63 protein-coding genes (1 of these 63 only partly in view) are annotated in these 56,843 nt (G+C 45.2%); 60 read left to right on the top strand and 3 right to left on the bottom strand.

What is annotated here, in order from left to right; all coding sequences use genetic code 11:
• Nucleotides 1-104 precede the first annotated feature (104 nt).
• From mtrB to MHH46_RS21240, 22 genes are all read left to right on the top strand, one after another.
• Nucleotides 105-353 carry a trp RNA-binding attenuation protein MtrB gene (mtrB, locus tag MHH46_RS21345; RefSeq protein WP_051490908.1) on the top strand — a complete coding sequence of 83 codons (249 nt, stop codon included), beginning with the start codon at nt 105-107 and terminating at the stop codon, nt 351-353.
• 94 nt (nt 354-447) lie between these two features.
• Nucleotides 448-990: a hypothetical protein gene (locus MHH46_RS21340; protein WP_076192209.1), complete on the top strand. Its 543-nt coding sequence runs from the start codon at nt 448-450 to the stop codon at nt 988-990.
• Between the two features lie 91 nt (nt 991-1,081).
• Nucleotides 1,082-1,975, top strand: a complete 894-nt coding sequence (locus MHH46_RS21335) for a heptaprenyl diphosphate synthase component 1 (RefSeq protein WP_232061419.1) — start codon at nt 1,082-1,084, stop codon at nt 1,973-1,975.
• 9 nt (nt 1,976-1,984) lie between these two features.
• Nucleotides 1,985-2,731, top strand: coding sequence for a demethylmenaquinone methyltransferase (locus MHH46_RS21330; protein WP_076127632.1), 747 nt, complete (start codon nt 1,985-1,987; stop codon nt 2,729-2,731).
• Nucleotides 2,724-3,596 carry a UbiA-like polyprenyltransferase gene (locus MHH46_RS21325; protein ID WP_076127498.1) on the top strand — a complete coding sequence of 291 codons (873 nt, stop codon included), beginning with the start codon at nt 2,724-2,726 and terminating at the stop codon, nt 3,594-3,596. Before MHH46_RS21330 ends, MHH46_RS21325 begins: the two co-directional genes overlap by 8 nt.
• On the top strand, nt 3,596-4,198 hold the full coding sequence (locus tag MHH46_RS21320; protein WP_036676229.1) for a UbiX family flavin prenyltransferase: 603 nt from the start codon (nt 3,596-3,598) through the stop codon (nt 4,196-4,198). The genes MHH46_RS21325 and MHH46_RS21320 overlap by 1 nt, the downstream gene beginning before the upstream one ends.
• A 4-nt stretch (nt 4,199-4,202) precedes the next feature.
• Nucleotides 4,203-5,063, top strand: a complete 861-nt coding sequence (locus MHH46_RS21315) for a menaquinone biosynthetic enzyme MqnA/MqnD family protein (protein WP_076127500.1) — start codon at nt 4,203-4,205, stop codon at nt 5,061-5,063.
• Entirely contained in the window at nt 5,060-6,028 is a 969-nt protein-coding gene (locus MHH46_RS21310; RefSeq protein ID WP_076127501.1) for a polyprenyl synthetase family protein, read from the top strand. The genes MHH46_RS21315 and MHH46_RS21310 overlap by 4 nt, the downstream gene beginning before the upstream one ends.
• A 99-nt stretch (nt 6,029-6,127) precedes the next feature.
• Entirely contained in the window at nt 6,128-6,571 is a 444-nt protein-coding gene (gene ndk, locus MHH46_RS21305) for a nucleoside-diphosphate kinase (protein ID WP_076127503.1), read from the top strand.
• Nucleotides 6,572-6,598: 27 nt separating this feature from the next.
• Nucleotides 6,599-7,402, top strand: coding sequence for a protein-glutamate O-methyltransferase CheR (locus MHH46_RS21300; RefSeq protein ID WP_036676236.1), 804 nt, complete (start codon nt 6,599-6,601; stop codon nt 7,400-7,402).
• A 105-nt stretch (nt 7,403-7,507) separates the two neighbouring features.
• Nucleotides 7,508-7,669 carry a hypothetical protein gene (locus tag MHH46_RS21295; protein WP_169744788.1) on the top strand — a complete coding sequence of 54 codons (162 nt, stop codon included), beginning with the start codon at nt 7,508-7,510 and terminating at the stop codon, nt 7,667-7,669.
• Nucleotides 7,670-7,861: 192 nt separating this feature from the next.
• Complete coding sequence (gene aroC, locus MHH46_RS21290; protein ID WP_076192207.1) at nt 7,862-9,031, top strand: chorismate synthase; 1,170 nt, start codon at nt 7,862-7,864, stop codon at nt 9,029-9,031.
• Nucleotides 9,032-9,033: 2 nt separating this feature from the next.
• A complete protein-coding gene (gene aroB, locus MHH46_RS21285) occupies nt 9,034-10,137 on the top strand; it encodes a 3-dehydroquinate synthase (protein WP_076192205.1) in 1,104 nt (367 codons plus the stop codon).
• Entirely contained in the window at nt 10,131-10,505 is a 375-nt protein-coding gene (gene aroH / locus MHH46_RS21280) for a chorismate mutase (RefSeq protein ID WP_076127508.1), read from the top strand. The genes aroB and aroH overlap by 7 nt, the downstream gene beginning before the upstream one ends.
• Before the next feature lie 431 nt (nt 10,506-10,936).
• A complete protein-coding gene (gene trpE / locus MHH46_RS21275) occupies nt 10,937-12,502 on the top strand; it encodes an anthranilate synthase component I (protein ID WP_076192203.1) in 1,566 nt (521 codons plus the stop codon).
• A 40-nt stretch (nt 12,503-12,542) separates the two neighbouring features.
• Complete coding sequence (gene trpD, locus MHH46_RS21270) at nt 12,543-13,583, top strand: anthranilate phosphoribosyltransferase (RefSeq protein WP_175617300.1); 1,041 nt, start codon at nt 12,543-12,545, stop codon at nt 13,581-13,583.
• Nucleotides 13,573-14,403 carry an indole-3-glycerol phosphate synthase TrpC gene (trpC, locus tag MHH46_RS21265; protein ID WP_076192201.1) on the top strand — a complete coding sequence of 277 codons (831 nt, stop codon included), beginning with the start codon at nt 13,573-13,575 and terminating at the stop codon, nt 14,401-14,403. Before trpD ends, trpC begins: the two co-directional genes overlap by 11 nt.
• Entirely contained in the window at nt 14,396-15,073 is a 678-nt protein-coding gene (locus tag MHH46_RS21260; RefSeq protein WP_076192199.1) for a phosphoribosylanthranilate isomerase, read from the top strand. The genes trpC and MHH46_RS21260 overlap by 8 nt, the downstream gene beginning before the upstream one ends.
• On the top strand, nt 15,070-16,269 hold the full coding sequence (gene trpB / locus MHH46_RS21255) for a tryptophan synthase subunit beta (RefSeq protein ID WP_076127515.1): 1,200 nt from the start codon (nt 15,070-15,072) through the stop codon (nt 16,267-16,269). The genes MHH46_RS21260 and trpB overlap by 4 nt, the downstream gene beginning before the upstream one ends.
• A complete protein-coding gene (trpA, locus tag MHH46_RS21250; protein WP_076127517.1) occupies nt 16,266-17,090 on the top strand; it encodes a tryptophan synthase subunit alpha in 825 nt (274 codons plus the stop codon). Before trpB ends, trpA begins: the two co-directional genes overlap by 4 nt.
• 60 nt (nt 17,091-17,150) lie before the next feature.
• Nucleotides 17,151-18,248, top strand: a complete 1,098-nt coding sequence (gene hisC / locus MHH46_RS21245) for a histidinol-phosphate transaminase (RefSeq protein WP_076192316.1) — start codon at nt 17,151-17,153, stop codon at nt 18,246-18,248.
• A 46-nt stretch (nt 18,249-18,294) separates the two neighbouring features.
• Nucleotides 18,295-19,389, top strand: a complete 1,095-nt coding sequence (locus MHH46_RS21240) for a prephenate dehydrogenase (protein ID WP_036676253.1) — start codon at nt 18,295-18,297, stop codon at nt 19,387-19,389.
• Nucleotides 19,390-19,833: 444 nt separating this feature from the next.
• On the opposite strand, the gene MHH46_RS21235 is transcribed toward MHH46_RS21240, so the two are convergent.
• Both MHH46_RS21235 and MHH46_RS21230 read right to left on the bottom strand, forming a co-directional pair.
• A complete protein-coding gene (locus MHH46_RS21235; protein ID WP_081387838.1) occupies nt 19,834-21,138 on the bottom strand; it encodes an MFS transporter in 1,305 nt (434 codons plus the stop codon).
• A gap of 217 nt (nt 21,139-21,355) precedes the next feature.
• Nucleotides 21,356-21,922, bottom strand: a complete 567-nt coding sequence (locus MHH46_RS21230) for a helix-turn-helix domain-containing protein (RefSeq protein WP_038572428.1) — start codon at nt 21,920-21,922, stop codon at nt 21,356-21,358.
• 193 nt (nt 21,923-22,115) lie between these two features.
• On the opposite strand from MHH46_RS21230, the gene MHH46_RS21225 reads away from it, so the two are divergent.
• The 12 genes from MHH46_RS21225 (at nt 22,116) to MHH46_RS21170 (ending at nt 31,170) form a co-directional block, all read left to right on the top strand.
• Entirely contained in the window at nt 22,116-22,292 is a 177-nt protein-coding gene (locus MHH46_RS21225) for a hypothetical protein (RefSeq protein ID WP_175618937.1), read from the top strand.
• Between the two features lie 554 nt (nt 22,293-22,846).
• The gene (locus MHH46_RS21220; RefSeq protein WP_036676255.1) at nt 22,847-23,434 is read left to right on the top strand and encodes an RNA polymerase sigma factor; all 588 of its coding nucleotides are present in this window, start codon (nt 22,847-22,849) and stop codon (nt 23,432-23,434) included.
• A 152-nt stretch (nt 23,435-23,586) separates the two neighbouring features.
• Nucleotides 23,587-24,033, top strand: a complete 447-nt coding sequence (locus tag MHH46_RS21215; RefSeq protein ID WP_051490909.1) for a hypothetical protein — start codon at nt 23,587-23,589, stop codon at nt 24,031-24,033.
• 178 nt (nt 24,034-24,211) lie between these two features.
• Nucleotides 24,212-24,799, top strand: coding sequence for a histidine phosphatase family protein (locus MHH46_RS21210; RefSeq protein ID WP_076127520.1), 588 nt, complete (start codon nt 24,212-24,214; stop codon nt 24,797-24,799).
• 89 nt (nt 24,800-24,888) lie between these two features.
• The gene (locus MHH46_RS21205; protein ID WP_076101463.1) at nt 24,889-25,974 is read left to right on the top strand and encodes a hypothetical protein; all 1,086 of its coding nucleotides are present in this window, start codon (nt 24,889-24,891) and stop codon (nt 25,972-25,974) included.
• Between the two features lie 245 nt (nt 25,975-26,219).
• Nucleotides 26,220-26,399 carry an IDEAL domain-containing protein gene (locus tag MHH46_RS21200; RefSeq protein ID WP_036676261.1) on the top strand — a complete coding sequence of 60 codons (180 nt, stop codon included), beginning with the start codon at nt 26,220-26,222 and terminating at the stop codon, nt 26,397-26,399.
• A gap of 184 nt (nt 26,400-26,583) precedes the next feature.
• Entirely contained in the window at nt 26,584-27,003 is a 420-nt protein-coding gene (locus MHH46_RS21195) for a DUF2487 family protein (protein WP_076192197.1), read from the top strand.
• Nucleotides 27,004-27,242: 239 nt separating this feature from the next.
• Nucleotides 27,243-27,797: a ubiquinol-cytochrome c reductase iron-sulfur subunit gene (locus MHH46_RS21190; protein WP_076127525.1), complete on the top strand. Its 555-nt coding sequence runs from the start codon at nt 27,243-27,245 to the stop codon at nt 27,795-27,797.
• Nucleotides 27,798-27,802: 5 nt separating this feature from the next.
• Nucleotides 27,803-28,474 (top strand): menaquinol-cytochrome c reductase cytochrome b subunit, encoded by a 672-nt coding sequence (gene qcrB / locus MHH46_RS21185; RefSeq protein ID WP_036676266.1) that lies wholly within the window; start codon nt 27,803-27,805, stop codon nt 28,472-28,474.
• Between the two features lie 26 nt (nt 28,475-28,500).
• Nucleotides 28,501-29,373 (top strand): menaquinol-cytochrome c reductase cytochrome b/c subunit, encoded by an 873-nt coding sequence (locus MHH46_RS21180; protein ID WP_076134674.1) that lies wholly within the window; start codon nt 28,501-28,503, stop codon nt 29,371-29,373.
• A gap of 91 nt (nt 29,374-29,464) precedes the next feature.
• Nucleotides 29,465-30,112, top strand: a complete 648-nt coding sequence (locus tag MHH46_RS21175) for a DUF1405 domain-containing protein (RefSeq protein WP_076141308.1) — start codon at nt 29,465-29,467, stop codon at nt 30,110-30,112.
• A gap of 155 nt (nt 30,113-30,267) precedes the next feature.
• A complete protein-coding gene (locus MHH46_RS21170; protein ID WP_076192195.1) occupies nt 30,268-31,170 on the top strand; it encodes a sporulation protein YpjB in 903 nt (300 codons plus the stop codon).
• A 60-nt stretch (nt 31,171-31,230) separates the two neighbouring features.
• On the opposite strand, the gene MHH46_RS21165 is transcribed toward MHH46_RS21170, so the two are convergent.
• Nucleotides 31,231-32,100 carry a YitT family protein gene (locus MHH46_RS21165; RefSeq protein WP_076127532.1) on the bottom strand — a complete coding sequence of 290 codons (870 nt, stop codon included), beginning with the start codon at nt 32,098-32,100 and terminating at the stop codon, nt 31,231-31,233.
• A 167-nt stretch (nt 32,101-32,267) separates the two neighbouring features.
• Between MHH46_RS21165 and MHH46_RS21160 the strand changes: the two genes are divergently transcribed.
• The 26 genes from MHH46_RS21160 to MHH46_RS21035 all read left to right on the top strand — a co-directional run.
• Nucleotides 32,268-32,597: a nucleotide pyrophosphohydrolase gene (locus MHH46_RS21160; protein WP_036676271.1), complete on the top strand. Its 330-nt coding sequence runs from the start codon at nt 32,268-32,270 to the stop codon at nt 32,595-32,597.
• A gap of 59 nt (nt 32,598-32,656) precedes the next feature.
• The gene (locus tag MHH46_RS21155) at nt 32,657-33,178 is read left to right on the top strand and encodes a tetratricopeptide repeat protein (protein WP_036676272.1); all 522 of its coding nucleotides are present in this window, start codon (nt 32,657-32,659) and stop codon (nt 33,176-33,178) included.
• A gap of 34 nt (nt 33,179-33,212) precedes the next feature.
• A complete protein-coding gene (gene dapB / locus MHH46_RS21150) occupies nt 33,213-34,016 on the top strand; it encodes a 4-hydroxy-tetrahydrodipicolinate reductase (protein ID WP_036676273.1) in 804 nt (267 codons plus the stop codon).
• Between the two features lie 15 nt (nt 34,017-34,031).
• Nucleotides 34,032-34,454 (top strand): methylglyoxal synthase, encoded by a 423-nt coding sequence (gene mgsA, locus MHH46_RS21145; protein ID WP_036676275.1) that lies wholly within the window; start codon nt 34,032-34,034, stop codon nt 34,452-34,454.
• Nucleotides 34,451-35,143: a bacillithiol biosynthesis deacetylase BshB1 gene (gene bshB1 / locus MHH46_RS21140; protein ID WP_038572419.1), complete on the top strand. Its 693-nt coding sequence runs from the start codon at nt 34,451-34,453 to the stop codon at nt 35,141-35,143. The genes mgsA and bshB1 overlap by 4 nt, the downstream gene beginning before the upstream one ends.
• Nucleotides 35,144-35,374: 231 nt before the next feature.
• Nucleotides 35,375-36,535 (top strand): N-acetyl-alpha-D-glucosaminyl L-malate synthase BshA, encoded by a 1,161-nt coding sequence (bshA, locus tag MHH46_RS21135; protein ID WP_036676278.1) that lies wholly within the window; start codon nt 35,375-35,377, stop codon nt 36,533-36,535.
• On the top strand, nt 36,471-37,895 hold the full coding sequence (locus tag MHH46_RS21130; protein ID WP_405132511.1) for a CCA tRNA nucleotidyltransferase: 1,425 nt from the start codon (nt 36,471-36,473) through the stop codon (nt 37,893-37,895). The genes bshA and MHH46_RS21130 overlap by 65 nt, the downstream gene beginning before the upstream one ends.
• Entirely contained in the window at nt 37,885-38,685 is an 801-nt protein-coding gene (locus tag MHH46_RS21125; RefSeq protein ID WP_076127538.1) for a biotin--[acetyl-CoA-carboxylase] ligase, read from the top strand. The genes MHH46_RS21130 and MHH46_RS21125 overlap by 11 nt, the downstream gene beginning before the upstream one ends.
• Before the next feature lie 336 nt (nt 38,686-39,021).
• Entirely contained in the window at nt 39,022-39,888 is an 867-nt protein-coding gene (gene panB / locus MHH46_RS21120; RefSeq protein WP_076127540.1) for a 3-methyl-2-oxobutanoate hydroxymethyltransferase, read from the top strand.
• Nucleotides 39,889-40,779: a pantoate--beta-alanine ligase gene (gene panC, locus MHH46_RS21115; RefSeq protein ID WP_076192191.1), complete on the top strand. Its 891-nt coding sequence runs from the start codon at nt 39,889-39,891 to the stop codon at nt 40,777-40,779.
• Nucleotides 40,772-41,155: an aspartate 1-decarboxylase gene (gene panD / locus MHH46_RS21110; RefSeq protein ID WP_036676288.1), complete on the top strand. Its 384-nt coding sequence runs from the start codon at nt 40,772-40,774 to the stop codon at nt 41,153-41,155. Before panC ends, panD begins: the two co-directional genes overlap by 8 nt.
• Before the next feature lie 111 nt (nt 41,156-41,266).
• Nucleotides 41,267-41,908 carry a M48 family metallopeptidase gene (locus tag MHH46_RS21105; protein WP_076127543.1) on the top strand — a complete coding sequence of 214 codons (642 nt, stop codon included), beginning with the start codon at nt 41,267-41,269 and terminating at the stop codon, nt 41,906-41,908.
• A gap of 126 nt (nt 41,909-42,034) precedes the next feature.
• Nucleotides 42,035-44,896: an ATP-dependent DNA helicase DinG gene (gene dinG / locus MHH46_RS21100; RefSeq protein ID WP_076192189.1), complete on the top strand. Its 2,862-nt coding sequence runs from the start codon at nt 42,035-42,037 to the stop codon at nt 44,894-44,896.
• Nucleotides 44,897-45,026: 130 nt separating this feature from the next.
• On the top strand, nt 45,027-45,680 hold the full coding sequence (locus MHH46_RS21095; RefSeq protein ID WP_036676294.1) for a redox-sensing transcriptional repressor Rex: 654 nt from the start codon (nt 45,027-45,029) through the stop codon (nt 45,678-45,680).
• Nucleotides 45,667-46,968: an amidohydrolase gene (locus tag MHH46_RS21090; protein WP_076192187.1), complete on the top strand. Its 1,302-nt coding sequence runs from the start codon at nt 45,667-45,669 to the stop codon at nt 46,966-46,968. The genes MHH46_RS21095 and MHH46_RS21090 overlap by 14 nt, the downstream gene beginning before the upstream one ends.
• A gap of 259 nt (nt 46,969-47,227) precedes the next feature.
• Nucleotides 47,228-47,659 carry a DUF5590 domain-containing protein gene (locus tag MHH46_RS21085; protein WP_341109899.1) on the top strand — a complete coding sequence of 144 codons (432 nt, stop codon included), beginning with the start codon at nt 47,228-47,230 and terminating at the stop codon, nt 47,657-47,659.
• 398 nt (nt 47,660-48,057) lie between these two features.
• Complete coding sequence (locus tag MHH46_RS21080; RefSeq protein WP_076127549.1) at nt 48,058-48,600, top strand: hypothetical protein; 543 nt, start codon at nt 48,058-48,060, stop codon at nt 48,598-48,600.
• The gene (locus MHH46_RS21075; protein ID WP_076192185.1) at nt 48,593-50,095 is read left to right on the top strand and encodes an AAA family ATPase; all 1,503 of its coding nucleotides are present in this window, start codon (nt 48,593-48,595) and stop codon (nt 50,093-50,095) included. The genes MHH46_RS21080 and MHH46_RS21075 overlap by 8 nt, the downstream gene beginning before the upstream one ends.
• A 133-nt stretch (nt 50,096-50,228) precedes the next feature.
• Nucleotides 50,229-51,101, top strand: a complete 873-nt coding sequence (locus MHH46_RS21070; protein WP_036676304.1) for a 3-hydroxyacyl-CoA dehydrogenase family protein — start codon at nt 50,229-50,231, stop codon at nt 51,099-51,101.
• The gene (locus MHH46_RS21065) at nt 51,098-52,306 is read left to right on the top strand and encodes an acetate/propionate family kinase (protein ID WP_036676305.1); all 1,209 of its coding nucleotides are present in this window, start codon (nt 51,098-51,100) and stop codon (nt 52,304-52,306) included. Before MHH46_RS21070 ends, MHH46_RS21065 begins: the two co-directional genes overlap by 4 nt.
• Nucleotides 52,307-52,327: 21 nt before the next feature.
• Entirely contained in the window at nt 52,328-53,626 is a 1,299-nt protein-coding gene (gene asnS / locus MHH46_RS21060; RefSeq protein ID WP_036676308.1) for an asparagine--tRNA ligase, read from the top strand.
• Nucleotides 53,627-53,657: 31 nt separating this feature from the next.
• Nucleotides 53,658-54,410 (top strand): DnaD domain-containing protein, encoded by a 753-nt coding sequence (locus MHH46_RS21055; RefSeq protein ID WP_076192183.1) that lies wholly within the window; start codon nt 53,658-53,660, stop codon nt 54,408-54,410.
• A 71-nt stretch (nt 54,411-54,481) separates the two neighbouring features.
• On the top strand, nt 54,482-55,090 hold the full coding sequence (locus MHH46_RS21050) for an RNA polymerase sigma factor (protein ID WP_175617310.1): 609 nt from the start codon (nt 54,482-54,484) through the stop codon (nt 55,088-55,090).
• Nucleotides 55,087-55,578, top strand: coding sequence for a hypothetical protein (locus MHH46_RS21045; protein WP_076192181.1), 492 nt, complete (start codon nt 55,087-55,089; stop codon nt 55,576-55,578). The genes MHH46_RS21050 and MHH46_RS21045 overlap by 4 nt, the downstream gene beginning before the upstream one ends.
• A 15-nt stretch (nt 55,579-55,593) precedes the next feature.
• On the top strand, nt 55,594-56,700 hold the full coding sequence (locus MHH46_RS21040; RefSeq protein WP_076127557.1) for a hypothetical protein: 1,107 nt from the start codon (nt 55,594-55,596) through the stop codon (nt 56,698-56,700).
• Nucleotides 56,697-56,843 carry the 5' end (the start) of a hypothetical protein gene (locus MHH46_RS21035; protein WP_081387077.1) on the top strand. It continues 579 nt past the right edge of the window, so the window shows 147 of its 726 coding nt (coding positions 1-147); the start codon lies at nt 56,697-56,699; its stop codon lies off the right edge, out of view. The genes MHH46_RS21040 and MHH46_RS21035 overlap by 4 nt, the downstream gene beginning before the upstream one ends.

Raw genomic sequence — 56,843 nt, 5'->3', positions numbered from 1 at the left:
ACCTATCCCATAGTCTTTTTAAGAACAACTATGCCGCCCTCCAAGGCGGCATTTGTTTTTTGAAATACTATGAACTGTATAATAGGTTTAGAGGAGGATGAGTGATGATGGATAAAAATACGGGTACTACTCCGCTTCCAACGGGCAGCGACTATATTGTGGTTAAGGCTAAAGATAATGGCGTTCAGGTCATTGGGTTAACCAGAGGTACAGATACACGTTTTCATCATACAGAGAAGCTGGATAAGGGTGAGGTATTGATTGCCCAGTTTACTGATCATACCTCAGCGATGAAGATCCGCGGTAAGGCTGAAATATGGACAAAGCACGGACAATTGGAAAGTGAAAGCTGAAAAGCAGGCATAGCCTGCTTTTTTTCAAAATATAGTAAAGAGAAATGATCGTATTCCGCTAAGAGTGGGAATTATGGATAAGGGGGGCGTGTTCATGAACAAGGCCTGGTGGGTTGGAGCCGTATTACTCTTGACTGCAACCTCTGCTGTAATATTGCCCAAAGTGGCAGATATGGATTCAACCTTACAGCAGAGAAATGGTGCAGTGGAGACTTTTACTGGCGGCCATAACACGGTGCTAGACAACGATAATCTTGTTGATGTTCTTGGCTCACTTCCATTGACCTTATCCATTGATAGCGTAGGCTGGGAGGATCACGTTCTGTCTCTGGATTTAAAAGTGAGCGGAAATGATCATGAACCCCAGGAGCTTTATCGAAATATGGCACAGACTATTTCTTTTGCTTTTCAAGAAACCTTGAATGTGGATCAGCTTCTGCTGCGCATCGTGGTCATGGATAAATGGCTGGATAGCCGCCGGCTGCTGCTAGCAGGGGATATCAGACGCGCGGAGTGGTCCGTTGAACTCCAGAATGAACTTCAGTCTGCGGGTAATCTCCCCATATCCGAGCGTCTCAAGACAGGCTTCCGTATTAGTGAGACTGAGCTCTGGAAGAAGCAGTTCATTTATCCTTGAGAAGAATAAAAGAAACTCAGTTGTATCACAGTGCGTGACAAAAAAACATGTGATATAATAGACAAGATTGTGAACAAAGGAATTAATATAAATGTCAATGGCTTCGGAGGCTGAAATGAAACCGTACTGCATACCGCAACTGGCAAAACCCTACACCGACTACGACATGATTCAGAAGCATACGGATTTGCCGCCGTTTTCTGATGGCCGGGGTCATTTGTTATATATTTTTCTAAACCATGGATCTTCTGTAAAAGGAAGTACTGGTGAGTTGTATACGCTCGTAACCGCACTTATTCAACTTGGACTAGATACACATGAGGTAATTGACCGCTCGAATGATAGACGCGGTGGAGATCCTATGCGTTCCCGTCAATTAAAGGTATTGGCTGGTGATTATTTTAGTAGCTGGTTTTACCATCTGCTTGCAAAGAGTGATCAGATTGAGATGGTTGGAATCTTGAGTAAGGCGATTGCTGATTTCAATGTCTTGAAAGCGAACCTCTATGTGAAGATGAGAGGAATCCGTCTTTCGGCTGAACAATACTTGCGGCACATGGTACAGCTCAATATGCGGCTGTTCCTTTCTTTTACGCCCATGATCGAGAATTCCTTAGTGGAATTGTGGGAGAAGTTATTGACAGAGTTCAGTCAGTGCGAAACGGTTGCCATAGAGCTTCAGCGTTGTGATAACCTTGAGAATGCAAGCAATGGTTATTGCTACTGGAAGATGCTGGAGTCAGCGACAGAGGAAGAACGCAAACAGCTTCAAGACCAGAACCTTGATCAGAAGGACTGGAAGATGCTGAAGATGAAATATAAATGTGATTCTCTGCTGACGGACAAGCTCCATCAGTCGATTCAGTCGATTCAGGGACTATTACAAAGCGTTAAAGACGAAAGCCTGCTTAGAGAGCTTGAGATAGCGCTGGATCGTATTCTCCTGCAGATGAAAGTCTCAGGACAAGCAGCCGTGGAGGGTTAGTGGATGACTATGGACAAAACTACAACTGCTGTGGGTGATAACAGCAAGCCGAAGGAACAGTTTGTGCACTCGGTGTTTGAGAGTATTGCAGGTAAATATGATTTGATGAATGACATCTTAAGCTTTCGCCGCCATAAGGCTTGGCGTAAGTTCACGATGAAGAAGATGGGTATGAAGCGCGGGGATTCAGCTGTAGACTTATGCTGCGGCACTTGCGATTGGAGCATTGCCTTGGCCGAAGCCTCACAGACAGGGAATGTGATAGGGCTCGACTTCAGTGCAGGCATGCTTGAAGTGGGGCGCCGTAAGGTGGAGGAGCGCAAGCTTCAGGACCGGATCTCTCTCGTACAGGGCAACGCTATGGAGTTGCCTTTTGAAGACAACGCATTTGATTATGCAACGATTGGTTTTGGACTCCGCAACGTACCGGATCTTGTTCAAGTGCTGAACGAGATGAAACGGGTGGTGAAGCCCGGAGGAATGGTGGTCTGCCTGGAGCTTTCCAAGCCGATGAAACAACCGTTTAAAGGTATCTATTTCTTTTATTTTCAGCGTGTACTCCCATTGCTGGGCAAGTTATTCGCTAAAAGGTATGAGCAATACAAATGGTTGCCAGAATCGCTGGCGCTGTTCCCTGACCGGGAGCAATTAGCTGCTATTTTCCGTGAAACCGGACTGCAAAAAGTGGAATCCTTCCCCTTGACCGGAGGCATCGCGGCATTACATATTGGGCTCAAGGAGAACGGGAATGTTTAAGAAAATCGGTATCTTTTTACAAATGATCAAGTTTGAACATACGGTATTTGCTTTACCTTTTGCTTTTATGGGCGCTTTACTTGGTTCCGTTGTCATGTTTGGCACGCTACCTACCTGGAGCCAGATTGGTTGGATCGTAGTGGCTATGTTTGGGGCACGGAGCGCTGCTATGGGTCTGAATCGACTGATTGACCGGATAAGTGATGCTAAGAATCCACGCACAGCGGGAAGAGCTATTCCTGCAGGATTATTGAAGATCGGTGAAGTCGTCATTTTTATCGGCATTTCGTTTTTCTTACTCTTTTGGGCAGCCTTTAAGCTGAATCCTTTGTCGGCCAAGCTCTTGCCAATCGCAGTTTTCCTTCTTGTCATTTATTCATTTACTAAGCGCTTTACATGGGCCTGCCATCTTATCCTCGGTCTGACCATTGCGCTTGCACCTTTAGGCGGTTGGGTAGCTGTAACTGGTAGTGTGAATTGGACTTCAATGGTATTTTATTTCACTATTGTGTTTTGGACTGCAGGTTTTGATGTAATTTATTCTTGTCAGGATGTTGAGTTTGATCTAAAAGAGGGCTTGAAGTCCATTCCGGTTCGGTTCGGGGTTCAAGGTGCACTCTTTATTGCCCGCGTATTTCACATTCTCACGGCGATTGGTTTCGTATCGTTGCTGTTTATGACGGATTTAAGCTGGTGGTATGTAGCAGGCATGATCATCGCATATATCATTCTCTTTTATGAGCACTACATTGTATCTCCGAGTGACCTGAGCCGTCTGCAGACTGCTTTTTTCACTATGAACGGCGTATTGAGCATCGTGGTGTTCTCTTTCACTTTGATTGACTTGGTGGTGCAGTTCTACTAATGACGCTTACTAAACCGAAAAACATCGTGGTTGGAATTACAGGAGCAAGCGGTGCGATATATGGTGTTCGTCTAACTGAAACCTTGCTGTCACTAGGCTACTCCGTGCATTTGGTAGTTAGCAATGCGGGCTGGCGCGTATTTAAAGAAGAACTTGGCTATATCGCATCAGACCGGGAGGGCTTTTTGAACGAAAGGTTCAAAGGCTATCCCGGTTCTCTGCTTTATCATCCTGTTGCGGATATCGGCGCATCCATTGCAAGTGGTTCGTTTCGTGTGGAAGGGATGATTATTATGCCTTGCTCTATGGGAACATTATCCGCGGTAGCGAATGGGACCTCTGATAATCTGATGACACGTGCTGCTGACGTTATGCTCAAGGAAGGCCGCCCACTGGTGCTTGTACCTCGTGAGACTCCACTGCATGCTATTCATCTAGAGAATATGTTGAAGCTGTCCCGTCTGGGAGTTCGGATGATTCCCGCAATGCCGGCTTTTTATTTTGGGCCGCAAAGTATGGATGATCTGATTAATTTCATGGTGGGCAAAGTGCTTGACAGCTTTAATATTGAACACAATTTATTTCGAAGATGGGGGGATTGAAAGGATGGACAATAACAGCCACACCATCATTGGCAAAATCAGCTATACCAACTCATGGCCGGTATTTCACAATTTTCATCCCTCTGCACTGAAATATCCTGCAGAGATGGTGAGTGAGGTACCTGCCATTCTTAATCAGGGGATGAGCCGTGGAACTATTCATGTAGGTGCTTTATCCTCTTTTGCTTATGCTGAGGCCAGTGACAAATTATTACTTCTACCTGATTTATCGGTTAGCGCGGACGGTCCTGTGAGATCAATATTCCTTTTTTCCAGGGTGCCATTTGCTCAGATTGGCAGCGGTAAGATCGCTGTTACGAATACTTCTGCAACCTCAGTAAATTTGCTGAAAATTTTAATGGAAAAAGCTTTTGGCAATAAACCGGAGTATATTAGCGCTAATCCTGATTTGGATGACATGATGCATGAAGCGGATGCCTGTTTATTAATTGGTGATAATGCTATTAAGGCCTCATGGCAGGATCAAGGTTATATCGTTACTGATCTAGCTGAGGTTTGGAAGGAATGGACGGGCTTAGGGATGACCTTTGCGGTCTGGGCAGTGAATCGAAAGGCTGCGGAGGACAAACCGGAAGCTATTTCTGAGATTGCAGAGGCTTTTGCCGAGAGTAAAATGCGGGGATTAAGAGATTTAGATCCTATTGTACAAGCAGCTTGTTCTAACATTGGAGGAACAAAGTCTTATTGGGAAGGGTACTTCCGCAATTTATGTTATGATTTTGGAGAAAGGCAGCAGCAAGGTTTGAACCTCTATTTCCGCTATGCCTATGAGATGGGCCTGCTGCCGCAGGAAGTGAAGATGGAGATTTGGAGCCATAAACTGTTGACACGGGTGAAAGAATGAAACGACTGCAAATATTCGGATTACTGAACAGAGATATGGATCAGATTGAAAAAGAGCTGTACCGCAGTGTACAGGGGGATGACGATCTGCTTACAGAAACCTCCCTGCATTTATTAAAGGCAGGCGGCAAAAGATTACGTCCCGTATTTGTCCTAATGGGCGGGAAATTCGGTAAGTATGATCTGGAAAAACTGAAACGGGTGGCGATACCGTTAGAGTTGATCCATAGCGCTTCACTGGTCCATGATGATGTGATCGACGATGCAGAATTGCGCCGTGGTGAACTCACCGTGAAAGCAAAATGGGGCGATAAAATTGCCATGTACACTGGTGACTACATATATGCAAAAGCGCTGGTTATGACTACGGAGCTGAAGAATCCACGAATTCATCAAATTCTGTCTAAGGCGATGATCGAAATGTCGATCGGAGAGATGGAGCAGATTCGTGACTTTTTCAACAGTGAGCAAAGTGTACGTCATTATCTACGGCGTATCCGCCGCAAAACAGCCCTGCTGATTGCAGTTAGCTGCCAACTCGGCGCTCTTGCTGCTGAGGCAGATCCAGAAGTAGCTCGTCTGCTTTATAATTATGGATATAACGTGGGTATGGCGTTCCAGATTCGTGATGATTTACTGGATCTCTCAGGCACAGAGAAACAGATCGGTAAACCTCCGGGCAGTGATATGCGGCAAGGAAACATTACACTTCCAGTGATTTATAGTCTTGAGGATGAGCGACTGCGCGAGTCATTGCTTGAGGAACTGAAGTCTATACGTGAGGGACATAGCACGGTAGGACATGCGATTGATCTCATTCTTTCCGGAGACGGAATCGCCCGTTCTGAGGAGCTCGCTTCACGTTATATCGACAAGGCGCTGGCGGCGCTGGAACAATTGCCTAACAATAAGACTAAGCGCAATCTGCGCGATATTGCGTATTTTATAACAGGAAGAAGTTATTGATCTTCTGGTGAGATTGAAATTAAACGTTTCCAGAAAGCAATGTTTCTGTTAAGATAGCGTCAAAACAACCCTTCAAATGGGAAAATGGAGAGTGCTTCTATGGAAAAGACGTATCTGATGGTCAAGCCTGATGGAGTTCAACGTGGATTAATAGGGCGTATTGTTGCCCGCTTTGAGGATAAGGGGTTTAAATTGGTCGCTGCTAAACTGATTACAGTGAGTGAGGATCAAGCGAAAAGACATTATGCTGAGCATGCAGGCAAAGACTTTTTTTCAGAGCTGGTCTCTTTCATCACTTCAGGTCCAGTGTTTGCAATGGTATGGGAAGGCGATGATGTCGTAACTTTATCCCGGACACTCATAGGCAAAACAAAAGTTGGAGAAGCTCTGCCAGGCACGATTCGTGGCGACTTTGCCAGCCATACACCACTTAATTTAATTCATGGATCAGACTCGCCTGAAAGTGCAGAACGGGAAATTGCTAATTTCTTTGCTCCAGATGAACTGAATCAGTATAACAAAGACATCGCAGTCTGGATGTAAGGTCCAGGTGGGAGGCAGGGGATTAACATGTCTGATCGTAATGTTGCAGCATTAACAACAGATCCAGATTATAGCGGATTTATTCACAACGTTAAACAAAGCACCGGAATTGATCTGGCTCAATATAAAGAAGCGCAGATGAAGCGGCGTTTGACGACTCTTCGGATGAAGAATGGGTATCATACCTTCAGTGATTTTTTTGCAGCGATGATGAAAAATAAGGACTTATTTTATGAATTTTTAGATCGAATGACGATCAATGTCTCTGAGTTCTGGCGGAATCCGAATCGCTGGGAAGTTTTGCGGGATATTATCCTCCCTGACCTCCAGCAGTCGGGCCGCAAATTAAAGCTGTGGAGCGCGGCATGTTCCACAGGCGAAGAGCCTTACACGCTGGCTATGATTTTGTCGGACAAGAATATATTGGCGCAGACAGGTATTCTTGCCACTGACATTGATGATGGCGCTTTATCCAAAGCAAAGCAGGGTCTTTATTTGGAACGCTCTTTAAAGGATGTGCCGAAAGACGTGGCAGCACGTTATTTTACGCCGGAAGGCCCTGTCTTCAAGGTCAGCGATTCACTTAAGAAAAACATAGATTTCCGCAAACAAAATTTGCTCTTGGACAAGTTCGACGAAGGTTTCGATCTTATTATTTGTCGCAATGTAATGATCTATTTTACTGAAGAAGCGAAGAACAAGCTCTATCATAAGTTTTCGGCTAGCTTACGTCCGGGTGGTTATTTGTTTGTGGGCAGCACAGAGCAAATCTTTACACCGGCTCAATATGGCTTTGAATCGACGGAAACTTTTTTCTATCGTAAAAAATAAATACTTTTTGCTCCTTCGCCATTAACTTCAAAGGTATACTTTCGCAAAAGTTCAGTGATACTGGATAGTAGAATCTGTACGCTAAGTGAAAGGAAAGTTAAACCGATGGACAAAAGCAAGGTCATTGCCGCGTACAAACGAGGCTTTATCACCGTTCGTGAGTGCGGGCAAATTCTCGGTGTGGAGGAAATGCAATTGGAGCGCCTTCTGCAGCTGGAAGAGCGTAAGTCTACATTCCCTCCACCAAGCCAGCGGCTCGGCAGCTAACAAGCTGAGGACCCAGCCGAGGAGCGCCATTCATACTCTTAAGGGTATGGATGGCGCTTTTTATTTCGGTATACATACAGTGTTTCTAGGGAGATCCCTTTCTTGTCAAAGCGGATTCCCTATACTATAATGAGCAAAGATCATAGGATTTTAGCGGTTTACAGTTTAAAAGTATAAAAGGGGGAAGACATCATGAGTTTACGCTATTTAACAGCGGGGGAAACGCACGGCCCCCAGCTAACGGCTATTATTGAGGGATTGCCAAGTAATTTAACTTTGGATTTTGAAGAGCTTAACTTTCAATTGCATCGTCGACAAAAGGGATACGGACGTGGACGCCGCATGCAGATTGAGAAAGATACGGCACAGATTGTAGGTGGAGTACGTCACGGCTATACTACGGGTGCTCCGGTAGCCTTGGTAGTAGAGAACAAGGATTGGACTCACTGGAAGAACATTATGAATATTGAACCTATTCCAGGCAGTGATGAAGAAAAACGCCGGGTAAATCGGCCGCGTCCTGGACATGCAGATTTGAATGGTGGATTGAAGTACAATCATACGGATCTTCGCAACGTTCTGGAGCGCTCCAGTGCCCGCGAAACCGCAGCCAGAGTCGCATGTGGCGCAGTAGCCAGACAGCTGCTGGCAGCTTTTGGTGTGAAAGTAGCAGGTCAAGTCATTCGCATTGGTGAAATTGAGGCACCTGCAAATGATCTGCCTATCGATGAGCTGATTGAACGGACAGAACAGTCTTCTGTCAGAGTTGTCGACAAAGAAACAGAACAGAAAATGGAGGCTTACATAGATCAGATCAAGGAAGAGGGCGACTCCATCGGTGGAATCGTTGAATGTATCGTCGAAGGACTGCCCATTGGACTTGGCAGCTATGTACAGTCAGATCGGAAGTTAGACGGGGCAATTGCTGGGGCAGTAATGTCGATTAATGCCTTCAAAGGCGTTGAGATCGGCATTGGATTTGAAGCAGGAAAATTGCGTGGATCGCAAGTCCATGATGAAATTATGTATGAAGCTTCTAAAGGATACTATCGCGCAAGCAATCGTTTAGGCGGTTTTGAAGGCGGGATGACGAATGGCATGCCGGTAGTGGTTCGTGGTGTTATGAAGCCTATTCCTACCTTGTATAAGCCACTTCAAAGTGTAGATATCGATACGAAAGAACCTTTTACAGCTCAAGTAGAACGTTCGGATGCATGTGCGGTTCCAGCGGCATGTGTGGTTATGGAAAGCGTAGTGGCATGGGAAGTTGCCAAAGCATTTCTTGATAAATTCGGCGGGGATTCTCTCGAAGAAATTAAAGCGAACTATGAAAACTATCTTGCACAATTGGAGAGTTATTAATCATGCGTACAATCAATGTAGATTTGGGAGATCGTTCTTATCCAATCCACATCGGTAGTGGTCTGCTGCAGAACATTGGCCAGTACTGTGCTGAGGCTGGACTGTCCACTCGCAGCCCGCTACTGGTTGTGAGTGATAGTGAAGTAGCTCCACGGTATTTACCGGCGCTTGAAGAAGCTCTAAGTCAGCAAGGCTATACCGTAGTAAGCCATATTATGCCGGCAGGGGAAGCATCCAAATCATTAACCGTGTATGAAGAGGTTATGACGACCGCGATTCAAGCGGGACTGGATCGCAACTCAGCGGTGTTGGCTTTAGGTGGCGGGGTTGTTGGTGATTTAGCTGGTTTTGTAGCAGCTACCTACATGCGCGGAATAGGATTTCTACAAATTCCAACGACGATTCTGGCCCATGACAGCAGCGTAGGCGGCAAAGTGGCTGTCAATCATCCACTAGCCAAAAATATGGTTGGTGCGTTCTATCAACCTTCGCTGGTGCTTTACGATTTGGATACCCTTCGCACGCTTCCGCCGCGCCAAGTCTCTTCTGGCTTAGCTGAAGTAGTGAAGCATGGTCTGATTATGGACAAAGAATTTGCATATTGGTGCCGTGAACATGCTGATGAGCTGCTTGCTCTGAATGCTGAAGCCCTCGGTTATGCCCTTGAGCGCGGTTGTGCGATCAAAGCTCATGTCGTGGCGAACGATGAACGTGAGCATGGACTTCGGGCGATCCTGAATTTAGGCCATACGATCGGCCATGCTATTGAAGCGGTTGGCGGATATGGTGTGTTTTTGCACGGTGAAGCGATTGCGATTGGTATGGCGGGTTCGGCGCTGCTGGCTGTAAAGCTTGGACGTGACCGATCCATTTATGAGGATACAGTATCTATGTTATCTGCCCTTTCACTGCCTATACAGCTTCCTTCTGAATATGATGAAGAGGAGCTAATGGAAGCGATGATGCATGATAAGAAATTCAAAGAAGGCAGAATGACTTTTATTGTGCCTGATGCCATAGGAGCCGTTAGTATTGTAAACGATGTACAGGAATCGCTTGTGCGAGAGGTTCTCGCAGAGCTTAAAAAGGAGGGGAAACCGTGGTAAATCGAGGGATTCGCGGAGCAACTACCGTGATTAATAACGAAGAAACAGAGATTTTGCGTGAAACCGTTGTGCTGCTGCGGGAGATCGTTGAACGCAATAATGTTATAGCTGAGGATATTAGCAATGTATGGATTACGATGACCAATGATCTGGATGCTACTTTTCCGGCAAGAGCCATTCGTGAGATTGAGGGCTGGGAAATGGTGCCGCTTATGTGTTCAACCGAGATCCCGGTCAAAGGCAGCCTGCCGATGTGTATCCGGTTAATGGTGCAGTTTAATACGGATAAATCACAGCGTGAGATCCGCCATGTGTATCTGAATGAAGCTCAGAAGCTTCGTCCGGATTTGTCGCAGAGTAAGTCTTAAATTTGAGTTGTGGGTTGTCAATGACCCTTGTCATCATGTATAGTGTAATTAGCCGAGTATAGAAGAGTTTAGTTGAGTTGAGATGAGTATAGTTGAGCAGAGTGCAAGAAATTTTTGCGAATATAAGAAAGTATAAGCTTTGTTCTATACATTCTTATATTTCACGCATATACGCTTACCGTCCTTATAAGGATGCTGAAGACGTTATGCCTGATTAGCAGTTTTTGTGTACGCAGAGTCTTTATTTTGATATGTACTGGAGTGTTATTTCACATCCGTGATGTATCTTATTTAGAGATAAGTCTGTAGGCACAACATAACGATGCTGATCATTGCTCAAAAACATATACTTACTTACACAAACCCTCTACTTTGGTAGAGGGTTTTTCTGTGTTTCGGAAAGATTTATATAACTAAGGGGGCATCTAAAAATGACGAATCCGAGTGTTCAAGAGGTGGTAAAGCTGTCGCAGGATTATAATCTGATTCCTGTTGTGAAGCGGCTGCTGGCTGATATGGAAACACCTATCCGGTTATTCCAACGTTTTGCTGAACGTGACCGCGCGTTCTTACTAGAAAGTGTAGAGGGTGGCAAACAATGGGCCCGGTATTCGTTCATCGGCAGCGATCCCTTTTTAATGATATCGGGAAAAAAGGGTGCGATTAACGTAGAGATCGACGGTAAGAAAAAACAGCTGCATGGAAAGCCGATTGAGGAGCTTAAGGCGCTGCTTCGTTCATACCGTAGCCCTAAGCTGGATGAGATGCCGCCATTTACTGGAGGAGCGATCGGATTTTTTGGATATGATCTGCTGCAATATTATGAGAAGCTGCCTGAGCATCCAGTAGATGATCTCCAAATGGATGATATCCGGTTTATGTTCTGTGATCGCATCATTGTTTTTGATCATGTGAAACAACAAATTCTCCTAGTTGGCAACCTGCATGTTAAAGACGGTGATACGGACTCAGATATCAAATCCAATTACGAAAGCTTAAGTCGTAAGCTTGAGGATATGGCCGAAGAGCTGCAGAAGGAAGGGCCTAAGGAAAATGTGAACCGCCGCAGTATTCCGCAGGATATTGAGCTGGGTGAGATTCATTCCAACCTGACTAAAGATCAATATATCAACAACGTAGAACAAGCGAAGGAATACATTCGGGCTGGCGATATTTTTCAAGTGGTGTTGTCGCAGCGCCTGCATATTGAAACGGAAGTTTCTCCACTGCATGTATACCGGATGCTCAGGACGCTTAACCCATCTCCATATATGTATTATTTGAAAATGGATGAAGAGATTATTGTTGGAACCTCACCGGAAGCGCTCGTAAAGGTAGATGGAAATCGTGTGGAGACACGGCCGATTGCCGGAACAAGACCAAGAGGTGAAAGTGAAGCTTCGGATCGTGCTTACGCCGCGGAGCTGCTGGAGGATGAAAAAGAACGTGCAGAGCATTTGATGCTAGTTGATCTAGGTCGTAATGATTTAGGAAGAGTGTCCAAATTCGGTTCTGTAAAATGTGATTCCTTTATGGAAATTGAAAGATACTCTCATGTCATGCATATGGTATCGAATGTGTCAGGCACGCTTAGCGAGGATAAAGATTTCTTTGATGCCTTTCTCTCCTGTCTGCCAGCCGGTACTGTCTCAGGAGCACCTAAGCTACGGGCAATGGAGATTATTGCTGAATTGGAGCGAGAAGCCCGTGGTGCTTATGCGGGGGCGATTGGATATTTGGGATTCTCGGGAAATATGGATTCATGTATCACCATCCGTACAATCATCTTCCGTAAGGGCAGAGCATATGTGCAGGCTGGGGCGGGTATCGTTTGGGACTCGGTTCCGGAGAAAGAGTATGAAGAGACGGTGAATAAAGCGAAGGGCATGCTAAAAGCTATTCGTATGGCAGAGGCTATGTTCCCACCCGAGATAAAAGAGAAACAAGTCATCAATCAAGATTACATGTACGCATATACCCCTGAACAGGTGGTTTGATTAATAAAAAAGATTACATTAAGGCTGGAGGATGAACATTATGGATGCAACAAAATTGATACAATCAGGAATCGCTGGACTAATCGAAGGCAAAAGTCTGACACGTGTAGAAGCACGGGATATAATGGGTGCAATCATGCTGGGAGAGGCTTCACAGGCGCAAATCGGATCACTGCTGACCGCTTTACGGATTAAGGGAGAGACCGTGGAGGAGATTACGGGGTTTGCGGAAGCCATGAGAGGTTTCGGCACACCTGTCCTTACTGAAAAAGCGCGTCTGCTAGATACATGTGGTACGGGCGGTTCCGGCATCCATAAGTTTAATATTTCTACCGCCTCAGCGATTATTTCATCAGCGGCTTCGGTACGAGTTGCCAAACATGGCAACCGCTCAGCTTCCGGTAGAGCAGGAAGTGCAGATGTACTTGAAGCTTTGGGCGTCAACATTCATCTGAATGCGGATCAGGCTCGGGAATGCTTGGATCGAATCGGCATTTGTTTTTTATTCGCGCAAATCTATCATCCTTCGATGCGGCATGCGGCGGCACCGCGTAAAGAGCTTGGAGTGCGGACGATTTTTAATATGCTTGGTCCGCTTACGAATCCCGCTGGTGCTGACCGTCAGCTGCTGGGGATTTATGATCGGAATAAGACAGAGACGGTGGCTAATGTACTGAAGGAGCTGGGGTCCAAGCGTGCGATGGTTGTTAGCAGCTTGGATGGTCTGGATGAAATCAGCATCTCGGCCCCTACATTAGTGTCTGAGCTAAAAGAGGGCATCGTAACCACGTATGAGGTAACGCCAGAGGCATTAGGTCTTAACAGACATCCACTGGAAGCTGTGCTGGGTGGAGATGCAGCTGAAAATGCGGCGATTATTACCTCGGTCCTTCAAGGGCAGATGAATCCTTATCGCGATATCGTTCTTGCTAACGCCGGAGCCTGTATATATGTTGCTGGTCTGGCAGATACCATGGCCGGAGGCGTAGAGAGAGCAAAAGATGTAGTGGATTCAGGCAAGGCACTATCCAAGCTTAATCAGCTTGTAGCTATGACGGAGGAACTTAATTATGTATCTTGATAAAATTGTCGCGACTAAGATTAAAGAGGTTGAACTGCTCAGTAAAAACTTTTCGCTGGCACAAGCAGAGCGTGATATTGCGCTTCTTCCGGCAACAAGAGGCTTTCGTAAGGCTCTGACCCAAGGGAAGAACAGAGATATGGGCTTGATCGCTGAGGTGAAGAAGGCTTCTCCTTCCAAAGGGTTGATCCGTGAAGATTTTGATCCTGTTTCCATTGCAAAAGGGTATGAAGCTGGAGGTGCAGATTGCTTATCTGTTCTGACGGACACAGAATATTTCCAGGGCAGCGCAGCTTATCTGCAGCAAGTGAAGGAAGCTGTAAATCTGCCGCTGCTTCGCAAAGATTTTATTATCGATGAGAAGCAGATCTACGAAGCACGTCTTCTCGGAGCGGATGCGGTGTTGTTGATCGTCGCTATTTTGACACCGGCACAACTGTCTCATTTTATAGATATAGCTTCAGAGCTTGGATTGGATATCTTGACTGAGGTGCATGACCGGAATGAACTGGCGGTTGTACTGAGCACAGAAAAGATAACCCAACCAAACGTTCTTCTTGGAATTAATAACCGTAATCTACGTACCTTTGAGACCTCTTTGGAGACAACAGCCGAGCTGGCAGCTCTTGTGCCGCAAGGTGTTCCAGTGATCAGCGAAAGCGGAATTTCCGGGTCAAAAGACATCGGCTACCTAAGAACTACTGGTGCTCACGGAGTGCTCGTTGGGGAGTATCTAATGCGTCAAGCTAACGTAGAGGATGCGGTTAACGGTTTGCTCGGGGAGCTTCCTAACGGAAAGGACCGTGTCCGGCATGGCTGAGACATTAGTAAAAATCTGTGGACTTCAGGACGTTGAAGTGCTAAAATCTATGTTACACTTACCACTAGATTATATCGGATTTGTTTTTGCACCTAGCCGCCGGAAGGTGTCCATAGAGCGTGCTGCCGAACTGATTGCAGAGCTTCCAAATTGGAAGACTGGTCCAATCCCTAAGGCTGCCGGGGTTTTCGTTAATCCGAAGCTGGATGAGTTGAACGAATTGCTGTCTGTGGTGCATTTAGATGTAATTCAGCTCCATGGACAGGAGAGTCCAGCTTTTTGCCAGCAGGTTCGCCGAGCTTATCCACAGGTTCAGGTATGGAAGGCACTGTCCGTTGCTGATCAAGAGCGGGAAAAAGTTGAAAATGAATATACCTTGGAAGATTACGCAGCTGCAGTAGATGCGGTTTTATTAGATACTTATGATCCATTGCAGAGCGGCGGCTCTGGCCGAACCTTCGCATGGAACAAATTACCTGCTTACCAAGAAATTGCAGTACAACATGACTTGCCCTTGTTTGTGGCTGGAGGGCTTCATTCAGATAATGTTGGTGAATTGCTTGATACCTATGCCCCGTATGGGGTAGACGTGTCGAGTGGAGTAGAGACTGACGGCATTAAGGATATTCAAAAAATGACAGCTTTTGTGGAAAGGGTGAAGCAATCATGATACAAGTACCGGACCAGCATGGACGTTTCGGTTCATTCGGAGGCCGCTTCGTGCCCGAGACTTTGATGAATGCATTGATTGAGTTGGAGGAGGCTTACCGTAAGTTTTCGGCAGATCCAGCTTTTCAGGAAGAAATAGATTATCTATTAAAGCAGTATTCCGGACGGGAGACCCCGCTGTATTATGCGGAACGGCTGAGCAAACATCTGGGAGAAGCTAAAATATATCTGAAGCGTGAAGATTTGAATCATACAGGTGCCCATAAGATTAACAATGCGATTGGTCAAGGGATCTTGGCCAAAATGATGGGAAAAACGAAGGTAATCGCTGAGACGGGTGCGGGTCAACATGGTGTAGCCACAGCTACAGTTGCAGCTTTGCTAGGTATGGAATGTAAGGTGTTTATGGGGGAAGAGGATACACGTCGCCAGGCCCTTAACGTATTCCGGATGAAGCTGCTTGGTGCAGAAGTGATTCCCGTTACTTCCGGATCGCGTACTTTAAAAGATGCCGGCAACGAAGCGCTTCGCTACTGGGTTAGCAATGTAGATGATACCTTCTATATATTGGGTTCAGCTGTAGGACCGCATCCTTATCCGATGATGGTTCGTAACTTTCAGCGGGTTATTGGGGATGAAACACGGCGCCAGATTCTGGAGGCTGAAGGAAGGCTGCCGGATGTGCTCGTAGCTGCTGTAGGCGGTGGCAGTAATGCCATCGGTATGTTCTATCCATTTGTTGAGGATGAAAATGTCGGTATGATTGGTGTAGAGGCGGCTGGTAAAGGCATTGATACCCCTTTTCATGCGGCAACAATGAGTAAAGGAACTCATGGCGTATTCCAGGGATCGATGAGTTATCTCCTGCAGGATGAGCATGGACAAGTAACAGAAGCACATTCCATCTCCGCAGGCCTGGATTATCCTGGTGTAGGTCCTGAACACTCCTATCTAAAAGATATCGAACGCGCAAAATATGTCCCGATTACAGATGCAGAGGCGCTAGATGCACTGAAGCTGCTATGTGTAACGGAAGGCATTATTCCAGCGTTAGAATCGGCGCATGCGATAGCACATGTTGTAAAAATGGGTCCAACCCTTACTAAGGATGACATTGTTGTCATCTGCCTGTCAGGCCGGGGAGACAAAGACGTAGAATCCATTATGGCGTATACAGAAGGGAAGGGAACTGAATGACAACCCAAACTACAAACCGGATGGATTTGGTATTCCGGAAGCTAAAAGCTGAGAACCGGACCGCATTGATTCCTTTTCTGACTGTTGGAGATCCGGATTTGGAGACTACTCTTGCCATCATCACTGAACTGGAGACAGCAGGGGCAGATATTCTGGAGCTTGGAGTACCATACTCTGATCCGCTTGCAGATGGCCCTGTAATTCAGCGAGCATCTGCCCGGGCACTGCGGGGTGAAGTTCACCTGCGCACTTGCATGGAGACCGCGTTAAAGGCTCGTGAAGCCGGCAGCAGTTTGCCATTTATCTTGTTTTCTTATTACAATCCTATTCTGCAAATGGGTCTAGATACGTTTTTTGCTGATCTGAACAAACATGAAATTAGCGGACTTATTATCCCGGATCTTCCCGTTGAGGAATCAGCGGAGATGCGGCGCCGTAGTGATGAAGTTGGAGTCAACCTCATTCCTTTAGTTGCACCAACCTCAAGCGAACGTATTGCAAAGATTGTATCCGGTGCGAGCGGTTTTATCTATTGTGTATCTTCATTAGGGGTGACTGGAGAAAGATCCTCTTTCCATGCGGATGTAGAAGCCTTTATTGATTCCGTTCGTCAAGCTACGGATCTGCCAGTGGCTGTAGGATTTGGGATCTCTACTGGCGAACAGGTTGCCCGTTTTGCTCAGATTTGCGATGGTGTTGTAGTAGGGAGTGCCATTGTCCGCAAAATAGAAGAGGTAATTCCGTTGCTCGATCATCCTGCTACGCGGAATGAGGGACTGTTGCAAATTCGAGAATTTGTGGCACAATTAAAAAGACCATAACAGTGTCATTCTGACCTGTGTATAGTGGAGTAATCAACTATGGAGAGCGAGGACTATTGTATGAATCCAAAACCGAATATAGTTAATCTCCCTGTCTACAAACCAGGGAAACCTATAGACGAAGTCAAGAAGGAGCTTGGCTTAAGTGAGGTTATTAAGCTTGCATCCAATGAGAACCCGTATGGAGCTTCACCGAGTGCAAAAGAAGCAATTCTAGCAGAACTTGAGAATCTTTATCTTTATCCGGACGGCTCAGCCGTTGAATTGACTTCAGCACTTTCCAGCCGTCTTGGCGTGAATAACGACAATATTATTTTTGGCTGTGGCTCAGATGAGATTATTGCACTTATTGCTCGTGCCTTTTTCTTACCGGGTGATGAGACAATCATGGCGGACCAAACCTTCTCCGTGTATAAGAGTAACGCAGACATTGAAAGTGCGGTATCTATTGAGGTGCCGCTTGTAAAAGGTACACATGATCTGGATGGGATGCTGGCTCGTATAACGGACCGCACTAAGGTTATCTGGATCTGTAATCCGAATAACCCAACAGGTACGATTGTTCCAGAGGAAGCTTTGGTTTCTTTCCTGGATGCTGTGCCTTCCAATGTAATGGTTGTCCTTGATGAGGCATACTGTGAATATGTAACAGATCTTTCATACTCCAATGGTATCCAGTTACTGACTCGTTACAAGAATCTGGTTGTGCTTCGCACATTCTCCAAAATTTATGGCTTAGCTGCATTGCGTATTGGATACGGTGTTGCGAGTCCTGAGATCATTTCGTTGATCAACAAGGTACGTGAGCCTTTTAATACCTCACGACTTGCTCAAGCTGCAGCTCTTGCTGCTTTGAATGATCAAGATTACGTACAGGAATGCCGTCGTCTTAATAGCGCGGGTATTGTCCAATTGCAAGGTGAATTCAAACGTCTGGGTCTAGAATCCTTCCCGGCACACGGGAACTTCATCATGGTAGATGTTCGTAAGCCTGCTACAGAGGTCTTTGATGCTTTGATGCGTAAAGGAATCATCGTAAGAGCGGGTCATCAGGTTTATCCGACTTATATTCGGGTTACTGTGGGCTCGGCTGAGCAGAATACAGCTTTTATCACCGCGCTGGAACAAACTCTTTTAGAGAGTGGAGTACGCGCTTAGTAATAACAGCAAGTCAAGACTAAAGAAGGCAGGTAGTTCAAAGAACATGACGACAAAAATAGCAATATTCGGTGTCGGTCTGATCGGAGGCTCACTGGCCCTTTGCTTTAAAGGCAAGGAGGGCCTGACCGTCGTTGGCCATGCCCACCGTCCTGAATCCGCGAGTAAGTATATTAGCAGAGGTGTGGTCGATAGTGCCACATTGTCTGTGGAGGAAGCGGCAATCGATGCCGATTTCATTTTTTTATGTGTGCCGGTGGGTATGCTAGAGGATTATTTGCAGCAGTTAAGCAAATTGCCGCTCAAGCCCGGCTGCATCATTACAGATGTTGGAAGTACGAAAGCTAGTATTGCCGCATGCGCGGTCTCTTTGGATATTCCTGGAGTACATTTTATCGGCGGTCACCCTATGGCAGGATCAGAGCGTTCAGGTGTTGAGGCAGCTTCATCGCTGTTGTTTGAGAATGCCTATTACGTATTAACGCCTCCACCGGGAGTGCCAGACGAGGCTTATCATGCGTTGGAGTCCTTACTCCACCTTACTAGAGCGCAGATTGTACGCCTTAATCCAGAACGTCATGATGAGATTGTAGGCGCCATTAGTCATTTGCCACATATTATTGCCGTTGCGCTGGTAAATCAGATTAAAGCTTATGATGATACTGACTCCTTGTATAGTACGTTAGCTGCAGGGGGCTTTCGGGATATTACACGGATTGCGTCCAGTGATCCAATTATTTGGCGTGATATCTTGTTAAACAATCGTTCAGTGATGCTTCGTTTGTTGAAGGATTGGAACGAGGAAGTTTCTTCTTTTGTTCGTTTGCTGGAAAGTGAAGATGGTGTAGGGATTGAAGAGGCATTTCATGAAGCCAATGGCTTCCGTAGTCAGTTGCCTGAACGGCGTAAAGGTATGATAGCACCTTTATTTGACCTACATATTGATGTACCGGATCATCCGGGGATTATCGGTCGTATTGCTACAGAGCTGGGGGATCAAGGAATTAACCTTAGCAACGTACAAATTATCGAAAGCCGTGAAGATGTTCCGGGGATTATGCGTCTCTCTTTCCGTCAGGAGAACGATATGGAGCGGGCGAAGATCCTGTTGCAGCATCATGATTATACGGTATACGTGTAGTATTAAGGTTCGCTCGGGTTCATTTTCAAATCATAAAAAACAGTAAAATAGCGATTCTCATGTGAATAGAGAATCGCTATTTTTTTGTTTGTTGGTTTGTTGGTTGCTTACTTCAACGTGCCTTCGTTAGTATCGTCATCGGCATCGGTACCACCATAAGTACCACCTAGTACTTACGGACCCTAATGACGTTATTTGCTCGTTTTTTGCCTTTGAAGCAGTCTTTCGGACTCCACAGACGCTATTTCACATAAAGAGGCTTATATTGGGTGTTTTTCGTGCCAATAGCTGTTATGCGGTCCGTTAGCATCCCAAATGCGGATTAATGCTGCATTTAAGGTCAACTGTGTCCGATAGCGACTTCGTACAAGCTAAATGTTTATTGGATCAACGAAGAAAAGAAAGGAGTGCCGCAAAATGCTTCCGGATTTATACCCGCGGACTCTAATTTAGGTTTGGTTTGTTGCAACTGTTCCCAAACTCGCTTTCTTCATTCTGATCAGTATTTCTTCCATGAAATTCTCTGGTACTTGAGTTTATTTCGTCGTAACTATTTCGACTACCTACAAAACGATTTCTTGCTGCTCCTAGACCGACAATAAAGAGTAAGACCGAAGCTCCAAGCAGTATGAAAAGTGGCACGTTCCAACTATTTGTCGTGTCATGCAAATATCCTATAAGGGCAGGACCAATTGCGGCAAGCAGATATCCGATCGATTGCGCCATACCAGACAGTTCCGCTGCTTGATGCGCATTTTTAGTACGTAAACCGAAAAACATCATGGACAAGCTAAAGGCGCAGCCTCCACCAATTCCGAGTATGATGATCCACAACAGAATGATATTGGAGCTTCCGTAAAGCAGTCCGAGCGTTCCCGTCAAAAGTAAAATGGTTGTGATGAACACTAACGAACGTTGATTTGACATTTGCCCTGCAATAACGGGGACAATAAAGGTAAATGGAAGCAGCGCTAACTGCATTATTGAGAGGTACCATCCTGATTGGCCTGAGTCAATGCCTTGCTGTTTTAAAATTTCAGGCAACCATGCGATTAGCACATAGAAAATCATGGACTGCATCCCCATAAACAAGGTTACTTGCCAGGCAAGAGGGGAACGCCAAACCTTCACATCATTGTCGGCCATCTGTTGACTCGTCGAGGCTGTTTGCTTCGTATGCTTCCTTAATTGAGGCAACCAGCAGAGGATCGATACAAAGCTTAGGATCCCCCAAATTCCCAATGCACCCTGCCATTTTAAACCTGCGTTTGCAGCTAGCGGTACACTGATTCCCGAGGCGATCGCTCCAGATAAACTCATTGAAATTGCAAATACACCAGTCATGGCACCGATTTTATTAGGGAAATCACGTTTGATTAAACTTGGCATTAATACATTACAAACGGCAATTGCAAATCCAAGAATTGCAGTTCCAATATACAGATTTGCAGCCCCAGATAAAGAACGTATTACAATACCAACAGTCAAAAAGATCAGAGCAAACAAAATTAAAAGTTCTACTCCATACCTACGTCCTAATTTTGGTACTAGAGGCGATAATAAAGCAAAGGTAAGTAAAGGTACCGTTGTGATCAAGCCTGCTAAAGTATTGGAAATATGAACGTCACCCCTAATGAGACCCACTAATGGACCGACCGAGGTTAAGGGAGCACGTAAATTTGCGGCAATAATAATGATGCCGAGTAGTAGCAGCCCTAAAGATGATGGTACGATTTTTTTATTCGGCATTCTTCATTTTCCCTCCCAGAATTAATGCGTACTAATATCCGCGCGGACAATGAAAGTATAGTATAATATATTAAATTTAACAATAAGTATTTTAAAGTTTACTTTATTGAGATAGTTCTATAACTTGAAATGCTTATATTAGATAAAAAAATACAACTCAGAGTTTCCATTTAGAATGGAATACTGAGTTGCATGTAATAGGTGAAATTTACGACTTTTAGAAACCATATTTTAAGGAGATATGGAGCACTGTTTCGCTATTCGTATGATTGGTATAAGAGTGAGGGCGATCTGCACGAAAACTGATCGTATCATATTGATTCAATGTGTACATTTCTCCATCGACTCGTATTTCAATGGAACCAGTCATTACTGTCGCAATTTCAGTTGTATTCACATGATGACCTTCAGGGTGATACGAACTATTTGGCTGTAAGTAAGCCCGACACATTTCAATATCGTTGCTTACATTTTTAAAGACGGGTTCTATGATCCAATTCTTTTGATCATTAGAAAACCGAAGACCTTCGCCTGCTCGATACAAACTAACAGGGTCTTCAGATTTGAACAAAGCTAATAGGGGCAAAGATATGCCTTTTGAAATTTTCCATATTATCGCCAAAGTTGGATTTGTCTCGCCACGTTCGATATTCCCCAGAGTAAGTTTACTTACGCCCGTTAATTCCGCTAAGTCGTCTAAGCTCATGTTTTTTTCTTTTCTGTACTTTTTCAAGGCACCGCCGATTTGTAGTACCAGTTGTTTTGATTCATCGATTTCATCCATTTCAAATTCACCTCAACAAATAACTTTATAGCTAGTATATTGTTTATCCTGACTCTTTTCCATACGATTAGGATTAGAGGGTGGATTACACACGCAGCTATGCAAATGACGTCTATGTAACGAACCTGCCCGTAGGCTTATCACCTTTCCCGGTTTAATCCTTTATTTTTGCAAAAGGAGGGATCCCAATGGGGTGAGCGCAGAGGAGTCTATATTTGTAGGTGATCATCCAATGAATGACGTACAAGCGAGCCGTAACGCAGGGCTGCAAGCCATTGGGAAACGTAATGAGCAGATATCTCTTCAAATGGACGTAGACGGGGTAATAGATGATTGTGGGGATTTGTGGAAGCTGATTCGCTCGCTATAGTAAAAATAATCTAATATAGATCATCTAAAAAAAAGGTAGAGCGCTTTCAGGACAAAAAAAGACCGCTTACAAAGTAAGCGGCTACAGTTCACAATAAATTGGAACCGTTAAGTATTGGATAGGAGTGGAGAGAAACCATACTGTACTTTTATTATATGTATACGTTTACATTTTGTCAACAGTTTTTAAAAATTGATAAATGTGTTATTTTTAAAGCCGGATTCTAAGTCAGAAATCCAATGTCGGGTCTTGCTGGCGAGTCGACCTATCTAAAGTCTATTAATGTCATCCTATGAGAATATGTGGTACAATAGAGCAGGTATGTTTCTAGATTCGTTTCTATATTTATGTAAAATTAGAAGTATGCCTTATTTCTTTTTGTCTTCTTCATATACATCATGCCTTAATTATCGGGTAGTTGAATATACATAGGTGTATTTCATAAAAAAACTAAAAATTTGCAGTAACACCGCAACTTTTAAAGCCCAAACCGGTATAATAAGTACGGACCGGATGGGAAAAGACGTGCAAGGGCGAGGAGGGCCAATCTCACCATGACGGATTCCCAGTTGATCCAGCAAATCAAACAAGGAAACACGGAATTATATTCAGAATTAATGCGTCGTTATCAACGTAAAATACTAGCATTTGTATATCATATGCTTAGAAATTCACATATGGAGCTTATCGCAGAGGACCTTTGTTCGGAGACCTTCTACAAGGCATTTCGTAGCTTGCATTCCTTTCGAGAGGTAGATGCTTCATTCTCAACATGGCTGTACACTATCGCCCGCAACACTGTTCTAAGTGAGCTTCGCAAGAACCGTGCCGGTAATGTATCTCTGGAAGAGAGTGGATATACACCAGTAGCACCGTTTGAAGTTGCACCCGAGCAGGCTGCATTGCGCAATGAACGGATGAATTTGGTCCGTGAGGCGATAAATAATCTTCCCGAAAAACAACGCTCTGCACTTATCCTACGTGAATATGATCAAATGGACTATCAAGAAATCGCAGAAATTTTAGATCAGAGTGTAAGCTCAGTGAAATCATTATTGTTTCGTGCCAGGAGTAGTGTGAAGCTTCAACTCGAATCCTATTTCAATGAGCCTGAAGTTGAAGAGCAGGTTGAGAGGGTGTAAGGCGAATGAATTGCAGGGAAGCGCAAGAATGTATTCCGCTCTTGTGGGACGCTCCCCCCACACATCCTAGGCGGATTTTACTTGAAAGACATATTGAAACTTGTCCTTACTGCGCTGCAGAATGGGCTCTATGGCAAGAGAGCAGCCTGCTTATGCAAGATTTGAGGGAAGAGATCAGTGAAGAGCGTGCTGAAGCCATAAATGTTAAGGTCATGGAGCGGATTTATTTAGAGAGTCCATGGTTGATGCCCGGTGACGGGAAATCTGCTGGGACCTCTGCTATTGTTCGCCATCGGCTTAGCTTATGGATCGCATGCTTTCTGGCAATATTTCTGTCCAGCGTTCTTTATTTTACGATGTTCAGAACTCCAGGTGATGCAGTTGTTGCTCAGAGTGGAATTGTGGAGACAGGTGTCGCTGGATCCTCGATGGAATGGCAATCAACGTATCCAATTTTGGGCTCTGAAGGTGGGATCATTGAACCCCTTGTAGTAAGTATGGGACCCACTCATCCTCAATACTGGATGATGTTATCAATGTTAGGTGTAGGCTTTGCAGTATTTTCATTAACTAGGCTGAATCGTTATCGCCGATCATAGAGGGTTATTAGACGTATGTCTTTGCTTCCGTTGTTTATAATATTCAGAACATTGAATGAGTCCCTTTACTTAATGTAATGAGGGGCTTTTTGCATTGTAAAACTCATAAAAAGAAGACTTTTTATTTCATCCATGTTACATTAAGAGACAAATACTTTGCTGAAAAGGGGGAGGCAACATGCTAATCGGCTTGATACGCCATGGATTGACGGACTGGAACGCGATAGGGAAAATACAGGGACAAAGTGATATTCCACTTAATGATGAAGGACGGATGCAAGCTGCAATGCTTGCTGACCGCTTATTACAGGAACCGTACAGCTGGGACTGCTGCGTTACTAGTAATCTTTCCCGCGCTGCTGAGACCGGTAAGATTATTGCTGACAAGTTAGGGATTCCGCTATTAGAACCTGATCAGCGTATCCGGGAACGTGCTTATGGGCAGGTAGAAGGGCTTACTGCCGCAGAACGTGAAGAGAAGTGGGGGAAGGAATGGAGCCAGCTCTCCCTCGGTCAAGAAACCGACGAACAGCTTCAGGCTCGGGCTCTTGCTTTTATGGAAGATATTTCTGCGCTGCATCCCAATCGGAATATACTCGTCATATCGCATGGAGGATTTCTTGCTCAGCTGTATACTGCTCTTTACAAGGATAAGTATTCTGAACGAATTGGCAATCTATCCTTGACGATTCTGGAGAAGAAAGAGCGGGAATGGAACCCTATTTTATATAATTGTACTCGCCATATCCTGCAAAATCAGCATTAACCCGGGCTTCGGGTTATTTTTTTTGCAATAAAGGGAATAAAATAGGCAGTATTCCCCATAATGGTAGTAAAACGGTGAGGCGATAAAACATGAATCTGGCGGATATGCTTACTTATGCAGATATTGGACAGCTGACCGCCATAGCGGGCCGCTACCGGTGTGAATGCAAACAGAATTCCAAACACGACTTGATCCAAAGTATTTTGATTATGCTTGGAAGCAGAAGTTTTATGGAGTCTCATATCCGGGAATGCGCTCCGGAGGATTTACGGTTTTTGAATACATTGCTTTTTGATGAACGCACCTACTTTAGTCTTGAGGATTTATTGGCTGTGGCAAGGCAAGCATCTTTTGATGCACCTGAAGGAAAAACTGGAGGTTTCCGGGAGATGGTCTCACGCTTCAAAAGTGGAGGCTGGCTCTTTAGTGGTTCCTCGCAGCAGACCAGATATTTGTACCAGGTACCCAAAGATTTAAAAGAGCGTTTTCGGGAGACGATGAGTGCACATATCAAAGAGAGCATCGCAACTAGCCCTGAACCTGTGATGTATCGCAGTGAAGGAGAATTAATGATCAGTGATCTGGTAATGCTGCTGAGATATATTAAGGACAATGAGCCAGAACTGAATCAGGAAGGGGCAATGTATAGGCGTTATCAGCAAGGTGTGATGAACGCGCTTCATATTCCGGAGGAGCTTCTTAGCAAAGGCGGTTGGAGGTTTGGTTATGGGAGAGCTTGTGAGCATTATCCTCCAAGATTTGCGCTTTTGTATGACTATATTCGTCACCGCCGTTGGATCTCTGAGGAAGGCTTCCGGCTAAGGCTTACTGCGACCGGTGAGGCTGTGTTAAACGATGGAAAATGTGATTCGTTGATGCAGATATTCTCTTTTTGGTTAAGACTATATAAAGGGGCTGTGCCAAATCTACCTTCACTTGTGTATTGGATAAGCATCAGCGCCGGCAATTGGGTGACAGTACCTTCTTTAGTGGATGGTGTGGGGTGGCTAATTAAACCGTTTTATTATGACAGTGCTGCTTCTATTCTAGAGCAACGTATAATACGGATGATGGTGCACCTAGGCATGCTTAAACTGGGCGAGACTTCTGGTGGACTCGCTGTGATGATGACACCATGGGGGATAGAGACAGCCGTGCCTAAGTATCTTCGGTAGAGGTGCGCGTGCGAATGCTTATGGGGATTACATATGCAGAAGTAGGAATCCGTTATTGTTGCTGATGGGTACAATAGAGGAAGTGTTGAGCGGAATGGGCGAATATGTAGAACGAAGACAGGATTGATGAATATGCTTTAGTAGGTGCCGATTCTCTTGAAACCGAAAACATAATCATCTTGATGAATATCAAAATATCAAATAACAAGAAAAAAAGGATCTCTTAAACAGCGGAGGTGTATCGAATGGACAAAATGAAGGCTACGTATGAAGTGATGCTAGGACTTGCGGCAGAAATGGTGTGGGATGAAGCGCTGCGAAAGCGTCGCTCCGACATCTTGCACCGTGAGATTGACACGGCGCTGGCTACCGGAGATGAGATGGCTTTCCGAAATCTTACTGAGGAACTTAAAAGTTTGGCATAAAGAAATGCGCTTAGCGCATTTCTTTTTTTGCTTATAATCTACTCAATTTGCTTAATCGGACGAAAATAAAAAATCTAAATCTGGACGTTCCTCCTCCTCCTTCAATATAATGGGTTCTATAACTTCAGGAAGATCTGCGAAAGACCGGAAAAATTAACAATTATACATAGGGAGATGAATGGGAATGAAATTCAGCGATTTTGAAGTGGACACTTGGGAGGAGAATCGAAAATTCTATGATACATGTCTCATACCTTTTACAGGATTAAGTGGACTGGAGAGTCCTCCTGAGACCGTTCAGGCACTCGAAAGATTACGTAATTTCATGGATATGGTGGAAATACCGTTCAAGGGGCGGATCGTGACTTACCCAGCCATTCAGTACGCTGGAGAGGGCTATGTGAATTTAATTAATGAGATTTGCCAAAAAGTCAAATCCAGTGGTTTCCAGCATGTAGTGGTGTTGACAGCGGATGTACCTCTCCAAGAAGGCCAAATCTATGAAAGCGATTTAGTTCTCTCTCTGCCTATCATTGAGGCTTCTCATGAAGGGAAGAATGACAGTGAAATTAGGATGAAAATTCAAGACATGTGGCGGAGATGAACTCCTTATAAATGTGACAGAAAATCAACAATTATAGGTTGAAATCGCTTTTTAGCCTGTCACAAATTAGACAATATTCTTGACGGGTTTTGGAGCCTAAGCTATTATTAGGTTGAATCCAAATGGTATGTGATGTATTTCATTGAAAAGATTTGAAAACGGATTATTTATATTGAGACATCTCTGATCGGACACCACAGATACTTTCTTATATCTTGAGAAGGGGGTTATATAACAGTATGAGCAGCCATAATGAACAACAGGAGACATGGCCTGAACAACCACCCAGCCGTAAAGAGATGTCGCGCAGGCAATTTTTGACCTACACGCTTGGTGGCGCCACTGCTTTTATGGGGGCGGGTACAATTCTCCCCATGGTCCGTTTTGTCGTGGATCCGATATTACATAAGAAGGGTGCTGGAGATTTTATCAAGGTTGCTGAGATAAGCAAAATCACCGAAGAGCCCCAGGAATTTACTTTTGAATTGAAACAGAAGGACGGATGGTACGACAGTACAGCGACACTCACTGCGTGGATCCGGAAAGACGCGAAGGGTGATATTTATGCGCTTTCACCGATCTGTAAACATTTGGGATGTACGGTCGGGTGGAACAACGATAAAGCTCATCCGGACGAATATCACTGCCCATGCCATGGTGCACGTTATACAAAGCTTGGCAAAAATCTCGAAGTTGCTCCTAAGCCGCTTGACCAGTATAAAACGAAATTCGATAACGGGTGGGTGCTTTTGGGAGACATTGTGCCAAATACAGTAGCTCGTGAGGAGGCGTAGTTCTGATGTTTAAAAATGTCTATAACTGGATTGACGAACGTCTGGATGTTACGCCGATTTGGAGAGACGTGGCCGATCACGAGGTTCCTGAGCATGTTAATCCGGCCCATCATTTCTCTGCGTTCGTGTATTGCTTTGGCGGACTGACCTTTTTTATCACTGTCATTCAGATTTTATCAGGTATGTTCTTAACGATGTATTATGTTCCGGACATTATTAATGCTTATGCTAGTGTTGAGTATTTGCAGACAAGTGTTGCATTTGGACAGATTGTCCGCGGGATGCATCACTGGGGCGCAAGTCTAGTAATTGTTATGATGTTCCTTCATACAATGCGCGTCTTCTTTACAGGCTCTTACAAAGCGCCGCGCGAGATGAACTGGGTAGTTGGAATGCTGATTTTCTTCGTAATGTTGGGACTTGGTTTAACAGGTTACTTGTTGCCTTGGGATAATAAAGCTTATTTCGCAACAAAGGTAACTCTTGAAATAGCCAATTCTGTTCCAGTGATGGGGCCGGTGCTGAAGGAACTGATGCAAGGTGGAACGATTGTTGGTGCCGAAACCTTAACTCGTTTTTTCGCACTACATGTATTCTTCCTCCCAGCGGTGCTTCTTAGTCTGCTCGTAGGACACTTTATTATGATCCGCAGACAAGGGATTTCCGGACCGTTGTAAGTTAATCTGAGAGAGGAGGAATACGGATGGCGCATGGAAACAATTCTAAGGAAAAGGTTGTATATGTCGGTGATTCCAGAGTTCGCAGAGGGAACGGATTTATCACACCTCCGGACTACACGGCTTACCCCGGCAAATCGGAAGCCTTTATCCCTAACTTTCTACTGAAGGAATGGATGGTCGGAGTCGTTGTACTTGTAGGAATATTAGTCCTTACTATTTCAGAGCCAGCTCCGCTAGGTTTTCCAGCAAATGCTAGTGCTACGGTTATCCCGATTCCTGACTGGTATTTCTTGTTCCTCTATCAGTATTTGAAGCTCCCATATGCTTCAGGCGATTATATCGTTCTGGGTACACTAGGAGTTACTGGTGTGGCTTTTGGTTCACTTCTGTTGGCTCCTTTTCTGGATACGGGTAGAGAGCGTCGCTTTTACCGTAGACCGATTGCTTCATCTTTAATGTTCTTGTCACTTGCAGCGATTGTTTATTTGACCAATACAGCCTGGACTGAATACAAACATGAAATGGCTGAAACGGGTCAGATTCCTGAAGATGTTCAACGGGAAGAAAAGGCGGCGGAGAACAGGGCTAAGGGTCTTCCAACCTCCAGTGCCGTTAAGCCAAAAGAAGTAGCGATTGTGGACAAGGATGATCCTGCTATGGGACTCTTCAAGCAAGCCACTTGTATCTCCTGTCACGCAGCAGATTTGAAAGGGGCGGGCGGTCCTTCACTTCGTGGAGTTGGAGACACCCACGACAAAGAAGCAATCCTTACTATTATAAAAGAGGGTCAAGGGCAGATGCCAAAAATGTACGATACCGCTTTGGGAGCAGGTCTATCAGAAGCGGATATTGATACCTTGGCCGGCTGGCTTGCCAAACAAAAAAGCGAACAGTAAAATAATGATAACGCAACCTGATCGTGCATGCGGTCAGGTTTTTGTATGTCTAAATGCGAAGTGCCATTACTTGGGGAGGTTAATAATCTGTATGCCAGTTCATTGGTTTAACAAACTGTTTAAGAACCGGGGAATTATCTGGTTGTTATTTATCGTAAATTTCCTGGGTACAATTTATGGTTACATATGGTATGGCAATCAACTGGAGTTCACTGCGGCTAATTATCCACACTGGCTGCTTCCATTTGTTCCGGATAGTCCAACCGCAAGTTTGTTTTTTACCTTGGCTCTGTTGCTGATGCTTTTCCCTCCAAAAAGCTACACAGGAAACAATGTAAGGGAACTTATTGAGGCTTTGGCGGTCGTTACGTCAGTGAAGTACGGGATATGGGCAGTGAGTATTATTTTTGCCGGGGGTTATCACGGTGATGTTTTGGTTTGGAAAGATTGGATGCTGGTAATCTCCCATACGGGGATGGCAGTTGAAGCATTGATTTATGCGAGGTTTTTTTCTTTCCGCAAAATGATTCCATTAGCCCTGCTTTGGACACTCGCCAACGATATGCTGGATTATTCTTACGGAATCTATCCGTGGTTACCTTCTGTTTTGAACGATTATGTTATACAGGTACAGTACTTTACAATGGCGCTTACGCTGCTTAGTGTTGCAGCTGCTTGGTTGTTTAGTAGAAGACAAAGACCGGTAGATTCAATCTATCAGTTCAAGAATAGACGTTAGTAAGCAGTTCTATCCCTTGTCCCCCTGCCATACATTTAGAATTATAAGAAGTATAAGTTTTATACTATGCTTTATCCTTATAATTTTACGAGAAACGAATATCGTCTTTAAAAGACGACAACGTCGTTTCTTCTTAAGTAGGAGGGGGATGTCTCATGCTCCGCGGGAGATATTATGTAGTGGTTGTTCTAGTATTCTGCTGGCTGCTGTCCAGTATGGATGTTGTAAAGGCTTCAGCAGCGCTAGGGGATGCTGGTGAAGGGTCTGGCAAAGCTTCGAAGCAAAGCGCCGACGTTAGTTCGGGCAACGGTTTGGCAGTAATGAGCGGAAAGACTGGGGCGCAGCAGCTGGAACAAGCTGCTGAGGCATTGTATGGGTATGTTTTGGAAGGGGATGTAATGAAGGTCCGACAGGAGACCGAAGCGATCTCCAAGATCTTTGTGTCCTCATCCTTTGAAGGAATGACCTCTGTGGAGGGTATTAATGCATTGTCAGGGGTCATTATGGACCTGAAGGCTACCGTGGCAGGCGCGAAAATAAATCCACAGCAATGGGAAGCGGCAGCCGCCAAGCTACGTCTAGCTGCCAACAGTCTTAATCATCCGCGCCAGCCTATTTGGCTTCAGTACTACAAGCTGATTCTCGAGGATCTAAATGCGATGGAGCAAAGTGCGGTTGCAAATGATTTGGCGGGCTGGAAAACAGCTCTGGAAAGACTGCAGGGCAGGTATGATAACATTCGGCCAGCAGTGATTGTCTCCCGCCAGCCTGAAGTTGTGAATGCTTTTGATTCCTGGCTCTCATATGCGGCCGGCATTCCTTCGTCCTCACAAAAGGTTGAACGTGCCCGCCTGCTTGAAATTGTATCTTATGGTCAGGATGCGGTAAGAGTAATGTTCGGAAAAGAGAAGGATGAACCTGCTTTGTCCTTGCCGCTGGCATCGCAAGAATTTGGGATTTGGGGAGGGTTAGCCGCAAGCTTCATTATAGCTGCGTTAGCCTATGTAGCCTATCGCAAGTACCGAGGTCAGAATCAGAATTGGAAGCCGATTCCGTAGGGTGAAACTATAAACAGTAAAAAGGAGTGTGGGCTTGAAATGGCCTACACTCCTTTTTATTTAGGTTTCTCGAAAGCCTTCTCCATGTACGTCGTGTACATCGCTAATAATTACGAAGGCGCGTGGATCAACGGATTTGACCAGCAGACTTAGCCGGCGGATTTCTTGCCTTGAGACTACACAGTACACCATATATTTGGCTTGCTTGGAATAAGCACCGATGGCAGGGATGAGGGTTACACCACGGTCCATTTCGGCTGTAATCAGATCGGCAATTTGTGGTGCTTCATCACTGATAATTGTAAATGCCTTGGCAGCATAGGCGCCTTCTTGGATAAAATCTATCACTCGTGATGAGATAAAAACTGCGACGAGTGTGTAAAGTATTTTTTCTTTAGGAATGTAGAGGATGGAAGAGCCAATAATAATAATGTCGATGGCCAAAATAATCTGCCCCATGCTCCAGCCAAAATTCCGTCCCAGAATTCTTGCGACAATATCAACACCACCTGTTGTACCCCCAAATCGGAATACAAGCCCAAGCCCCGTTCCAAGCGTTACTCCTGCGTACAGTGCCGCAAGAATAAAGTCGTGTTCGGTACTGAAGGGGATAATCCATCCCGCAGTAATCATTCGTTCGAAAACCCACAGGAAAAAGGTCAACGCCCCGATCCCTACACCTGTATACACAATTTGCCGCCCGCCTAGGACTTTCCAGCCCAGCAGAAACAAAGGAAGGTTGATCAGCAGTGTGGATAAAAAGATGGGAATACTAAAGGCATAATTAAGGAGAAGTGTGATCCCGGTTACGCCGCCTTCCATCAACTGATTAGGAATGATGAAATACAGTAGCCCGAAGGCATATACTGCGGCTCCGAGCAAGATGGGAGCGACTGTCTTGCTGATTGTAATTACCTTTTTTGAATTCATGAAATCCCTCGTTAGGCCTTTTGTAGGCAGTTTTTCTTTTCCTATAATAAGTATACCTTTTCTTGCGTGTGTTAAAATATTCAAAAAAGATTGTCTTCAAAACGTCTTTACGATAACATAGGGGCAAACAGAAGGCAAGATATACAGAGGGGGAGAAGTTACATTTTATGGACAAAAGTCTTGGTGACATACAGCGTGAAGTAGACGCTTATATATCGCAGTTTAAGGAAGGGTACTTCAGTCCACTCTCTATGCTGGCCCGCATGTCCGAGGAAGTCGGAGAACTGGCTAGAGAGGTCAATCACGAGTTCGGCGAGAAGCCTAAGAAGTCTGATGAAGCTGAGAATTCCATTGAACTTGAACTGGGAGATATTCTGTTTATTACCGTTTGTTTTGCAAATTCTCTCGGGATAGACCTGACGGAAGCGCATAATAAGGTAATGCATAAATTTAATACCCGTGATGCGGGACGTTGGACACCGAAAGACACCGATTAGGCCTCTATAACATATGCTGTACCAAACGAACGGGATTTAGCCGTGAGGATGGTGTGTATATGGATCATAAGGATTATGTAAGAGAGGCCTACCGCTCGATATTGCGCAGTGACTTTGCCGAAGCTATTGTTTGCTTCGAGTCTGCAATTGCAGCAAGCCCTGCTGATGCCGAGGTTAGATATCGTTGTTCCATAACGTATGCCCGCAGTGGTATGCTAGATAAAGCTTTAGTTCATGCTCAGGCTGCTGTAAAGCTGGACACCAGCAAACCTGAGTATAGTCTGCATCTGCAGCATTTGCAGGCTATGATGCATGTACAGGAAGCCAAACGGTTGATAGAAGATGAAGACAACAAAACTCGCAACCCTTATCATCCGATTACACTGCTCAAAGAGGCTATTACCCTTGATCCATTATATGGGGATGCTTATGTATGGCTTGCTATCGCGCATAGCCGAGTGAATGAACATTTACAGGCTATGACTGCCTTAAAAGAAGTGATTTCGTTACATCCGGATGATTCTGGCTTGCGGGAATTGATGAGAGACCTTCAGAAATCCATACAATCGTATATGCAATAACTATATAACTAGTGAGAGCGAGGATGGAAAAAATATGAATAACAAGATCAGGGTCGTTGTATCCGGCGCAGGCGGAAGAATGGGTAAAGAGGTTGTTAAACTTGTATTGCAGGACGAAGAGCTGGAGTTAGCAGCAGCAGTAGATCGTTCTTCGGGCGATATTGATGCAGGGCGTCTGGTAGGTCTGGAAGACTCAGGCGTTATTGTAACTTCTGATCTTGAGGCCGCCCTCGCGGGAAGCAACGGAGATGTCCTTGTGGATTTCACTACACCGCAGTCAGCGTATACGAATACAGCGCTAGCTATTAAGTACGGAGTGCGTCCGGTTATCGGTACAACCGGATTCACACCGGAGCAGATGGTGGAACTGGACAAGCAGTGTCAAGAACAGGGGATTGGCGGACTTATTGCTCCGAATTTCTCCATTGGAGCTATTCTATTGATGAAATTTGCGGCACAAGCTTCAAAGTACTTCCCGCATCTGGAAATTATAGAGTATCATGGTGACCAGAAACTGGATGCTCCATCCGGAACTGCGGTCAAAACCGCAGAGATGATTTCGGAAGTTCGTGAGGAACTTCGTCAAGGTAATCCTAAAGAGGAAGAAACCATTGAAGGTGCCCGTGGTGGTTACTATAACGGATTCCGGATACATAGTGTCCGTCTTCCTGGTGTGTTTGCTCAAGAAGAAGTGATTTTTGGTGGATTCGGACAATCCTTGAAGATTCGCCATGATTCTTATGAGCGTGCAGGATATATGCCAGGCGTTAAGATGGGTATTGAAAAGGTAATGGGATATACAGGCTTGATCTATGGATTCGAGCACTTTATAGAATAGACAGGAGAGAACACCATGTTAAAGATCGCATTTATTGCCCACGATCGTAAAAAAGATGAAATCGTAAATTTTGTATTAGCTTATGAACATGTATTTGAAGGTCATGAACTATTTTCTACAGGGACTACTGGCCAACGGATTATGGATGTAACTAACTTAAAAATTCATCGTTACATGTCTGGTCCATTAGGTGGAGATCAGCAAATCGGTGCAATGGTAGCACAGGATGAACTGGATCTTATTATTTTCATGCGGGATCCATTAATGGCGCAGCCACATGAACCTGATATTTCAGCTCTGCTTCGTTTGTGTGACGTATACGGGATACCGGTAGCTACGAATATTGCCACAGCGGAGGTTCTTGTGAAGGCGATTGATCGTGGTGATTTTGCTTGGCGTGCACTGGTTCATAAATACAAACCGGGTGTTGATGAATGAAGCTGGACATTCTTGTATTTGGTGCGCATGCAGATGATGCGGAGATTGGTATGGCAGGAACAATTGCGAAACATACCGCTGCGGGACTTAAGGTGGGACTTTGCGATTTAACAGCCGCGGAAATGTCATCGAACGGTACAGTAGAACTTCGCAAGCAAGAAGCGCAGCAAGCTGCAGACCTTCTCGGAGCATCCGTGCGGACAAACCTGGGTCTGCCAGATAGAGGGCTTTTTATTACAGCAGAGCATGTGGCGGCTGTGACTGCTGAAATTCGCCGCTTTTCTCCTACGATAGTTTTTGCTCCTTATTGGGAGGATCGTCATCCCGATCATATCGCCTGTAGCAAGCTGGTGGAAGAGGCTGTGTTTAATGCCAAGCTACGTAAATATATGCCGGACAAGCCGGCAATTCCTGCTCCACAGCTGTACTTCTATTTTATCAATGATTTAGGACGTACCGATCTTATTGTTGATGTTACTGAGCAATATGGCTTGAAAGAGCAGGCGTTGTCCTGCTATCGCTCGCAGTTCACCAAACCTCCGGGTGAGGATGCTGTATCCACACCGTTAACGGAAGGCTACATTGAACGAGTCCGTTCGAGAGATATGCTGCTTGGCCAGCGCAGACTGATTCCTTATGCAGAAGGGTTTGCAACCAAGGTACCTCATACGGTGGAATTGTTTACTTAAGGAACGGATATAACGAAGTTTGTATGATAATATAATAAGCTGATTAAGATTGATCCAGGAGCGCTTGGAATTAATACGCCATTGCGCTCCTGAGAGCTTTTATTGAACAGCTTAGAGAAATGAAGTCCTGTGTGATTTTGAAAGAAACGGTGTTCGCTTTTTTGAAAGCGGCCGACAAACAATAGATGATTCATTACACGAATCAATACTGGAGAAGAAGGAGACAGGAAGATGGATCGTATGCTAAAAATAGGAATTACCTGTTATCCGTCTCTTGGCGGTTCAGGCGTAGTTGCGACTGAATTAGGTAAACTCTTGGCCGAGAAGGGTCATGAAGTTCATTTTATTACACATAGTATCCCGTTCCGCTTGGGAACGTTTCAGAAAAATATTTTTTACCATGAGGTAGAAGTAAACGATTATTATGTATTCCGCTATCCCCCGTACGATCTAGCGCTTGCTACGAAGATGGCTCAGGTTGCTAAAATGCAAAATCTGGACCTTCTCCATGTTCACTATGCAGTGCCACACGCAGTGTGTGCTTTCCTTGCAAAGCAAATGCTTGGGAACGATATGAAGGTTGTAACCACGTTGCATGGTACGGATATAACGGTGCTTGGTCAGGATGAATCGCTTAAAGATTTGATTCGTCTGGGGATTAATGAAAGTGATGCCGTTACGGCGGTCTCTCAGGATCTTATTAGAGAAACACGGGACGTACTCGATATTACCCGCGACATTGATCTCACTTATAACTTCGTGGATCATCGGGTCTATTATCCGCGTGATGTAACGGATCTGCGGGGAGATTTCGCAGCGCCTGATGAGAAGATTCTGATGCATATCAGTAATTTCCGTCCTGTAAAAAGAGTCAGCGATGTTGTTGACGTTTTTGCCAAAGTGAATCGTGAACTGCCTTCACGCCTGCTGCTTGTAGGTGAAGGTCCGGATCTTCCCAAAATTCAAGCCAAAATTAGCGAAATGGGTCTGGAAGATAAAGTTCGTTTTCTGGGAAGGCAGGATGAAATCGCTCAGGTGATCTCTTTAGCTGATCTGCTTCTGCTACCTTCCGAGAAGGAAAGCTTTGGTCTGGTTGCTCTGGAAGCAATGGCTTGCGGCGTACCGACGATTGGCTCGCAAACCGGAGGCATCCCTGAGCTTATAGAGCATGGAAAGACTGGATTCCTTGCCCCGATTGGCGATACAACGGCTATGGCTAAATATGCAGTTAAGCTCCTGTCGGATGAACGTATGGTGCAACAGTTCAGAGAAGCTTGTCTACAAACAGCCTGCAAAGATTTCTGTAAGGATTCGATAACGAAACAATATGAAGATATTTATTACCGGGTGCTGGGGCGCAAGGTACTTGGACTGGACCCAGTTCGGGGGTAAGGAGTCATATATGGAATGGACAATGGCACCTTCTGCGATGGCAGTTGCAGCGGAGATTGTAATTTCCGAGTTAACCCAAAATGGCCACGAGGCTTATTGGGTTGGAGGATGTATTCGCGATGAGCTATTGGGTAGGCCAGTGCATGATATGGATATTACAACCTCAGCACTGCCGGAGGAAGTGATAGCTATCTTTGCGCGCAGTGTGCCAACAGGATTAGCTCATGGTACGGTCACCGTGATACAGGATGGTTGTGCGTTTGAAGTGACGACATACCGCACAGAAAGTGGTTATGTTGACCATCGTCGTCCTGAGCATGTTTTTTTCGTCAACGATGTGAAGGAGGATCTTCGTCGTCGTGATTTCACGATCAACGCGATTTGCTGTGGATTAAATGGGGAACTTATTGATCCTTTTGAGGGTGAGAAGGATCTACAGCTGCAGGTGATTCGCTGTGTAGGCGATGCGGAGGAGCGGTTTGACGAAGATGCGCTTCGCATGCTTCGCTGCATTCGTTTTGCATCGGTGCTGGATTTCTCCATCGCGAAGAACACGTGGAGGGGCCTGATGCGCCAGCGGGATAAGCTGGCGCATATTGCTGTGGAGCGTGTCCGCGCGGAGCTGGACCGCATCGTCGAGGGGCCGCATCCTCTGCGCGGCCTCGGCATGCTAGCGCGCTGCGAGCTGCTGGCGCGCGGCAAAGCCCCGTTCCCCTGGACCGGAACCGATATGGCGGCTGCTGCCGCCTTAACGGCCGGGGTCGGGGAACTGGAGAGCGCCCGCCTGCGGTGGGCGCTTCTCCTCCATGCCCTGAAGCAATCGGCCCAAGAGGCCGATGTGCTGCTGCGGGCATGGACGTTCTCGGGGACGACGCGGAGCGGCGTCGTCCAGGTGCTGCGGGTCCGCGAAGCTTGGACCGCTGCGATAGAGGCCCTGCCGCCGGGTACGGGCGGCAGGGAAGGTCTGCGGCGGCAATGGATCGCCGCCGTGCTGGCCTTTGGCGTGGAAGCTGCCGAAGGGTGGCTCTCGCTGCTGGCGATCCTGCCAGCAGTTGCACCTACTCTTCCCGCTGCGGCCTCTTCTGCCTTTTCCGTCGTGGAATCGACAGAGGCCTCAACAACACCTGCCGCTGTAAATGTACAAGCGGCAAGAGAATGGATCGCTCAAATGCCGCTAACCAGCCTTTCAGAGCTTGAGATTACAGGCAATGAGCTGGTGGGGGCTTTGGACAAACGTCCGGGACCATGGCTAGGCAAAATGTTAAATGGACTCCTGCAAGCGGTCGCTTCAGGTGATTTACCTAACGATAAACAATTATTACTGCTTGAAGCAAAAAGGATGGATAGACATGAGCGATGATAAAGCGCTGTCGCTAACTGAGCTGAAGCGAGAGACCTCCGCTTCGAATTGGGTAGGCGTCATTCAGTTGCTGGAATCTGTGGTGTCCACTCAAGAAGAAGCTAAGTTTTTAGCGGAGAACGGCGCGCCGGAAGGGACAACTGTCATCGCGGAAGAACAGACGGGCGCCCGAGGCCGAATGGGAAGAAAGTGGTTTTCTCCCCGTGGCAAGGGCATTTGGATGAGTATTGTGTTACGGCCCCAATTACCCTTGTCGGAGACTCCGCAGCTGACATTGCTGGCTGGGGTTGCCGTCTGTAAGGCAATTCGACGGGTAACAGGTGTAGATGCCGGCATCAAATGGCCGAATGATCTGCTCGCAGGCGGTCGTAAGATTTGTGGGATTTTACTGGAATCTTCTCTAAGAGAAGGGGAGCTTCATTATTGCATTGCTGGAATTGGCATTTCCGCGAACATGACAGAGGAAGATTATCCTGATCATCTGCAGGAGGTCGCGACTTCACTTCGGATTGAGCGGGGGGGTGCTCCAGTTGACCGTTCTGAGCTGGTAAAAGCAGTTTTGGACGAGCTGGAGATGCATTACAATTTGTACATGAAGCAAGGTTTTAAACCCATCAAAGAACTATGGGAGTCCATGTCAGTGACTTTGGGCCGCCAGATCGCACTGAATAGCCCTCAGGGGCGTTCCGAAGGTGTGGTAGTAGGTTTGGATGAAATAGGTGGTCTGCTGCTTAAAAACAGCTTAGGAGAGATCTCTAACGTATGCTCAGGTGAAATTGAACTTTTATAATATTTTTTATATGACAAGGGTATCATCCCTTGTCATATTTTTTTCGTGTAATTCCGAGCTTTTTTTGTTATACTATGGGTCGGAGGCGGTATCGTTTAACGAACTGTACTCTTGAACTGAAGAACTTTTTTATATTTTTATTATTGGAAATACCTTCATAACTGCGTTTGACGGTTACGTTGGATTCTGCTCTGAGCCGTAAGGACCGAGACAGAAGGGACGATCGCAAGTGACTCTTTTTTGCCCTTCGGACCTTTTTAGCAAATGATTGCTAAAAGGTTTTTTTGTTGCGATTTTTACGGGCAGGTTACTTAAAAAAGGAGGACGAAAAGAGAAATGGCAAACAAACAAGCGCTAAATATTGTAAAAATGAAAAAAATGAAAGCAGAAGGTGTGCCCCTGAGCATGCTGACCGCTTATGATTATCCGTCTGCAGTTCTTGCAGAAGAAGCAGGTATCGACCTTATTTTGGTTGGTGACTCTCTTGGGAATGTAGTCCTTGGATACGATACAACTTTACCGGTAACGATTGAAGATATGGTGTACCATACCCGCTCGGTAACCCGAGGAGCACAAAGCACCTTTATCGTGGCGGATATGCCATTTATGACTTATCACGGAAGTGTAGATGAAACTCTGCGGGGAGTGCGCAGATTAATGCAGGAAGGGCGGGCTCATGCCGTCAAAATGGAAGGTGGACTCGAGATTTGTGAGACTGTAGCTACGGTGGTAGCTGCGGGAGTCCCTGTACTGGGACATATCGGGCTTACTCCGCAATCCGTGAATATGATTGGTGGCTACCGGATTCAAGGCAAAGATGCCAAAGATGCGCAACGCCTGATGGATGAAGCTAAGGCGCTTGAGGCCGCAGGTGCTTTTGCAATCGTTCTGGAGCTGGTAACGGAAGAAGTAGCCCAAGCGATCTCTGAAGCGCTTAGCATCCCAACCATTGGGATCGGTGCAGGCCGTTACTGTGATGGACAGGTATTGGTTTTCCATGATTTGCTGCGGTATGCCTCACCTTACCGTGAGAAACGTTTTGTCAAAACCTATGCGGATGTGGGTAATGTAATCCGTGAGGGCATCAGCCAATATGTGAAGGAAGTAAAGGAACGTTCCTTCCCAGATGAAAGTCACGTTTTTAATGCAGATGAAACGGTTTTGGAATCTTTATATGGCGCTGCAAGAAAGGAAGGAAAATAAATGAGAGTCGTCAGAAGCATGGAGCAGCTGCGCGAAGCTTTGGAGTATATGAGACAAGGCGGGCACGCCCCGATTGGGTTCGTTCCTACGATGGGATACTTGCATGACGGACATGCCAGTCTGCTTCGCCGGGCTGGAGAAATGAGCAACACAGTGGTAATGAGCATTTTTGTGAATCCTTTGCAATTCGGGCCAAACGAGGATTATGATTCCTATCCGCGTGACGAGCGTCGTGATTTGGAACTCGCTGAACGTGAGGGAGTAGATATTGTATTTATCCCCAGTGTGGAAGAAATGTATCCGCAGCCTACTCGGACTACGGTCTCGGTATCGGAGCTTACTACCCGGCTTTGTGGGGCTTCCCGCCCTGGGCATTTTGATGGTGTAACCACAGTAGTTAATAAATTCTTCAATGTCGTACAGCCGGATTATGCTTTCTTTGGGCTGAAGGATGCTCAACAAGTTGCTGTGCTTCGTCGAATGGTGTCCGATCTTAATATGAATGTCGAAATTATTCCTTGTCCGATCGTTCGTGAAGGGGATGGACTTGCACTCAGCTCACGTAACGTATTCTTGTCTCCAGAGGAGCGTAGTCAGGCATTGGTGTTATCTCGTTCCTTACGTGAAGCACGTCAGTCCATTGAAGAAGGAAAAGTAACAACCGTTGCTGAAGTGCGGGAATTGTTGACATCGGTTATTTCCAGCTCCCCTCTAGCGGTGATTGATTATGCGGAGATCTTAACATTCCCTGATCTTGAAGGATTAGAGGATGAAGCTCTTTTATCAGAAGTGGATGGGGAAATTATTATAGCGCTCGCCGTGAAGTTTGGCAGAACACGCTTGATTGATAATAATGTATTTATTCCAAAGGAGGTTGCTGCACTTGTTTAGACATATGATGAAATCCAAAATTCACCGCGCAACAGTAACGGAAGCGAATTTGAACTATGTGGGCAGTATTACCATTGATGAGAGCTTGATGGAAGCCGCGGACATTCTTGAGAATGAAAAAGTTCAAATTGTGGATAACAACAATGGTTCGCGACTGGAAACCTATGTAATCCCTGGACCGCGTGGAAGCGGAGTGATCTGTCTTAATGGTGCCGCAGCTCGTCTGGTTCAGCCGGGCGATACAGTAATTATCATTTCCTATGCGATGTTGTCCTCAGAAGAACTGGAGTCACATAAGCCAACGGTGGTATTCGTGGATGAGAATAACAAACCAGTGAAGCTGGCTGATCATGAATTGCATGCTACAATCGCATAATTTATGGACTTACGCCATGTAATGAATGGCAGGGATGAAAGACCCCGATCTCGCAGAAAATGAAGTCAGGCAAGCTGAACTGATTTCATCTTCAGTAAGGGGGGATCGCCCATGTTTCAACATTTGTTTGCTGAAATGAACAAGGTGCTTCAGGAGATCGTAACAGATTACCCTACAGCGGAGGGTGCCCGCCGGAACGAGCTTTTATGCAATTATAATATGCTGCATAGACTGAGCGACAAAGTGATGGATGAATGGCTCGCTTTTGCTGAGAAGCTTAGTTCCTTTCGCGAAAGTGCGGATTTTACAGCAGTGGTCGAAGAGGAAGTGCCGGAACAGGAAGCACCAGAGCTATGTATGGATTCCTTTGTAAGAGGTCAGGGGTATTATAAGCTGCTGATGTATGGAAAGTGTATTGATCAGTTTAAAGAAGTTATTGCGCAATACCCGGATAGCTTGGCTGCTCGATTATATTTAGCCATCTCTTATCTGCAGGAAGGTGACGGTGAGGCCGCTTGGAGTCATCTGAACCATATGCTGGGCTTGATACGGGAAACCAAGCTGAAAGCCATGGTTTATAATGCTTTAGGCTGCATACGAGCCTCACAGGAACGTTTCAATGAAGCGCAGGAATTGTTTGATCTTGCTTTGCAGCATGACCCTGCGCTTCCGGAACCAAACGTTAACTTAGAGGTATGCCGCCGTCGTGGAGGGAAGCTGCATTTTGGAAATCAGCTGGTTTCCCTTTTGTAAAAGAATAACGGTTTTGGAAATTTCCATTCAAGCGATGCATCCCCTGAACCAGTGGTGTGCATCGCCTTTTTTCGCAACTTCTGTTATGCTGATTAAGAGTCTCAATTGAAAGGGAATAGAATTATAATGAAATTTGCCGTGCTTGATTTTGAAACAACAGGAACCCAATCCGTGGGTGAAATTATCCAGGTTGGCCTTGCAATTATAGAAGAAGACCGGTCCATCTCCCGGGTATATGGTTCCTATGTCAAGCCCGGAACGCCGATTCCTCCTTTTATAACAGGTCTGACGGGGATTACCGATGATGATGTTAAGGATGCGCCTGAGCTGGATGAGATGATGATGGAGCTTGTTCCGCTCTTGGATGATGTTGTGCTTGTAGGGCATAATGTCGCTTTCGACTTCCATTTTTTACAAAATGCTTTAGATCGTTGTGGTTATTTGCCATTTCAAGGGCGGATTTTGGATACGATTGATTTTCTGAAAATTTGCTTTCCTTCGCTCACATCTTATCAACTAGGCTCTGTCAGTGCTCATTTTGGAGTGACACATGATCGTCCGCATCAGGCAGATAGTGATGCACTTGCGACTGCTTTAGTGCTGTTGAAATGTCTGGAGGAGCTCTACGAGCTGCCGCTGCTTACGATCCAGAGACTCTGTGAGCTGTTTACCGAAGAGGATAGTGATCTGGGCTGGTACTTTGATGGTCTGCTGCGAGAGCGGGAAGCGGAGACGCTACAGCCCGAAGGTGATCTGACTTTCTATCGTCAATTAGCGCTTGCAGTAGGAGATTGGACGGAGTTAGCGCCACCTAGAGATGAGCATGCTGAGAATCCGCTAGCGAATTTATCTTTTACTGATTATATGGACGAAGTAACCAAACGACTTAAAGACACATTACCGCAGTATGAAAGCCGGGAAGCTCAGGATATTATGATCAATGAGGTGATGACGGCACTTGCCGAAGACAAACACCTACTGATCGAAGCGGGCACAGGAACCGGTAAATCGCTCGGTTATTTGTTGCCTGCCATTTATCAAAGCGTTCGCACCAATGAAAAAGTCATGGTCAGCACTCATACCATTAATCTGCAGGACCAATTGCGCGAGCGGGATATCCCTTTGTTAACGCAGGTAGTTCCTTTTCCGTTTAAAGCTGCTATTTTTAAGGGAAGAGGGCATTATTTGTGTCTGCGTAAGTTTGAGCATAAAATTAATAAAAAGGACTTTATAAGCCCAAGGGAAGATGCGCTTACTGCCGCTCAGATGATTGTATGGCTCACTCAAAGTGAATCAGGGGATGATGAAGAGCTGAATTTAAGCGGCCGGGGCGGTGATTTCTGGGAGACGGTGGCAAGCGATACCGATTCCTGTCTGGGCCGTTCTTGTCCTTGGTTCCGCAAATGTTATTATCATAGGGCCAAGCATGAAGCTGGGATTGCTGATGTGGTTATTACGAACCACTCCAAGCTATTCGCAGATGTTAAGGCTGGGCACCAGCTGCTTCCGGCTTACGAGCATCTTGTCATTGATGAAGCACATCATTTAGAAGATGTGGCTGGTAAACATCTTGGCATGCATATGAAGCATTTCACGGTGGCACACACGTTATCGCGACTGTATAAAGATAGCCGAAACGGACAGCTCCCTGCTCTGCGTCAAATATTACAGTCGTCAGGCAGTGAAGAGGCTTCAGAATGGAGCGGAGTCATCGATCGGATCTACCCGGATCTGCTTACTGTCAAAGAAACCTGGGATGCACTCAGCGACAAGCTGTTCAGCCTATTGCCGGAACGCAGTGATGCAGGGGCAGGAGAAGCGGGACAACTGGTTATGCGGTTGCTTCCCGCCCGTAAGCCGAAGGATTGGGATGAATTGGTTGCGCTAGAGAACACTATGAATCTGACGTTAAGCGACATCATCCGTAAGGGTGATAAAATGCTTAACGAGATGCGTGACCAGGAAAGCCAATCCTCAGCAGACAGCCTTGTTACTGATATTAGCGGTTTATTTAAAGATTTGGCTTCCATACGTGAGCAAGTAAGATTCTTTATGGGGCTGAATGACGATAATGTAGTATATTGGCTGGAGGCAAATGGAAATTACCGTAGCAAATCCCTACAGCTGTATGCCGTCCCTGTGGATGTTAGCATCCAGCTTAAAGAGTTGTTCTTCGATAAGAAAAAAAGCATCGTGCTTACCTCGGCGACGCTATCTGTAGATAAATCTTTTCAATTTATGATTGATAATCTCGGACTTAACGAAGCTGCAGAAGAGGGACGTCTAATGACCTCACTCCTTCCATCTCCCTTTAAATATCGCGAGCAGGCACTGCTAGTTATACCGCGTGATTTTCCTAGTGTGAAGGGCAGTGTGGGCGATGCTCGATTTGTCGATACACTCGTACAGTCATTATCGGAAGCTGCTAAAACAACACGTGGGCGGATGCTGGTTCTGTTTACTTCTTATAAAATGCTGCGTCAGGTATATGATCCGCTTAAAGAGGCTTTAGCCTCACAAGAGATTACGGTGCTTGGTCAAGGCGTGGAAGGTGGCAGCCGGAGCAAGCTGATCCGCCGCTTTCAGGACAGTGCAGCATCCGTATTGCTGGGGACGAGCAGCTTCTGGGAAGGTGTAGATATTCCAGGTGAAGCACTGACTTGCCTGGCCATCGTGAGACTTCCATTTCAACCGCCGAATCACCCGTTGGCGGAAGCGAAGTCGGAGTTATTACAGGCCCAGAAGAAGAATCCGTTCATGAAATTATCTGTTCCTCAAGCGGTTATTCGTTTTAAGCAGGGATTCGGAAGACTGGTTCGCACGGCGCAGGATCGCGGAATAGTTATTGTTTATGATACAAGGGTTATTGAATCTCATTACGGGAAGTATTTCCTTTATTCATTGCCTGGTCCCAAAATGGAGCATATGCTTACTGATCAAATGGTCCCACGCATAGCGGAATGGCTAGAGGATGGCGGCGCTTCTTAAAACGCTCGTCTTCAGTTTAGCTCCTCCTTATCCTTAAGGGCGGTGTGTTACAGTACCGTCCTTAATAAGGAGAGGTAGACGTTTGAATATGGATTTTCACAAGAACATTACTATTTTTAGGAGGAAAAATATGAAATCGGATAAAATATCAGAAGCCGTTGTTCGCAGACTGCCTGTGTACTTGCGTTTTTTGAATGATCTCCAGAATCGCGAAATATTAACAGTTTCCTCTCAGGAACTTGGGCAAAAGCTTGATCTTAATCCCGCACAGATTCGTAAGGATTTAGCATATTTTGGTGACTTCGGCAGAAAAGGTATCGGCTATGATGTAACGTATCTTATTGAGAAAATCCGTCATATCCTGAAGCTGGATCAACAGCTTAATGTAGCTTTAGTTGGAGCAGGTAATCTCGGACATGCCTTGTCTAATTACAATGCATATCTCAAAGATACTATGAAAATCACGGCTATATTTGATTCGTACGCTCCTAAGGTTGGACGTAAGATCAACTCACTTACTGTGCAACCGATGGATGAACTAGGCAGCACAATTCGTGAGCAAGGTATTCGCATTGCCATTATTACCGTACCTGATTCAGAAGCTCAAAATGTAGCAGATATCCTCATTTCTTCTGGGATTGAAGCGATTTTGAACTTTGCCCCTGTGATTCTGAAGACACCACCGAATATCCGGGTGCATGCAGCTGATTTTACAACTGATCTGCAAAGTCTTGCTTATTACTTGCGGGATGGAAAGGAAGAAAGTGAACATGAACAACAATAAAACGATAATTAAGGGCGGGTATTTTCTGACTCCGGGAACGGATGAGCCGGTTCTGAGTGGATATATGACTATTGAAGATGATTTAATCACTTACATAGGAAAAGAAGAGCCTCAGATGGAAGCTGGAGTGCAAGTGGTTGATGGCAGCCGTCTGCTGTTCATGCCTGGACTTGTAAACACACACGGTCATGCGGCGATGTCTTTGCTGCGTGGATATGGAGATGATTTAGCGCTACAAGTGTGGCTTCAGGAGAAGATGTGGCCAATGGAGGAAAAGTTCACCGGTGATGATGTATACTGGGGAACCTCCTTATCTGTATTGGAAATGCTGAAGGGTGGAACTACGACCTTCCTCGATATGTATGATCATATGGACCGAGTAGCCGAGGTAGCTGAGTTATCAGGTATCCGTTCCGTATTGATGCGTGGTGTGATCGGGTTATGTCCAGAGGATGTACAGAATCACAAGCTTGCGGAAGCGATTTCTTTTGCCCGTAACTGGCATGGAAAGGCTGACGGTAGAATTACTACTATGATCTCGCCACACGCCCCTTATACTTGCCCTCCTGACTTCCTGGTTAAGTTCGTGCAGGCAGCGCATGATCTGGATTTACCAATGCATACGCATATGTCCGAAACGAAACGTGAAGTGGAACAAAATGTGGCGGATTACGGGTTGCGTCCTGTAGCTCACTTAGAGAAGCTTGGAATGTTCACACGTCCCTCGATAGTTGCACATGGTGTTCATTTAAATGATGAAGAGATTGAGATCTTGGCTCGCCATAATGTGGGTGTATCTCATAATCCGGGCAGTAATTTGAAGCTGGCTAGCGGAGTGGCTCGGGTTACTGATCTTCTAAAAGCTGGTGTGAAGGTGTCTCTTGGCACGGATGGCGCGGCAAGCAACAATAACTTGGATATGTTTGAAGAGATGCGGCTTGCAGCTCTCATTCATAAGGGTGTCAGCGGTGATCCAACGGCTGTCCCTGCTCCAGAAGCTCTGCGTATGGCTACAGAATATGGCGCGCAGTCCATCTTTTTAAATAATGTAGGCAGACTTGCTGGAGGGATGAAAGCAGATTTCATTGCTATTGATATCGATCAGCCGCATTTGCTGCCACACACAGATCTGTTGTCTCATGCAGTTTACTCTGCTAGCGCTAAGGATGTTGAGCATGTGTGGGTGAATGGTAAACAGGTCATCAAGCATGGACAATGCTTAACCCTGGATGAGGAAGCTATCCGGCGTAAAGCGCAAGAAGCCTTCGAAGGTTTATTGAAGCGTTAAGTCTGGAGAATAACGAATAAATAATAGGCTGTGACTTTTTGCTTTTAGCAAAAGTTGCGGCCTTTTGTGTATTTTTAAGGCTGGGAAAGCTAGAAAATTATGAAATTTTGGATAAACGCGCGGGTGTGTTATATAATCAAAAAAGATATATTACTAGAAAGGGAGCTGTACCTTGAAGAAAAGGAAAAAATGGATCCTCCTGGGGTCAGTTCTGATTCTGCTCCTGGGGTTTGGACTTATCCAGTTCTATGCCTATATTATGAAAGATCAATGGAACGAGCGTGATATCGCTAAGGATGTTGCCAAAACCAGAGCGGGTCTAACAGAGGTAACCAAAGCACAAAAATCGGTTTGGGATGAAAATGCAGTGTACTGGGTATTAACAGGGAAAAATGAAGCCGGGACTGCTCTTATGGTCTGGGTCCGCTTTACGGTAGATGGAAAATTTGCTGAAGGCGACGACGCAGTGTTTGCTGAGGAACTAAGTAAAGGAACCTCGGAAGCCCAAATACGCGGCATTATCAAAGCTGATCTTCCGGACATAACGATTGAACGCTTGCTGCCGGGAGTATATAACGGAGAGTATGCTTGGCAGCTTTTTTATAAACAGAGCGGTCGGTATTATTATCAATTTTATCGCTTTTCGGATGGGTCCCGAATGGGCGAAGGTTACAGTTTACCTAAAAGTTAAGCTGAACATAAGGAAATTAAGGGTGGCATAGTAAACAAGCGAACTTATTATAAGTTCGCTTGTTTACATTTATTTGATGTACAAAAGTGATATACTGAATGGGTGGTTATCACCGAGTATTCTCTTATATTCACATACGAAAATAGGCCGATTGATTAAAAATCAAGGCCGATTTTGTCGAAAGTGAGGAATTTATTTGGTATTGATGGAAATATTTAAAAAATTAAATTTTAAATATATTCACATTTATTTTGAAATTAGTATATACACCTGTGATATACTACTACTTGTAATTAGAACAGCAATAAGAGACTTCAGTCTCTCTGATGAGCTCTCAAGTAGCTATAAATTATTATAATGAGCTTTATATTTTGTCATCTTTGAGAGGAGGACGTTTCTTGAAATTACGTCTTGTACCTGTGCTGATAACGTCTCTACTGTCGGCTACTCTATTGTTTGGTGGCTTCTTTTTGTATCGTCAGTTTGCAATGCAGGAACCACTTCAGAAGATTGTATCTCAATATGAGGGCGTCAATAATTCTCATATCAGTATTAACCGCAATGAGGTCACTTTGAAACTTGATCTCCAGCCAGGCACGAAATTACGTGAACTGGTTCAGTACGTCTCCCAAGAAGGAAAATCGATGATTGATGGACGTACACTAAAACTTGATGTAGAACAGAACTCCAGTGAACTGCTGGATGAATACTGGGATAAAGCGATGTTCTCTGTAGCCGAAGCCATGGAGAGCCGTAAATATACACTTATACCCACAGAACTTGATGGACTCAAAGCGCAATATCCGCAATATAAAAATGTGATAGCCTCAACAGAAATTGATGACAATAATGTCTATGTAAGCTTGAGTAATGGAAAAGAAAGCAAATTTATTATTTTGCCGCGTAAACCTGCGACATTGGGGGTATGGAATAATGCCTAAATACCTTAAAGAAATTCTAATCGGATTTATTCCTGTCTTGTTTATTTTTTTGGCTTTTCTAGGCATTAATATATTCCCGATTGTAATTGCTGCTGGGATGCTCACGGCCTTACTTATCATTGCTCATTTAAGAGGCGGACTTGCGGTAAATGCAGGTGCCGGGAAGAAACGCAAGAAGGATGGACCTTCAAAGCTTACTTTTGAAGAAATTGGCGGGCAAGACAATGCAAAACAGGAGCTTCGTGAAGCGTTGGATTTTTTGATCCGGCATGAGGAAATCAGCAAATTCGGGATTCGGCCTTTGAAAGGGATTCTGCTTACAGGCCCTCCAGGAACAGGTAAGACCCTTATGGCTAGAGCAGCAGCACATTATACGAACTCTGTATTTGTGGCAGCATCAGGCAGTGAGTTTGTAGAAATGTACGTAGGTGTCGGTGCCGGCCGTATCCGCGATTTGTTTAAGGATGCCCGTACCCGCGCCCTTAAGGAAAACAAGCAAAGCGCTATTATTTTCATAGATGAAATTGACGTAATTGGCGGTAAGCGTGAGGGCGGACAGCAGCGAGAATATGATCAGACCTTGAATCAGCTGTTGACTGAGATGGACGGGATCTATAACAACGAAACACCACGCATTCTACTGGTAGCAGCCACTAACCGTAAAGAAATGCTTGATTCAGCATTGCTGCGTCCTGGCCGGTTTGACCGTCATATTCAAGTGGACATGCCTGATAAAAAAGGCCGCAGATCGATTCTCGAATTGCATGCCCAAAATAAGCCGCTTCATGCCAATGTGAACCTCGACAAAATTTCCGAAGAAGCCTATGGTTTTTCCGGTGCTCAGCTCGAAAGTGTTATGAATGAGGCAGCAATTTATATGATGCGTGAGGAATTGACAGAGGTTGAGCAGCGGCATCTGTCGATGGCGATTGACAAGGTTATGATGGGGGAAAAAACGGACAGAGAAACTAACCACGAAGAGAAAAAACGTGTGGCGATCCACGAATTGGGACATGCCATTATGGCAGAACTGCTTCGTCCGGGAAGTGTCAGTCAGGTTACGCTGACTCCGCGGGGGCAAGCCCTTGGTTATGTACGTCACAATCCTCAGCAAGAGCAGTATCTGTACACCAAAGATTATCTCGAAGATCAGATTATGATCGCACTTGGTGGAGCGGCTGCAGAAGAAATGTATTATGGCGGACGAAGCACAGGTTCACGTGGCGATTTTGATCAGGCCCTGAATATTGTCGAAACCATGATGAAATCCGGATTGACTTCGTTGGGTATTGCCAAGCTGGAAATGGTTACCACTGAAGAGCTTATGAAGGAAAACAGTAAAATATTGGACGAGTTGATGGTACGTACTCACGACCACCTTGAAAAGCAACGAAATGTATTTGATTACTCCCTTGACATTTTAATGAAGGAAGAAGTGCTCTCTGGAGAGCAATTTCGATGTCAATTTCGTGACAGCGTGCGTTTACCAGCATAAATATTTATGCTGGTTATTTTTTTTTACTTTTCAGGCATGCTAAGATATCATTATATGTCGGGCTTTATAAATTTTTGCGACAGACAAGGTACAATACAAAAGTATAGATACCTGAAAGGATGGAGACTTTTTTATGAATTTCAAGAAAATTGGTGTCATCGGCGGTGGCACAATGGGACAAGGGATTGCCGAAATGCTGGCAGCCAAGGGCCTGGATGTATTGCTGGTGGAGAAAACCCCTGAGAAACTGGACTACTCCTACGAAATGATCGAGACAAGTCTAGATAAGCAACTGGAGAAATGGGCGATCACTCAAGCTGAGAAGAAGCTGATTCTTAGCCGCATTCAAAAAGTGACACATTTCGCAGAGCTGAGCTCTTGTGACATGGTTATCGAAACAATCGTTGAGGATTTAGAAGAAAAGAAAAAAATATTGAATCAACTGGATCAAGTATGTCCAAACCACATTATTCTTGCCAGCAATACGTCAACACTTAGCTTGACTGAACTTGCAAGTTCTACAATGTATCCGGAACGCGTGATCGGAATGCATTTCATATACCCTGTAGCTAAAGTGGATCTTGTTGAAATTGTACGCGGTCTGAAAACTTCAGATGCTACTTTTGAAGATACAAAATCCTTTGTTGATGAAATTGTTGAGAAAAAAGGTGTAATGATTTATGAATCCCCAGGATTTGTAACATCACGCCTCATTTGCTTGTTTATCAACGAAGCTATGCATGTACTGCAAGAGGGCGTTGCCTCCGCACAGGATATTGACGATGCTATGCGTATTGGTTATCAATTCCAATATGGACCGCTTGAAATGGCTGACAGATTTGGTCTGGATTCGGTTCTTGCTGCACTCGAAAATATGTTCCGTGAATATGGTGAGCTGAAATATCGTCCTTCCACGATCCTTAAGAAGATGGTGCGTGCAGGACAATTGGGTATGAAATCAGGCGAAGGCTTCTTCCAGTACGACAAGGATGGTGACCGTATATGAATATTCTAGTAATTAACTCCGGTAGTTCTTCTTTAAAATATCAATTGTACAATATGGCTGATGAATCCGTTTTGGCTAAAGGTTTGGTGGAACGTATCGGGATGGATTCCTCCATTCTGAACCATAAACCTACTGGTAAAGCTGAAGTAACAGAAGTAAGTGAAATTTTGGAGCATAACACAGCGATTCGTAAAGTTCTAGCTTGCCTAACGGATAAAGAGCATGGCGTTATTGAATCCATTAAAGAAATCAATGCTGTGGGTCACCGTGTAGTACATGGTGGTGAATTCTTCAAAGCTTCCGCACTTGTGGACGCTGATGCCAAGACTAAAATTCGTCAATTGTTTGACCTTGCACCCCTGCATAACCCAGCAGCAATGATGGGGATTACGGCTTCTGAAGTAAATATGCCGGGTGTACCGCAGGTTGTTGTATTCGATACTGCATTCCACCAAACAATGCCTGAAAAAGCTTATATGTACGCGATTCCTAGAGTACTGTACAATAAATATAAAGTTCGTCGTTATGGCGCACACGGTACATCACACGACTTCGTAAGCAAAGCTGCTGCGGAGTACTTGGAGCGTCCGTTGGAAGATCTGAAGATCATTACTTGTCATATCGGTAACGGAGGTAGTGTAACTGCAGTTCAAGATGGAGTGTCTGTGGATACTTCGATGGGTATGACTCCTCTGGAAGGTTTGATGATGGGGACTCGCAGTGGTGATCTTGATCCAGCAATTGTACCTTACGTGATGAACAAGGAAGAATTGTCCGTAGGCGAAGTTAACTCCATGTTGAACAAACATAGTGGACTCCTAGCTATTTCGGGCGTAAGCAGTGATATGCGTGATATTATTGAGGGTATGGAAAAAGGTGAGCCTAATTCCACGCTAGCTTTTGAAATGTATGAGTACCGCTTGCGCAAGTATATCGGTTCTTATGCGGCTGCTATGAACGGTGTAGATGCTATCGTATTCACTGCTGGTGTTGGTGAAAATGCTTCATTGCTACGTGAGAAACTGCTAAATAACCTTACGTTCCTGGGTATTGAGTTGGATGTTGAAGCTAATAAAGTTCGCTCCGGCGACCCGCGTCGTATCTCTACGGTAGATTCCAAAGTGCAGGTGCTTGTAGTTCCGACTAACGAAGAGCTTGTCATCGCACGTGATACAAACCGTATTGTGCAAGGAATTAACGGCTAAATTAGAGGAGAGATTGAAGGCATGGCTAACAAGAGTGTAATCAAGAACGTGAATGAACATGTTGGAGAAAGTGTTGTTATCGGTTGTTGGGTAAACAACAAGCGCTCCAGTGGTAAAATTCAGTTCCTGCAGCTTCGCGATGGTACAGGTTATATTCAGGGAGTTGTAGTGAAATCAGAAGTGCCTGAAGAGGTATGGGATGCAGCTAAGAGCCTCACACAGGAAAGCTCATTGTATGTGACCGGTATTATTCGTGAGGAGCCTCGCAGTCAATCCGGTTTTGAAATGACTGTTACCGGAATTGAAGTTCTGCACCTTACAGAGAATTATCCAATTACTCCGAAAGAGCATGGCGTTGATTTCTTGATGGATCACCGTCACCTCTGGCTCCGTGCCTCGAAGCAGCGGGCTGTTCTGGTTATTCGTGCGGAGATTATCCGGGCAATCCAACAGTTCTTCAACGAGAGCGGATTTACAAAGGTGGATCCTCCGATTCTGACGCCAACGTCAGCAGAGGGAACTACTAACTTGTTCCACACGAAATACTTCGATGAGGATGCTTACCTGACCCAAAGCGGACAGTTATACATGGAAGCTGCAGCTATGGCACTGGGCCGTGTATATTCCTTTGGACCAACCTTCCGTGCGGAGAAATCTAAGACTCGTCGCCACTTGATCGAGTTCTGGATGATCGAGCCGGAAATGGCCTTCACAGATCATGAAGAAAGCTTGAAGGTTCAGGAAGAGTTTATTAGCTTCGTAGTACAATCCGTATTGAAGAATTGCCGTGCGGAGTTGGAAGCGGTAGGCCGCGATATTTCCAAGCTGGAGAATATCAAAGCACCATTCCCACGTATTACTTATGACGATGCGATCAAGTTCTTGAATGATAAAGGCTTTGAAGATATTGCTTGGGGTGATGATTTTGGTGCACCTCATGAAACAGCAATCGCTGAAGCATACGATAAACCTGTATTTATTACTCATTATCCTGCTTCATTCAAAGCGTTCTACATGAAGCCGGATCCAAATCGTCCTGAAGTCGTACTGTGTGCTGATATGATCGCTCCTGAAGGTTATGGAGAGATTATTGGGGGTTCACAGCGGATCGATGATCCTGCGCTGCTTGAAGAGCGTTATAAAGAGCACAATCTTTCGATGGATTCTTATAAATGGTACATGGATCTGCGTACTTACGGATCTGTACCTCACTCCGGTTTTGGACTTGGGCTTGAGCGTACTGTAGCTTGGATCTGTGGTCTTGACCATGTACGTGAGACTATTCCATTCCCACGTACACTGTACCGCCTCTACCCATAAGTTCTTAGGATTTGAACAAAGGGGGAAGCACATGGACGGCAAGACATGGAGTACCTGGAGCGAAGGCGTCTCCTTCGGTCTGGAGAACGGAATGGCCGTCATACCTTACGCTTTACTGAAGTATTACCGGAAGCTGAATTTAAGCGGAAGTGAAGCGATGCTGCTGATTCATCTGCTCTCCTTCAGGCAAGTGGAAGGGATTGAGTTCCCTTCTCTAGAGGAGCTTCAGGTCGTAACTGGTCGTAGCATTTCCGTTCTCGCCGGAGAATTGCAGAAGCTCATGAAGGAAGGTTTCATTAGCATCGATGGAGACAACGATGAGCTAAGAGATATCCATTATGAACGCTACAATTTCTCAGGGCTATATGGAAAGCTAGGTGCTTATCTTGCGACAGCTGTACAAGAAAATGAGCAAGATAAGGACAAAGGGGCATATGCAACATCAGCTCCCCGGGCTGCTGCGTCAGGTGGAGGATTCGGAACTCCCCCCATATCTCCTTCTTCACTTGGAGATAAAGAGGAGAGCCGGAATCTATTCAGTATTTTCGAGAAGGAATTCGGGCGCCCGCTGTCTCCAATGGAATGTGAGACGATTTCCAGCTGGGTGGATCAAGACCGATACCCTGAGGAGCTGATTCTGTTAGCACTCAAGGAATCCGTATTTGCGGGGAAGGTTCATTTTCGTTATATCGACCGGATATTGCTGGAATGGGCCCGTAACCGGGTCAAGAACGCTCAGGATGTTAAGACGTATACACAAAAATTCCGCAATGGTGGAAGATAGATCGTTTAGGAGAGAACCGTATTGCTTTAGCTATTGCTAGAGTCTGTACGGTTCTTTTTTTATTTTTTTAGATAAGTGCAGGGGTAGGCGAAGAACTCAGCGTCTATTGCTGTGGGAAGGAGGGGAGAGTCATTGAGGAAGAGCTATTAATCAAGCGGATTTGCCAAGGAGACGAAGATGCGTTTCGCCAGTTTGTAAATACATACAGTCAGCACATATACAAAATCACCTATTCTGTATTACGTGAAATCAAAGGGGCTGAAGACGCTGCTCAGGAAGCTTTTCTTCAGATGTATAAATCTCTCCCTGACTACCGTTATCAAGGCTTAAAATCATGGATTACGCGGATCGCCTTAAATAAGGCTATTGATGCCAAACGTAAACGTGATCGGCTACGAGAGTTACCTGTTGACTATGAGCTTGTGCTGAGCCAGACACCTTCTAATGAGGAGGATGTACTAGCTACTGTTGTCCGTCGTGACCGGATGAATCGTCTGTCGGGTGAGATCAACAATTTACCGGAGGGTCATCGGGAAATTATGGTGGCTTATTATCTGGAAAATAAAAAATATGAGCAAATTGCTGCTGAAAATGAAATTACTTTGAAGACGGTGGAGTCCAGACTATATAGGGCGAGACAATGGATGCGAAAACATTGGAAGGAGGACGAATGGCTATGATGAAGAGTGGAGAAAACTTAATTCGCCGCGAGCAGGCAAAAGCTTATCTTGAAGGGCAAGAAGATAGTATAGAGCGAGATGAATGGGAACAATTGCTGCTCAAGGATGAAGACACATTTGTTTCATACATAGAGATGCTGGATGAGCTAAAGGAGGATCTGCCTTCATTGGAGAATTCGTCTGCTTTTACTGAGAGAGTTATGGGAGATTGGGTGGCTACGGTGAGATCTTCAGTAGTCATAGAAGAAGTAGCGGGGCAAGAAGAAGGATCACGGCGTTATCGCTGGTATGATAAAACAATCTTTCATTATGCCGTTGCTGCTTCGTTAACGCTGTTGATTATGTCTTCCGGGATGTTTGATAAGTTACTCACGGGTGAAATGGAGCTTATTGTCCCTAAGAAAGATAATTCGCCATCTTATAGCGAACAATTCATGCAAGCCACCAGCGGATGGTTGAGCCGGATTATGGACGGAAGACAGAAATGAGAGGAGAAATGAACAATGCAACAGCAGCGTAATAAAATTAAGGGTCTTTTTCTTAATATGATTCCTGGAGCAGGTCATTATTATATGGGAAGACGACCACAAGGGATTGTTTATTTTTTGCTAAGCTTTGGTGTGTTATTTATGTCATTCTTAATCGCTATGGCTGAAGGGGATGAGGGGATTCTGGCATTGGGCGTGATCGGATTCTTACTTCTATGGATTCTTTCGATGATTCATCTGGTGATTAAATTACTGCAAATGCCCACTCCAATTGTAGCGCCTGATGGATCAATGCTGGATTTTAGTTCTACTATGCCCGTAAAGACGGAGGATAATGAACGTGTGCATGTCATCTTATTGTCTTTCATTCCTGGATTGGGTCATTTTCATATGGGGCTGATGCAGCGTGGACTATCCTTTCTGATTTCATTTTTCGGATTCATGACCGTTATGTTATTCTTGGCTGGAATTACTTCGAGTGATGCATTTTTGCTGCTGTTTGGAGTATTGCCAGTAATTTGGCTGTATTGCATGTTTGATGCAGTTCAGTTGATCCATCGTAAACAAGCAGGAGAAATGCTTGTTGACCGCACATTATTCGAAGAGATGGAGGCTGGACGTGAGGAAGGACGACGCAGCAAAGTATTAGCGACATTACTATCCGCATTTCCTGGTGCTGGACAGATGTATCTGGGACTGCAAAAAAGAGGGCTCCAGCTCATGCTTCTTTTCTTAGGAAGTATTTATGTCATGGATCTATTGCGGTTAACATTGCTCTTTTTCCTTATTCCGGTCATTTGGTTCTATAGCTTATTCGATGGCTTACAGTTAGTTAGCCGATATGGACGTGAACCTTTGCAGGATAAGCCGGTTATCGAAGGTTTCTTAAATCATCAAGGCTGGCTCGGAGCAGTCCTGATGTGTCTCGGATTATACTTTATTGTTGTGAATGTCGCAGTTCCTGCCATTGATATCAGATTTCCAGAATGGCGGCTGGAATATCGCGTAAATGAATATTTTAAGACCATTGTCGTCTCCGTGTTATTGATTGGTGGTGGGGTGAAGCTGATGACTGGAAGTAAAAATAATAAAGGTAGAAAAGGGGCGGGGGGTCAATCTTGAATAATCCAATAGAAGTAGAGCCGGGAGTCATGGTAACTAGCGAGTTTCCAGTGAACGTAGGGAAGTCTAGAAGTTGGCGTGTAGGTACGTTGTCGATGGGACTGAGCCTTTTATTTCTCGGGGCATTAATAATGGTCTCGCAG

It is taken from the genome of Paenibacillus sp. FSL H8-0175, assembly GCF_045040615.1.
GTDB lineage: Bacteria > Bacillota > Bacilli > Paenibacillales > Paenibacillaceae > Paenibacillus_AQ > Paenibacillus_AQ odorifer.
The sequence above is the reverse complement of the archived record's forward strand: the minus strand, read 5'-3'. Positions and strand labels throughout refer to the sequence as shown.

What these genes read in the sequence shown, in the direction of transcription:
- mtrB (WP_051490908.1), top strand. Translation starts at nt 105, where the DNA reads ATGATGGATAAAAATACGGGTACTACTCCGCTTCCAACGGGCAGCGAC.
- MHH46_RS21340 (WP_076192209.1), top strand. Translation starts at nt 448, where the DNA reads ATGAACAAGGCCTGGTGGGTTGGAGCCGTATTACTCTTGACTGCAACC.
- MHH46_RS21335 (WP_232061419.1), top strand. Translation starts at nt 1,082, where the DNA reads ATGTCAATGGCTTCGGAGGCTGAAATGAAACCGTACTGCATACCGCAA.
- MHH46_RS21330 (WP_076127632.1), top strand. Translation starts at nt 1,985, where the DNA reads ATGGACAAAACTACAACTGCTGTGGGTGATAACAGCAAGCCGAAGGAA.
- MHH46_RS21325 (WP_076127498.1), top strand. Translation starts at nt 2,724, where the DNA reads ATGTTTAAGAAAATCGGTATCTTTTTACAAATGATCAAGTTTGAACAT.
- MHH46_RS21320 (WP_036676229.1), top strand. Translation starts at nt 3,596, where the DNA reads ATGACGCTTACTAAACCGAAAAACATCGTGGTTGGAATTACAGGAGCA.
- MHH46_RS21315 (WP_076127500.1), top strand. Translation starts at nt 4,203, where the DNA reads ATGGACAATAACAGCCACACCATCATTGGCAAAATCAGCTATACCAAC.
- MHH46_RS21310 (WP_076127501.1), top strand. Translation starts at nt 5,060, where the DNA reads ATGAAACGACTGCAAATATTCGGATTACTGAACAGAGATATGGATCAG.
- ndk (WP_076127503.1), top strand. Translation starts at nt 6,128, where the DNA reads ATGGAAAAGACGTATCTGATGGTCAAGCCTGATGGAGTTCAACGTGGA.
- MHH46_RS21300 (WP_036676236.1), top strand. Translation starts at nt 6,599, where the DNA reads ATGTCTGATCGTAATGTTGCAGCATTAACAACAGATCCAGATTATAGC.
- MHH46_RS21295 (WP_169744788.1), top strand. Translation starts at nt 7,508, where the DNA reads ATGGACAAAAGCAAGGTCATTGCCGCGTACAAACGAGGCTTTATCACC.
- aroC (WP_076192207.1), top strand. Translation starts at nt 7,862, where the DNA reads ATGAGTTTACGCTATTTAACAGCGGGGGAAACGCACGGCCCCCAGCTA.
- aroB (WP_076192205.1), top strand. Translation starts at nt 9,034, where the DNA reads ATGCGTACAATCAATGTAGATTTGGGAGATCGTTCTTATCCAATCCAC.
- trpE (WP_076192203.1), top strand. Translation starts at nt 10,937, where the DNA reads ATGACGAATCCGAGTGTTCAAGAGGTGGTAAAGCTGTCGCAGGATTAT.
- trpD (WP_175617300.1), top strand. Translation starts at nt 12,543, where the DNA reads ATGGATGCAACAAAATTGATACAATCAGGAATCGCTGGACTAATCGAA.
- trpC (WP_076192201.1), top strand. Translation starts at nt 13,573, where the DNA reads ATGTATCTTGATAAAATTGTCGCGACTAAGATTAAAGAGGTTGAACTG.
- MHH46_RS21260 (WP_076192199.1), top strand. Translation starts at nt 14,396, where the DNA reads ATGGCTGAGACATTAGTAAAAATCTGTGGACTTCAGGACGTTGAAGTG.
- trpB (WP_076127515.1), top strand. Translation starts at nt 15,070, where the DNA reads ATGATACAAGTACCGGACCAGCATGGACGTTTCGGTTCATTCGGAGGC.
- trpA (WP_076127517.1), top strand. Translation starts at nt 16,266, where the DNA reads ATGACAACCCAAACTACAAACCGGATGGATTTGGTATTCCGGAAGCTA.
- hisC (WP_076192316.1), top strand. Translation starts at nt 17,151, where the DNA reads ATGAATCCAAAACCGAATATAGTTAATCTCCCTGTCTACAAACCAGGG.
- MHH46_RS21240 (WP_036676253.1), top strand. Translation starts at nt 18,295, where the DNA reads ATGACGACAAAAATAGCAATATTCGGTGTCGGTCTGATCGGAGGCTCA.
- MHH46_RS21235 (WP_081387838.1), bottom strand. Translation starts at nt 21,138, where the DNA reads ATGCCGAATAAAAAAATCGTACCATCATCTTTAGGGCTGCTACTACTC.
- MHH46_RS21230 (WP_038572428.1), bottom strand. Translation starts at nt 21,922, where the DNA reads ATGGATGAAATCGATGAATCAAAACAACTGGTACTACAAATCGGCGGT.
- MHH46_RS21220 (WP_036676255.1), top strand. Translation starts at nt 22,847, where the DNA reads ATGACGGATTCCCAGTTGATCCAGCAAATCAAACAAGGAAACACGGAA.
- MHH46_RS21215 (WP_051490909.1), top strand. Translation starts at nt 23,587, where the DNA reads ATGCAAGATTTGAGGGAAGAGATCAGTGAAGAGCGTGCTGAAGCCATA.
- MHH46_RS21210 (WP_076127520.1), top strand. Translation starts at nt 24,212, where the DNA reads ATGCTAATCGGCTTGATACGCCATGGATTGACGGACTGGAACGCGATA.
- MHH46_RS21205 (WP_076101463.1), top strand. Translation starts at nt 24,889, where the DNA reads ATGAATCTGGCGGATATGCTTACTTATGCAGATATTGGACAGCTGACC.
- MHH46_RS21200 (WP_036676261.1), top strand. Translation starts at nt 26,220, where the DNA reads ATGGACAAAATGAAGGCTACGTATGAAGTGATGCTAGGACTTGCGGCA.
- MHH46_RS21195 (WP_076192197.1), top strand. Translation starts at nt 26,584, where the DNA reads ATGAAATTCAGCGATTTTGAAGTGGACACTTGGGAGGAGAATCGAAAA.
- MHH46_RS21190 (WP_076127525.1), top strand. Translation starts at nt 27,243, where the DNA reads ATGAGCAGCCATAATGAACAACAGGAGACATGGCCTGAACAACCACCC.
- qcrB (WP_036676266.1), top strand. Translation starts at nt 27,803, where the DNA reads ATGTTTAAAAATGTCTATAACTGGATTGACGAACGTCTGGATGTTACG.
- MHH46_RS21180 (WP_076134674.1), top strand. Translation starts at nt 28,501, where the DNA reads ATGGCGCATGGAAACAATTCTAAGGAAAAGGTTGTATATGTCGGTGAT.
- MHH46_RS21175 (WP_076141308.1), top strand. Translation starts at nt 29,465, where the DNA reads ATGCCAGTTCATTGGTTTAACAAACTGTTTAAGAACCGGGGAATTATC.
- MHH46_RS21170 (WP_076192195.1), top strand. Translation starts at nt 30,268, where the DNA reads ATGCTCCGCGGGAGATATTATGTAGTGGTTGTTCTAGTATTCTGCTGG.
- MHH46_RS21165 (WP_076127532.1), bottom strand. Translation starts at nt 32,100, where the DNA reads ATGAATTCAAAAAAGGTAATTACAATCAGCAAGACAGTCGCTCCCATC.
- MHH46_RS21160 (WP_036676271.1), top strand. Translation starts at nt 32,268, where the DNA reads ATGGACAAAAGTCTTGGTGACATACAGCGTGAAGTAGACGCTTATATA.
- MHH46_RS21155 (WP_036676272.1), top strand. Translation starts at nt 32,657, where the DNA reads ATGGATCATAAGGATTATGTAAGAGAGGCCTACCGCTCGATATTGCGC.
- dapB (WP_036676273.1), top strand. Translation starts at nt 33,213, where the DNA reads ATGAATAACAAGATCAGGGTCGTTGTATCCGGCGCAGGCGGAAGAATG.
- mgsA (WP_036676275.1), top strand. Translation starts at nt 34,032, where the DNA reads ATGTTAAAGATCGCATTTATTGCCCACGATCGTAAAAAAGATGAAATC.
- bshB1 (WP_038572419.1), top strand. Translation starts at nt 34,451, where the DNA reads ATGAAGCTGGACATTCTTGTATTTGGTGCGCATGCAGATGATGCGGAG.
- bshA (WP_036676278.1), top strand. Translation starts at nt 35,375, where the DNA reads ATGGATCGTATGCTAAAAATAGGAATTACCTGTTATCCGTCTCTTGGC.
- MHH46_RS21130 (WP_405132511.1), top strand. Translation starts at nt 36,471, where the DNA reads ATGAAGATATTTATTACCGGGTGCTGGGGCGCAAGGTACTTGGACTGG.
- MHH46_RS21125 (WP_076127538.1), top strand. Translation starts at nt 37,885, where the DNA reads ATGAGCGATGATAAAGCGCTGTCGCTAACTGAGCTGAAGCGAGAGACC.
- panB (WP_076127540.1), top strand. Translation starts at nt 39,022, where the DNA reads ATGGCAAACAAACAAGCGCTAAATATTGTAAAAATGAAAAAAATGAAA.
- panC (WP_076192191.1), top strand. Translation starts at nt 39,889, where the DNA reads ATGAGAGTCGTCAGAAGCATGGAGCAGCTGCGCGAAGCTTTGGAGTAT.
- MHH46_RS21105 (WP_076127543.1), top strand. Translation starts at nt 41,267, where the DNA reads ATGTTTCAACATTTGTTTGCTGAAATGAACAAGGTGCTTCAGGAGATC.
- dinG (WP_076192189.1), top strand. Translation starts at nt 42,035, where the DNA reads ATGAAATTTGCCGTGCTTGATTTTGAAACAACAGGAACCCAATCCGTG.
- MHH46_RS21095 (WP_036676294.1), top strand. Translation starts at nt 45,027, where the DNA reads ATGAAATCGGATAAAATATCAGAAGCCGTTGTTCGCAGACTGCCTGTG.
- MHH46_RS21090 (WP_076192187.1), top strand. Translation starts at nt 45,667, where the DNA reads ATGAACAACAATAAAACGATAATTAAGGGCGGGTATTTTCTGACTCCG.
- MHH46_RS21085 (WP_341109899.1), top strand. Translation starts at nt 47,228, where the DNA reads ATGAAAGATCAATGGAACGAGCGTGATATCGCTAAGGATGTTGCCAAA.
- MHH46_RS21075 (WP_076192185.1), top strand. Translation starts at nt 48,593, where the DNA reads ATGCCTAAATACCTTAAAGAAATTCTAATCGGATTTATTCCTGTCTTG.
- MHH46_RS21070 (WP_036676304.1), top strand. Translation starts at nt 50,229, where the DNA reads ATGAATTTCAAGAAAATTGGTGTCATCGGCGGTGGCACAATGGGACAA.
- MHH46_RS21065 (WP_036676305.1), top strand. Translation starts at nt 51,098, where the DNA reads ATGAATATTCTAGTAATTAACTCCGGTAGTTCTTCTTTAAAATATCAA.
- asnS (WP_036676308.1), top strand. Translation starts at nt 52,328, where the DNA reads ATGGCTAACAAGAGTGTAATCAAGAACGTGAATGAACATGTTGGAGAA.
- MHH46_RS21055 (WP_076192183.1), top strand. Translation starts at nt 53,658, where the DNA reads ATGGACGGCAAGACATGGAGTACCTGGAGCGAAGGCGTCTCCTTCGGT.
- MHH46_RS21045 (WP_076192181.1), top strand. Translation starts at nt 55,087, where the DNA reads ATGATGAAGAGTGGAGAAAACTTAATTCGCCGCGAGCAGGCAAAAGCT.
- MHH46_RS21040 (WP_076127557.1), top strand. Translation starts at nt 55,594, where the DNA reads ATGCAACAGCAGCGTAATAAAATTAAGGGTCTTTTTCTTAATATGATT.